The sequence below is a fragment of the Acidovorax sp. genome (assembly GCF_046341535.1).
Classification (GTDB): Bacteria; Pseudomonadota; Gammaproteobacteria; order Burkholderiales; family Burkholderiaceae_C; genus Acidovorax.
Genome location: NZ_JBKDRI010000102.1, coordinates 1 through 47923, shown reverse-complemented (window position 1 = coordinate 47923; position 47923 = coordinate 1). Strand labels below are relative to the sequence as shown.

38 protein-coding genes and 1 riboswitch are annotated in these 47923 nt (G+C 64.9%); of the genes, 10 read left to right on the top strand and 28 right to left on the bottom strand.

What is annotated here, in order from left to right; translation table 11 throughout:
• Nucleotides 1-350 precede the first annotated feature (350 nt).
• A complete protein-coding gene (gene glmU, locus ACK543_RS07535; protein WP_409942231.1) occupies nucleotides 351-1781 on the top strand; it encodes a bifunctional UDP-N-acetylglucosamine diphosphorylase/glucosamine-1-phosphate N-acetyltransferase GlmU in 1431 nt (476 codons plus the stop codon).
• 12 nt (nucleotides 1782-1793) lie between these two features.
• Nucleotides 1794-2621, top strand: a complete 828-nt coding sequence (locus tag ACK543_RS07530) for a sensor histidine kinase (RefSeq protein ID WP_409942230.1) — start codon at nucleotides 1794-1796, stop codon at nucleotides 2619-2621.
• 119 nt (nucleotides 2622-2740) lie between these two features.
• Here ACK543_RS07530 and ACK543_RS07525 read toward each other — a convergent pair whose 3' ends face one another.
• A complete protein-coding gene (locus ACK543_RS07525; protein ID WP_409942229.1) occupies nucleotides 2741-3229 on the bottom strand; it encodes an Lrp/AsnC family transcriptional regulator in 489 nt (162 codons plus the stop codon).
• A gap of 140 nt (nucleotides 3230-3369) precedes the next feature.
• On the opposite strand from ACK543_RS07525, the gene glmS reads away from it, so the two are divergent.
• Entirely contained in the window at nucleotides 3370-5310 is a 1941-nt protein-coding gene (gene glmS / locus ACK543_RS07520; RefSeq protein ID WP_409942228.1) for a glutamine--fructose-6-phosphate transaminase (isomerizing), read from the top strand.
• 285 nt (nucleotides 5311-5595) lie between these two features.
• On the opposite strand, the gene ACK543_RS07515 is transcribed toward glmS, so the two are convergent.
• Nucleotides 5596-7308, bottom strand: coding sequence for an ABC transporter permease (locus tag ACK543_RS07515; RefSeq protein WP_409942227.1), 1713 nt, complete (start codon nucleotides 7306-7308; stop codon nucleotides 5596-5598).
• A gap of 26 nt (nucleotides 7309-7334) precedes the next feature.
• Between ACK543_RS07515 and ACK543_RS07510 the strand changes: the two genes are divergently transcribed.
• Nucleotides 7335-8414: an ABC transporter ATP-binding protein gene (locus ACK543_RS07510; protein WP_409942226.1), complete on the top strand. Its 1080-nt coding sequence runs from the start codon at nucleotides 7335-7337 to the stop codon at nucleotides 8412-8414.
• A gap of 31 nt (nucleotides 8415-8445) precedes the next feature.
• Here ACK543_RS07510 and ACK543_RS07505 read toward each other — a convergent pair whose 3' ends face one another.
• The 7 genes from ACK543_RS07505 to ACK543_RS07475 all read right to left on the bottom strand — a co-directional run bounded on the left by ACK543_RS07505 (nucleotide 8446) and on the right by ACK543_RS07475 (nucleotide 15720).
• The gene (locus ACK543_RS07505; protein ID WP_409942233.1) at nucleotides 8446-10569 is read right to left on the bottom strand and encodes a TonB-dependent receptor family protein; all 2124 of its coding nucleotides are present in this window, start codon (nucleotides 10567-10569) and stop codon (nucleotides 8446-8448) included.
• 256 nt (nucleotides 10570-10825) lie between these two features.
• The gene (locus tag ACK543_RS07500) at nucleotides 10826-11563 is read right to left on the bottom strand and encodes a lysophospholipid acyltransferase family protein (protein WP_409942225.1); all 738 of its coding nucleotides are present in this window, start codon (nucleotides 11561-11563) and stop codon (nucleotides 10826-10828) included.
• 116 nt (nucleotides 11564-11679) lie between these two features.
• Complete coding sequence (locus tag ACK543_RS07495; RefSeq protein ID WP_409942224.1) at nucleotides 11680-12972, bottom strand: dihydroorotase; 1293 nt, start codon at nucleotides 12970-12972, stop codon at nucleotides 11680-11682.
• Nucleotides 12973-13185: 213 nt separating this feature from the next.
• Nucleotides 13186-14148, bottom strand: coding sequence for an aspartate carbamoyltransferase catalytic subunit (locus tag ACK543_RS07490; protein ID WP_409942232.1), 963 nt, complete (start codon nucleotides 14146-14148; stop codon nucleotides 13186-13188).
• Nucleotides 14149-14150: 2 nt separating this feature from the next.
• Nucleotides 14151-14678: a bifunctional pyr operon transcriptional regulator/uracil phosphoribosyltransferase PyrR gene (gene pyrR, locus ACK543_RS07485; RefSeq protein ID WP_409942223.1), complete on the bottom strand. Its 528-nt coding sequence runs from the start codon at nucleotides 14676-14678 to the stop codon at nucleotides 14151-14153.
• Complete coding sequence (ruvX, locus tag ACK543_RS07480) at nucleotides 14675-15124, bottom strand: Holliday junction resolvase RuvX (protein WP_409942222.1); 450 nt, start codon at nucleotides 15122-15124, stop codon at nucleotides 14675-14677. Before ruvX ends, pyrR begins: the two co-directional genes overlap by 4 nt.
• Complete coding sequence (locus ACK543_RS07475) at nucleotides 15121-15720, bottom strand: YqgE/AlgH family protein (RefSeq protein ID WP_409942221.1); 600 nt, start codon at nucleotides 15718-15720, stop codon at nucleotides 15121-15123. Before ACK543_RS07475 ends, ruvX begins: the two co-directional genes overlap by 4 nt.
• A gap of 21 nt (nucleotides 15721-15741) precedes the next feature.
• Between ACK543_RS07475 and ACK543_RS07470 the strand changes: the two genes are divergently transcribed.
• Nucleotides 15742-17229, top strand: a complete 1488-nt coding sequence (locus ACK543_RS07470) for a cryptochrome/photolyase family protein (protein WP_409942220.1) — start codon at nucleotides 15742-15744, stop codon at nucleotides 17227-17229.
• Nucleotides 17230-17298: 69 nt separating this feature from the next.
• On the opposite strand, the gene ACK543_RS07465 is transcribed toward ACK543_RS07470, so the two are convergent.
• The 7 genes from ACK543_RS07465 to ACK543_RS07435 form a co-directional block, all read right to left on the bottom strand.
• Nucleotides 17299-18465, bottom strand: coding sequence for a PilT/PilU family type 4a pilus ATPase (locus ACK543_RS07465; RefSeq protein ID WP_409942219.1), 1167 nt, complete (start codon nucleotides 18463-18465; stop codon nucleotides 17299-17301).
• A 142-nt stretch (nucleotides 18466-18607) separates the two neighbouring features.
• Nucleotides 18608-24820, bottom strand: a complete 6213-nt coding sequence (locus ACK543_RS07460) for an Hpt domain-containing protein (protein WP_409942218.1) — start codon at nucleotides 24818-24820, stop codon at nucleotides 18608-18610.
• Between the two features lie 53 nt (nucleotides 24821-24873).
• Nucleotides 24874-27150, bottom strand: coding sequence for a methyl-accepting chemotaxis protein (locus ACK543_RS07455; RefSeq protein WP_409942217.1), 2277 nt, complete (start codon nucleotides 27148-27150; stop codon nucleotides 24874-24876).
• A 21-nt stretch (nucleotides 27151-27171) separates the two neighbouring features.
• Nucleotides 27172-27699: a chemotaxis protein CheW gene (locus tag ACK543_RS07450; RefSeq protein ID WP_409942216.1), complete on the bottom strand. Its 528-nt coding sequence runs from the start codon at nucleotides 27697-27699 to the stop codon at nucleotides 27172-27174.
• Nucleotides 27700-27714: 15 nt separating this feature from the next.
• Complete coding sequence (locus ACK543_RS07445; protein WP_409942215.1) at nucleotides 27715-28080, bottom strand: PleD family two-component system response regulator; 366 nt, start codon at nucleotides 28078-28080, stop codon at nucleotides 27715-27717.
• A complete protein-coding gene (locus tag ACK543_RS07440; protein ID WP_409942214.1) occupies nucleotides 28080-28478 on the bottom strand; it encodes a PleD family two-component system response regulator in 399 nt (132 codons plus the stop codon). Before ACK543_RS07440 ends, ACK543_RS07445 begins: the two co-directional genes overlap by 1 nt.
• Before the next feature lie 50 nt (nucleotides 28479-28528).
• Nucleotides 28529-28702, bottom strand: a complete 174-nt coding sequence (locus tag ACK543_RS07435; RefSeq protein ID WP_409942213.1) for a rubredoxin — start codon at nucleotides 28700-28702, stop codon at nucleotides 28529-28531.
• A 92-nt stretch (nucleotides 28703-28794) separates the two neighbouring features.
• On the opposite strand from ACK543_RS07435, the gene ACK543_RS07430 reads away from it, so the two are divergent.
• A complete protein-coding gene (locus tag ACK543_RS07430) occupies nucleotides 28795-29778 on the top strand; it encodes a hydroxymethylpyrimidine/phosphomethylpyrimidine kinase (RefSeq protein WP_409942212.1) in 984 nt (327 codons plus the stop codon).
• A complete protein-coding gene (hemL, locus tag ACK543_RS07425) occupies nucleotides 29762-31075 on the top strand; it encodes a glutamate-1-semialdehyde 2,1-aminomutase (RefSeq protein ID WP_409942211.1) in 1314 nt (437 codons plus the stop codon). The genes ACK543_RS07430 and hemL overlap by 17 nt, the downstream gene beginning before the upstream one ends.
• A 299-nt stretch (nucleotides 31076-31374) precedes the next feature.
• Here the strand turns inward: hemL and erpA are convergent, their stop codons facing one another.
• The 6 genes from erpA to ACK543_RS07395 all read right to left on the bottom strand — a co-directional run bounded on the left by erpA (nucleotide 31375) and on the right by ACK543_RS07395 (nucleotide 36240).
• Entirely contained in the window at nucleotides 31375-31740 is a 366-nt protein-coding gene (gene erpA, locus ACK543_RS07420) for an iron-sulfur cluster insertion protein ErpA (RefSeq protein WP_409942210.1), read from the bottom strand.
• Between the two features lie 59 nt (nucleotides 31741-31799).
• Entirely contained in the window at nucleotides 31800-32198 is a 399-nt protein-coding gene (locus ACK543_RS07415) for a polymer-forming cytoskeletal protein (RefSeq protein ID WP_409942209.1), read from the bottom strand.
• A gap of 196 nt (nucleotides 32199-32394) precedes the next feature.
• Nucleotides 32395-33105 carry a DUF6776 family protein gene (locus ACK543_RS07410; protein ID WP_409942208.1) on the bottom strand — a complete coding sequence of 237 codons (711 nt, stop codon included), beginning with the start codon at nucleotides 33103-33105 and terminating at the stop codon, nucleotides 32395-32397.
• 137 nt (nucleotides 33106-33242) lie between these two features.
• Nucleotides 33243-33635: a 30S ribosomal protein S9 gene (gene rpsI, locus ACK543_RS07405; RefSeq protein ID WP_005798582.1), complete on the bottom strand. Its 393-nt coding sequence runs from the start codon at nucleotides 33633-33635 to the stop codon at nucleotides 33243-33245.
• A gap of 11 nt (nucleotides 33636-33646) precedes the next feature.
• On the bottom strand, nucleotides 33647-34078 hold the full coding sequence (gene rplM, locus ACK543_RS07400; protein ID WP_409942207.1) for a 50S ribosomal protein L13: 432 nt from the start codon (nucleotides 34076-34078) through the stop codon (nucleotides 33647-33649).
• Nucleotides 34079-34275: 197 nt separating this feature from the next.
• The gene (locus ACK543_RS07395) at nucleotides 34276-36240 is read right to left on the bottom strand and encodes a serine/threonine protein kinase (protein ID WP_409942206.1); all 1965 of its coding nucleotides are present in this window, start codon (nucleotides 36238-36240) and stop codon (nucleotides 34276-34278) included.
• A 235-nt stretch (nucleotides 36241-36475) separates the two neighbouring features.
• On the opposite strand from ACK543_RS07395, the gene ACK543_RS07390 reads away from it, so the two are divergent.
• Complete coding sequence (locus ACK543_RS07390) at nucleotides 36476-37363, top strand: 23S rRNA (adenine(2030)-N(6))-methyltransferase RlmJ (RefSeq protein ID WP_409942205.1); 888 nt, start codon at nucleotides 36476-36478, stop codon at nucleotides 37361-37363.
• A gap of 49 nt (nucleotides 37364-37412) precedes the next feature.
• Here ACK543_RS07390 and ACK543_RS07385 read toward each other — a convergent pair whose 3' ends face one another.
• The 4 genes from ACK543_RS07385 to ahcY all read right to left on the bottom strand — a co-directional run bounded on the left by ACK543_RS07385 (nucleotide 37413) and on the right by ahcY (nucleotide 41558).
• Entirely contained in the window at nucleotides 37413-38003 is a 591-nt protein-coding gene (locus tag ACK543_RS07385) for a septal ring lytic transglycosylase RlpA family protein (RefSeq protein WP_409942204.1), read from the bottom strand.
• Entirely contained in the window at nucleotides 38003-38854 is an 852-nt protein-coding gene (gene metF, locus ACK543_RS07380; protein WP_409942203.1) for a methylenetetrahydrofolate reductase [NAD(P)H], read from the bottom strand. Before metF ends, ACK543_RS07385 begins: the two co-directional genes overlap by 1 nt.
• Nucleotides 38851-39855 (bottom strand): TlyA family RNA methyltransferase, encoded by a 1005-nt coding sequence (locus ACK543_RS07375; RefSeq protein WP_409942202.1) that lies wholly within the window; start codon nucleotides 39853-39855, stop codon nucleotides 38851-38853. The genes metF and ACK543_RS07375 overlap by 4 nt, the downstream gene beginning before the upstream one ends.
• A 242-nt stretch (nucleotides 39856-40097) precedes the next feature.
• Nucleotides 40098-41558 carry an adenosylhomocysteinase gene (gene ahcY, locus ACK543_RS07370; RefSeq protein ID WP_409942201.1) on the bottom strand — a complete coding sequence of 487 codons (1461 nt, stop codon included), beginning with the start codon at nucleotides 41556-41558 and terminating at the stop codon, nucleotides 40098-40100.
• A 74-nt stretch (nucleotides 41559-41632) separates the two neighbouring features.
• A riboswitch (S-adenosyl-L-homocysteine riboswitch) is annotated at nucleotides 41633-41712 on the bottom strand.
• Nucleotides 41713-41906: 194 nt separating this feature from the next.
• Between ahcY and ACK543_RS07365 the strand changes: the two genes are divergently transcribed.
• Both ACK543_RS07365 and ACK543_RS07360 read left to right on the top strand, forming a co-directional pair.
• Nucleotides 41907-43541, top strand: coding sequence for a peptide chain release factor 3 (locus ACK543_RS07365; RefSeq protein WP_409942200.1), 1635 nt, complete (start codon nucleotides 41907-41909; stop codon nucleotides 43539-43541).
• 6 nt (nucleotides 43542-43547) lie between these two features.
• On the top strand, nucleotides 43548-44381 hold the full coding sequence (locus tag ACK543_RS07360) for an HAD-IIB family hydrolase (RefSeq protein ID WP_409942199.1): 834 nt from the start codon (nucleotides 43548-43550) through the stop codon (nucleotides 44379-44381).
• 163 nt (nucleotides 44382-44544) lie between these two features.
• On the opposite strand, the gene ACK543_RS07355 is transcribed toward ACK543_RS07360, so the two are convergent.
• Entirely contained in the window at nucleotides 44545-44919 is a 375-nt protein-coding gene (locus tag ACK543_RS07355) for a hypothetical protein (RefSeq protein ID WP_409942198.1), read from the bottom strand.
• Between the two features lie 73 nt (nucleotides 44920-44992).
• Nucleotides 44993-47764, bottom strand: coding sequence for a polysaccharide deacetylase family protein (locus ACK543_RS07350; protein WP_409942197.1), 2772 nt, complete (start codon nucleotides 47762-47764; stop codon nucleotides 44993-44995).
• Nucleotides 47765-47923: the final 159 nt, after the last annotated feature.

Below are 47923 nucleotides of genomic sequence, written 5' to 3'. Positions count from 1 at the left end.
AGCGAAAATCGGCCCCAGCGAGGACAGTTTTTGCCGAATTTGCAGCCCCATAGCCGAGCTATGGGGCAAAAAGGCGGTGAAAAATGGACCGCTGCGGTCGATTTGCAGCCGACGATTTCCAAGTCCGACAGGCTCCTAGCAGGAGCATGGCCGCGCAGGCTGGCCCGCCCCTGACGTGCCATTGTTGTCAATGAAATAGCCCGGTTGCGCCTGCCAGTCAGGCGCTGAGAGCTTCTTTTTTGATAGCAATTACCGGGGGCCAACGGTCGGCCCAGGGCTGGCATTGACGCCGATAATGCGGGGCAAGCCTGCGCGGTGGCGGCACTGCGGGCCACTTGATCCCCCATTCCATGACGCAACTTGACATCCTCATCATGGCGGCCGGCAAGGGCACGCGCATGAAAAGCCGCATCCCCAAGGTGCTGCAACGCCTGGCCGGACGCCCGCTGCTGCACCATGTGCTGGACCAGGCCGCGCACTTGCAGGCCCGCAGCGCCATCGTCATCACGGGGCATGGCGCTACAGAAGTAGAAGCAGCCACCGCTGGCGCAGCAAGCGCGACGGGCAGTTTTAACCTTCAGTTTGTGCGGCAGGAGCCGCAACTGGGCACGGGCCACGCCGTGCAGCAGGCCGCGCCCCGCCTGCCTGACGATGGCATGGCGGTCGTCCTCTCGGGCGATGTGCCCCTGACCCAGCCCGACACCCTGCGCGCGCTGGTGGCCGCCAGCGGTGGCGAGCGGTTGGCGCTGCTCACCGTCACGCTGCCCGACCCCACAGGTTATGGCCGCATCGTGCGTAATGCCGACGGTGCCGTGCAAGCCATCGTCGAGCACAAGGACGCCACCGAGGCCCAGCGCGCCATTGCCGAGGTGTACAGCGGCATCATGGCCGTGCCTGCCCGGCTGCTCAAGCCATGGCTGGCGCGGCTAACCAATGACAACGCCCAGGGCGAGTACTACCTGACCGACATCGTCGCCATGGCCGTGGCGGACGGCGTACCCGTGGCGGCCCACCGAATCACCGATGCGCTGCAGGTAGCGGGCGTGAACAGCCCGCTGCAACTGGCCGAACTGGAGCGCGCGCAACAGCAGCGCACGGCGCGCAGCCTGATGGAGCAAGGCGTGCGCCTGGCCGACCCGGCCCGGTTTGATCTGCGCGACGATGCCCGCAGCGGCGTGCGCGGTGAACTGGTGTGCGGGCCTGACGTCGAGATCGACGTGAACTGCATCTTCACCGGCCGCGTGGAATTGGGCGAGGGTGTGCGCATCGGCGCGCACTGCTGCATCGCCAACGCCCGCATTGCCGCCGGTGCCGTGATCCATCCCTACACCCACATCGACGGCGAAAACGCTGGCGTCACCGTGGGCGAAGGGGCGTTGATTGGCCCCTTTGCCCGCCTGCGCCCCGGCGCGCAGCTCGGCCGCGAGGTGCACATCGGCAACTTTGTGGAAGTCAAGAACAGCACGCTGGCCGATGGCGCCAAGGCCAACCACCTGGCCTACCTGGGCGACGCCACCGTGGGCGAGCGCGTGAACTACGGCGCAGGCAGCATCACCGCCAACTACGACGGCGCCCACAAGCACCGCACCGTGATCGAAGCCGATGTGCATGTGGGCAGCAACTGCGTTCTGATAGCGCCCGTGACCATCGGCGCGGGCGGCACCGTGGGCGGCGGCAGCACCATCACCAAGAGCACCGCGCCCGGCGCGCTCAGCGTGACGCGAGCCAAGCAGCTGAGCATTGCCAACTGGCAACGCCCCGTGAAGTCCCCCAAGGCCTGACACCCCCACCCCATGCACCCAGACGAACTGACGCCCGATGCGCTGCGCGCCGCGCTGGCCGCCAGCCAGCGGCACGTGGCCGAGATGGCCGCCACGCAAGACGAGTTCTTGCGTGCCGTGTCGCATGACCTGCGCGCGCCCTTGCGGCATGTCACATCGTTCGGGGCGCTGGTGCGCGAGGTGCTGTCCGACCTGCCGGCCGATGTGGGCACTCGCCCGGAGATTCAGGAAGCCCAGCATTTTCTGGACACCATGGACCAGTCTGCCCGCCGCATGGGGCACATGCTCGACGGGCTGCTGGCCATCGCCCGCGCGGGCCAGTCGCCGCTGCGGCCCGCGCCCGTGCCACTGGCGCAGGCAGTGCCACAAGCCCTGGAGCAGGCCCAGGAGCAGGCCGTCGCAAAGCAGGCGCCCCCCGCTGGGCTGAATGCAGCCACCCGGGCCACACCCCGGTGGCATGTGGCACCCGATCTGCCCGTGCTGCAGGCCGATGCGGCGCTGCTGCACGACCTGCTCGTGCACCTGCTGGGCAACGCGCTCAAGTTCTCGCGCAACGCTGCGCTGCCGGTGATTGCCATTGCCCCGGTGCCAGCGCCGCCGGGTCAGGTGGCCTTCACCATCGAGGACAACGGCGTCGGCTTCGACCCCGCGCGCGCCGGGCAGTTGTTTGGCGTGTTCCAGCGGCTGCACCGCGAGTCGGACTTCGAAGGCGTGGGTGCCGGGCTGGCCCTGTGCAGGCTGATTGCCAAGCGGCACGGGGGCGAGGTCACGGCAACCGCCCGCCCCGGCGCTGGATGCACCGTGCGGGTGCAGTGGCCCGCCGTTGCGCGGGGCGCCTGACCGCGCTGCGGGCCGTTGCCGCCAGCACTGGGGGGCACGACGCCCCTGGCAGCTCAGCCGCCAACCCCGGCATGCGATGATGCGTCAGATGCTATGTATTTAATAGCATCAAGTTGAATTCAGACAAGCGTAAGCGGCAGTTTTGTATCAAACTTTGCGCGCTTGGTGCTGAAGAACGCCTTCACATTGCGCACGTTGGCATCTGCCGTGAACAGGCGCTGCGACAGTGCCAGATAGCCCGGCATGTCGCGCGTGTGAACCACCAGCATGAAGTCCGGCCCCGGCGCAACGCGCCAGCACTGCCGCACCGCGGGCTCGGCCACCGCCCGGGCCTCGAAGGCATCTATCTGCTCGGCCCCCTGGCGGTCGAGCGACACCTCCACGATGCATGCAAGGCCATGCCCCTGGAAGGCCGCCAGCCGATCGGGCTGAAGGATGGCCACCTGCCGCTCGATCAGGCCCGCCTCATGCAGCCGCCGCACCCGCCGCAGGCAGGTCGGCGCAGACACACCCACCTGCGCGGCAAGCCACTGGTTGCTGCGACTGGCATCCTCCTGAAGCAAGGCAAGCAGCCGAAGATCCACGGCGTCTATGAAATTTTGTTCCATTGTGGATATTAATTTGAAACAACTTTACTTTTTACACCATCGCAGAAATAAAAACAAAAATCAGATTTCAATTTTGATCAGATATTTCTTGTTGCAAGCCCTACGATCACGCCCAACGTTCCCGCCCCCAAGGAGTCTTCATGTGTGGCATCGTCGGCGCAGTTTCCACGCGCAATATCGTTCCCCTGCTCGTCCAGGGACTGCAACGGCTCGAATACCGGGGCTATGACTCGTGCGGCGTGGCGGTGCATGCCGCCAGCCTGGACGCATCGCGCCCCGCCGGATTGCAACGTGCGCGCAGCACAGCCCGCGTGGCCGAACTGCTCGAGCAGGTCATGGCCGACCAGGTGCAAGGCGCCACCGGCATCGCCCACACCCGCTGGGCCACCCACGGGGCACCTGCAGTGCACAACGCCCACCCACACTTCAGCCACGGCAGCGGCCCTGCGGGCGGCGCGCCTGGCCACAACGCGGGGCGCGATCCGGTCAAGCCCGGTCGTGTCGCCCTGGTGCACAACGGCATCATCGAAAACCACGAAGACCTGCGCCAGGCCCTGCAAGCGCGCGGCTATGTGTTTGCCAGCCAGACCGACACCGAGGTCATCGCCCACCTGGTGGACAGCCACTACAACGGCGACCTGTTCGATGCCGTGCAAGCTGCGGTGGCCGAACTGCAAGGCGCCTACGCCATCGCCGTGATGCACAAGGACGAACCCCACCGCGTGGTGGGCGCACGCGCAGGCTCGCCGCTGATCCTGGGGGTTGGCAGCGGCGGATCGGAGCATTTCCTGGCCAGCGATGCCATGGCCCTGGCCGGCGTGACCGACCAGATCGTGTACCTGGAAGAAGGCGACCTGGCAGACCTGCAACAGGGCCGCTACTGGATCGTGGGCAAGGACGGCAGCGCGCGCACCCCCGCGCAGCGCCCGGTGCGTACCGTGCAGGCCCACAGCGGCGCGGCCGAGCTCGGGCCCTACCGCCACTACATGCAAAAGGAAATCTTCGAGCAGCCACGCGCCATCGCCGACACGCTGGAAGGCGTGGAAGGCATCGTGCCCGAGCTGTTTGACGGCCACAGCCAGCACGGCCAACCCGGGGCGGCCGCCTGGCGCGTTTTCAAGGACATCGACAGCGTACTCATCCTGGCCTGCGGCACCAGCTACTACAGCGGCTGCACCGCCAAATACTGGCTGGAGGACATCGCCGGCATCCCCACGCAAGTGGAGGTGGCCAGCGAATACCGCTACCGCACCAGCGTGCCCAACCCGCGGACGCTGGTCGTCACCATCAGCCAAAGCGGCGAAACCGCCGACACGCTGGCCGCGCTGCGCCATGCGCAATCACTGGGCATGCAGCACACGCTCACCATTTGCAACGTTGCCACCAGCGCCATGGTGCGCGAATGCAAGCTGGCCTACATCACCCGCGCCGGGGTGGAAATTGGCGTGGCCAGCACCAAGGCCTTCACCACGCAGCTGGCGGGCCTGTTCTTGCTGACGCTGGCGCTGGCCCAAAGCAAAGGCCGCCTGAGCGAAGCGCAGGAGGCCGAACACCTCAAGGCCATGCGCCACCTGCCCGTGGCCCTGCAGGCCGTGCTGGCCCTGGAGCCGCAGATCATCAGCTGGGCCGAAGACTTTGCACGTATGGAAAACGCCCTCTTTCTGGGCCGGGGCCTGCACTACCCCATCGCCCTGGAAGGCGCGCTCAAGCTCAAGGAAATCAGCTACATCCACGCCGAGGCCTACCCGGCTGGCGAGCTCAAGCACGGCCCGCTGGCACTGGTGACCAGCGCCATGCCCGTCGTCACGGTGGCACCCAACGACGCGCTGCTGGAAAAGCTCAAGAGCAACATGCAGGAAGTACGCGCCCGCGCCGGTGTGCTGTATGTGCTGGCCGACACCGACACCCGCATCGAAAGCAGCGAGGGCCTGCACGTCATCCGCATGCCCGAGCACTACGGCGCGCTCAGCCCCCTGCTGCACGTGGTACCACTGCAACTGCTGGCCTACCACACCGCCTGCGCGCGCGGCACCGACGTGGACAAGCCACGCAATCTGGCCAAGAGTGTGACGGTGGAGTAGTGCAGCGAAGGGGGCATCAGCGACACCCCGCACCGACGCGGTCATGGTCGTCAAGGTCAAACGCCAGCTACCATTTTGTGGTGCGTTGCCAAATGCTATTTAACTGATAGCGCTATAAGCCCTGTGGGCAGGCGCGATGGCTGGTTTTCTTACCTATTGAGTCGGCATCAACCAACTTGAATGCGTTGATGCGGTTCGAAGCACTGCGCAAGGCTTCGACAGGCTCAGCCCGAACGGCTGGTTCAAGTTCAAAGGTGCCGACTCAATAATTGTGCTGCCCCGGCATCACCGGCTGCGCAGTGTGCGGCTGAGCAGGATCACCGGCACCAGGCCCACGGCCACCAGCGCCAGCGATGGCAGGGCCGCCTCGCCCAGGCGCTCATCGCGCGCCAGCTGGTAGGCCACCACGGCCAGCGTGTCGCTGTTGAAGGGGCGCAGGACCATGGTGGCGGGCAGCTCTTTCATCACATCGACAAACACCAGCAGCGCCGCTGCCGCCGTTGAGCGCTTGAGCAGCGGCCAGTGCACGCGCGACAGCAGGCCCAGGCTGCCCACGCCCAGCATGCGGGCCAAATCGTCCAGGCTGACCGGGATGCGGGCATACCCGCTTTGCACCGACTGCAGCGCCACGGCGCAAAAGCGCACCAGGTAGGCCCACACGATGCCAAAGCTGGTGGCGGTGACCAGCGCGCCCACGCCCCAGTGCGGCACCACGGCCTGCAGCCAGCCCACCGGCAGCAGCAGCCCCACGACGATGACTGCGCCCGGCACGGCATAGCCCAGGCTGGCCAGCCGGACCACGCCGCGGGTCACCGGGTCAGGACGGCGGCGCAGGGCAAACGCCAGCGTCAGCGCAGCCAGTACGGCCAGCACGGCGGTGATGCCGCCCAGCCGCACGCTGTGCCAGGCCCACTCCAGAAAACGCTCCCACGGCAGGGCGGCCCAGTCGGCCGCCAGCGGGCGCAGCATGAAGGCCACCGGCGCGACAAAACCCATCAGCACCGGCAGCGCGCAGACGGCCCAGGCCAACCAGCGCCGCCCGCCCCGCAGCACCAGGGGCTGCGCCTCGGTGGAGCCTCCGCGCCCACCCACCGAGGCAAAGCGCATGCGCTGCTGGGCGCGCTGCTCCAGATGCAGCAGCAGCACCACCACCGCCAGCAACATGGTGGCCAACTGCGCGGCGGCCAGGCGGTTGTCCATGGACAGCCAGGCCTTGTAGATGCCGGTGGTGAAGGTCTGGATGCCGAAGTAGCTGGACACGCCAAAGTCGGCCAGGGTTTCCATCAGCACCAGCGCCACGCCCGCTGCCACTGCGGGGCGCGCCAGCGGCAGGGCCACGGCGCGGATGCGGCGCGGCAGCGGCGCGCCCAGCAGGCGCGCGGCCTCCATCAGGTGCGCGGCGCGCTCGCCCAGCGCCGTGCGCGCCAGCAGGTACACGTAGGGATACAGGCTGAAGATGAACACCCACACCGCCCCGCCCAGGCTGCGGATCTCGGGGAGCACGCGCCCCTCCAGCCCGAAGGCGCTGCGCAGCCCCGCCTGCAGCGGCCCGCTGAACTGCAAAAAGTCGGTGTATGCGTAGGCCGTCACGTAGGCGGGCATGGCCAGCGGCAGCAGCAGCAGCCACTCTAAGGTGCGGCGGCCCGGAAAGTCAAACAGCGTCACGGCGGCGGCGGTGCAGGTGCCGACCACGGCAGCGCCCACAGCCACCAGCACGCCCAGCCACAGCGTGGTCCAGGCATAGCGCGGCAGCACGGTGGCGGCCATCTCATGCAGGATGTGCCAGGCCTGTCCGTCGCCCTGCCCCCACGGCCACCACGATCCCAACACGGCCAGCACGGGCAGCGCCAGAAAGCCCGCAAACAGGATCAGCAGCAAGCTGCGACAGAAGATGGACGTGCGGTGCACCAAGGAAAGCTCGGCAAGGGAGATCGACGCATCGAGGCCGCTGGCGCGCGTGCCGCGAGGGCCGGAAATGCAAATGCGAATTCTAAGCATTCACGACCACAGCCTAAAATGCGGGGATGTTTCTTGAGGTCTCCCAACTCGAAGTCCGCTATGCAGGCCGCAGCCAGGCCGCTGTGCAGGGCGTGACCCTGGGCCTGCACGCGGGTGATATCGGCGTGCTGATTGGGCCATCGGGCTGCGGCAAGACCACCCTGCTGCGCGCCGTGGCGGGCCTGGAGCGCGTGACGGGCGGGGAGATCCGGCTGACCAGGGGTCTGGTGGGCAGCGCCACGCTCAGCGTGCCGCCCGAGCAACGCCGCATCGGCATGGTGTTTCAGGACTACGCCCTCTTCCCGCACCTGAGCGTGGGCCGCAACGTGGCGTTTGGCATTGACCAGCTCCCACGCGCCGAGCAGGCCGCCCGCGTGCGCGAGGTGCTGCAACTGGTGGGGCTCGAGGGCAGCGAGCACCGCTACCCGCATGAACTGTCGGGCGGCCAGCAGCAGCGCGTGGCCCTGGCGCGCGCGCTGGCGCCCCGCCCGCAGCTCATGCTGCTCGATGAGCCCTTCTCCAACCTCGACGTGGACCTGCGCGAGCGCTTGGCGCACGAGGTGCGCGGCATCCTGAAGGCCGCGGGCGCGACCGCCCTGCTGGTCACGCACGACCAGTTTGAGGCCTTTGCCATGGGCGATGTGATTGGCGTGATGCACGAGGGCCGCCTGCACCAGTGGGACGACGCCTACACGCTGTACCACCGCCCGGCCACCCGCTTTGTGGCCGACTTCATCGGCCATGGCGTGTTCGCACCCGCCACGCTGGTGCAGCGCGGCAACAACGTGGTGGCGCAGACGCCGCTGGGCGATCTGACCGACCTGCACGAATGCCCGCTGCCCAGCAGCTACCCCGCTGGCGAGTGCGATGTGCTGCTGCGCGCCGACGACATCGTGCACGACGACCATGCACCGGTGCAGGCGCAAATCGTGCGCAAATCGTTTCGGGGCTCGGAGTTCCTCTACACGCTGCGCCTGGCCAGCGGCCACGCGGTGCTGGCGCATGTGCCCAGCCACCACGACCACGCCGTGGGCGAATGGATCGGCATCCGCGCGCAGGTGGACCATGTGGTGACCTTCCCGCGCGCGCCCCACGCGGCCACCTGAGGCCGCTGCATCCAAGGCGTTGCTGGCGCAGTCACCACGCCAGCGGCCGCACCAGCTCCAGGCCCACATATGCGGCGCGCCTGCCGCCCGGCTCATAAAACCGGCCATTGCCCTCGTTGACGATCACCGAGCCCACGTGGCGGCGGTTGGCAACGTTGTCGATGCGCACAAACTCGCGCAGCGTCCAGCCTTGCAGCCTTTGCTCCAGGCGCAGGCCCAGGTTGACCAGCGTGCTGGCCGGGGCAAGGTCCGTGTTGACATCGTTGGCCACCAAGCGGCCCGTGTGCGTGGCCTCCAGGGTGAACACGCTGCCCGCCCAACCGGGCTCCCAGGCGATCTGCACATAGCCCTGCTGCCTGGCCAGCCCCGGCAGCCGGTTGCCGGCAGGCACTGCCACGGACGGGCTGCTGCACGGTGCAGCGGTGCAGGTGGCAAAGCCGTCGCGGTAGCGCGCATCCATCCAGGTGAAGGCAGGCGTCACCGTCACGGGGCCCCACTGCATGACGCCCGCCAGCTCCACCCCCCGGCGGCGCGTGCGCCCGGCGTTCTGAAAGGTGGCGCGCCCGCCCGTGTTGGACAGCACCACGATCTCATCGCGCGTGCGGGTATCGAACAGGGTCGCACTCCACTGGCCCCAGCCCTGGCGGCCGCGCAGTCCTGCCTCTGCGCTCAGGCTGCGCGACGGTGCCAGCGCCGCATTCAGCCCGGTCTGGCCCGACGGGCGGTAGGCCACCTCGTTCAAGGTGGGCGTTTCAAAGCCGCGCCCCACGCTGGCAAAGGCCTGTAGTGCAGGCGTGATCTCGCGGCGCACGCCCAGCATCGGGCTCATGCCGCTGTAGCGCACTGCGCCGCTGTCGTCGGGGTTGCCGGGGGCCACATAGCGGTCGGCCGATGCAAACCGCACACTGGAATGCCGCAGCCCCGCCGTGAGCGTGGTGACCGCCGAGCGCCACTGCGCCTGCACATACGGGTCAACGCTGGCCACGCGATTGGTCTCATCGCGCCGCAGCCGGCCCTGCACGCCCAGCAGCGCACCGGCAAAGTTGTCATAGCCACGGCGGACCTCGCTCTGCACATCGGCGGCCAGGCCCGCGGCGAGGCTGAGGTCTGCGCCGTCCAGGCTGCGTTGCAGCCGCCAGCGGGCATTCATGCCGCCGTACTGCCGGGCCAGGTCGATCACCCCGCCTGCGCTGCCAGCAGGCCCCTGCGCGGCCACAGGGATGGCCTGAAACTGGACCACATTGCGCTCGCCGCCATAGAGCATGACTTCCACGCGCTGGCTCTGGCCCAGCGGTTGCTCCCATGCCAGCCCCAGTTGGCTTTGCCCTACCGTCTTGCGCGTATCAAACAGCGTGGCGGCTGGCGTGGTTCCGCCGGGCCGGGCGGCCCACTCGGCCCGGGTCAGGCCCAACGGGTCCTGCGCGCGGCTGGTGTGGCGGTGAAAGACCAGCACGGTGCGGGCGCCATCCTCGCCGGTGCGTGACAGCTTGAGGCTGGCGGTGCTGCGCGACGCCGCCGACTGCGGCCGCGGGCCGTCGGTCGCGAACCCCGTGGCCTCCAGCGTGTACGCCCAGCCCGGCGCAGCGTCGGTGCCCGTTTGCCCGCTGACCTGCGTGGACAGGCGCCACAGCCCGTCGCCCCCCGCCACCGCGCCGCTGCGCCACTCGCCCGGTCGCTGCCCGTCCTGGGTGTAGAGCGCCACCACACCGCCCGCCGATGCGCCATAGAGCACCGAAAACGGCCCGCGCACCACCTCGACGCGGTCGGCGCTGCCCAGCGGGAAATGCGCCACCTGTCCCTGGCCATCGGGTGTGGTGGCAGGGATGCCATCCACAAACAAGCGCACCCCGCGCACGCCAAACGGTGCCCGCGCGCCGAAGCCGCGCACAGAAATCTGCAGGTCCTGCGCATAGTTGTTGCGGTGACGAACCACCAGACCGGGTACCCGGCCCAGCCCTTCCGACAGGTTGATCTGCAATTGCCCCGCCCGCAGTTCATCGCCATCGACCACATCAATCGAGCCTGGAGACAACCAGCCGTCGCGCCAGCTTGCGCCGCCGGTGACCACCACGGGCGCCAGCGCGCCTGCGTCGGGCGCACTCTGCGCCGCCCAGGCATCTGGCGCGGTCGCACTGGCAAGCAGCCACGCCGCCATCAGCAGCGCCGCTGCCTGGCCAGTCGGGCGAACACGCCAGCGCGCGGGCAAACCGGCAAGCACAGGCGATGCCGTCTGGGAAATCAGCATGAAAAAACCAAAGGGAGGTGGGGTAGGCCGGCGGCCAACGGCGACGGGCCTTGTCTCATTGTGTGCCCAATGGGCATCCGGGCAGCGCAACAGGGCTTTGGTGCTGCGCGCACACCACACGCCTTGCGCCATGCCGGGTTTGCCCCGGTACAGCGCCATCGGTGCGTCAGGTCTGGCGCAAGCTATCCACCACGGTGTGCAGGTGCTGAGCCCATGCGCGGCGGTCTCGGTCGGCGGCGCTCTCCGGCTGGCCGTAGTGCACCACGGCCTCGATGGGGGGCGCGCACAGCGTGCGCCAGATCGACCCCACCAGCGTTTCATCACCGATATAGCTCGGCGCAAAGCTGGTGACGCCCTGGGCTTTGTCGACAAAACGCAGCCCCACCGGCTGCACGGGCGCGCCAGCCATCACGGGGGCCTGCAGCAGGTTGGCATGAAACGGCAGCATGGCGCGGCCGTCGCCCGTGGTGCCTTCGGGAAACACGGCCAGCACCTCGCCGCGCTCCAGAGCCTCCTGCATCGTACGCACCATCCGCAGCGCGTCACGGCGCGAGCTGCGCTCGATGTACAGCGTGCCCGCCGCCGTGGCCAACATGCCGATCAACGGCCAGCCCTGCACGTCGGATTTGGAGACAAAGCGGCAGTACCGGGCTGCGTGCATGACCGGGATGTCCAGCCACGACAGATGGTTGGCCACCAGCATCACCGGCCCGATGACGGGCGCGCTGCCCGCGATGCGCAGGCTGACGCCCGCGTGGGCCAGCAGCTGCAAAGACCACGCCTGCACATGGGCCTGCTGCTGGTCGGGGGGCAGCGTCGGAAAGCGCAGCGCCACGATCCACAGACCTTTGCCGATATGCCCGAGCAGGCGCAGCAGCCGCCAGCAGGCGCGCAGTTGCCTCATTTCAATCACCCTTAGCGTTGTGCCACCACAGCGCGAAGCCGCGCTGCACCAGCGATAGCCGAAGCGCAACCGTCTTGGCAGCGGGCCGCCTGCAGTGACCCTGGCCGCATGACAGCCTATCGGTCAAAAGCCACCTGACCGCCCACGAGCGTTGCCCGGACCCGGCCGGGCACTTCGTAGCCGGAAAACGGCGTGTGCTTGCCCTGGCTGCAAAGGGCATCGGCCTGCACCGTCCACGCGGCATGCGGGTCCACAATGCACAGATCGCCCACACCGCCTTCCACGATCTGGCCCACGCTGGCTTGCAGCGTGCCCAGGGCGCTGCCCAGCACGCGTGCGGGCTCTGACGTGACCACGGCCAGGGCGCGCTGCAGCGGGATGCCGCTGTCCTGGGACCATTTGAGGGCCAGGCTGAGCAAGAGCTCCAGACCGGTAGCGCCGGGCTCCGCCTCGGCAAAGGGCAGGGTCTTGGCGTCTTCGTCCACCGGGTTGTGGTCGGACACCAGCGCGTCGATGGTGCCATCGGCCAGCGCCGCATTCAGCGCCGTGCGGTCGCGCTGCTGGCGCAGCGGCGGCGACAGGCGGGCGCGGCTGTCAAAAAAGCCGATGTCCACATCGGTGAGGTGCAGCGAGTTGATGCTCACATCGGCCGTGACGTTCAGGCCGTCGGCCTTGGCGCGGCGGATAAGCTCCACCCCCGCAGCGCTGCTGATACGGCACAAGTGCACGCGCGCGCCGGTGGTCTTGAGCAGCTCGAAGATGGTGTGCAAGGCAATCGTCTCGGCCGCCACAGGCACGCCCGACAAGCCCAGGCGCGTCACCAGCGGCCCGCTGGCGGCCACTCCCTTGCCCAGGTGCATGTCCTGCGGGCGCAGCCAAACCGTGTAGCCAAAGGTGGCGGCGTACTGCAGCGCGCGCTGCAGCACCTGCGTGCTGGCCAGTGGCACCTCGGCCTGGCCAAAGCCTACGCAGCCGGATTCGGTGAGCTCGGCCATTTCGGTCAGCACTTCGCCCGCCAGATTGCGCGTGAGCGCACCCAGCGGGAACAGGCGCGACTGGTGCAGCTTCTCGGCGCGGAACTTGAGCATCTCCACCAGACCGGGCTCGTCGAGCACCGGGTCGGTGTCGGGCGGGCACACCAGGCTGGTCACGCCACCGGCCACCGCCGCCGCCATTTCGGATTCGAGCATGCCTTCATGCTCGTGCCCCGGCTCGCGCAAACGCGCCGCCAGATCCACCAGGCCGGGCAGCACGATGCAGCCGCTGGCATCGAGCACCCGCGCGGGCGTGAAGTCGGCCGGTGTGCGGTTCAGGCCCACGATGCGCCCGGCCGCCACGGCGATATCACAGGTCTGGTCAAGGCCCGAGGCGGGGTCGATCACACGGCCGTTTTGGATCAGGATTTTCATGATTTCAAACAAAATTGGGCACTTGCGCGCGATGGATAAGCGATAACAGCTATCGAATTTATAGCAACCGTGCCGCTCGATACGTGCCCGACCGTTCGCGCCACAGCCAGCCCGGTGCCAGCGCCCCCGTGGAACCGGCTTTGCCGGGCCAGGGCTGGCGTCCCCCTTGGCGGATGACGCGAAGCGGCACAGGGGGGCATTTCTTGACGGGGGTCAGGCTTCATTGCCGGCCACGATGCTCATGACCGCCATGCGCACAGCGATGCCAAAAGTCACCTGCGGCAGGATGACGCTTTGCTTGCCATCAACCACGGCAGAGTCGATTTCGACGCCGCGGTTGATGGGGCCGGGGTGCATGACGATGGCGTCCGGCTTGGCCAGCTGCAGCTTCTCCTGCGTGAGGCCAAAGCTCTTGAAGTATTCCTGGCTGGAGGGCAACAGCGCGCCGCTCATGCGCTCGTTTTGCAGGCGCAGCATGATGACCACATCGGCGTCCTTGATGCCCTCTTCGAGCGTGTGACACACCCGCACGCCCATCTGCGCCATGTCGCCAGGCACCAGCGTGCGCGGGCCCACCACGCGCACCTCGGCACAGCCCAGCGTGGTCAGGCCGTGGATGTCGGAGCGCGCCACGCGCGAGTGCAGCACATCGCCGACGATGGCCACTGTGAGGTTACTGAAATCCTTCTTGAAGTGGCGAATGGTGTACATGTCCAGCAACCCCTGCGTGGGGTGGGCATGGCGACCATCGCCCGCGTTGATCACGTGCACGTGGGGCGCTACGTGGCGGGCGATCAGGTAGGGCGCGCCGGACTCGCTGTGGCGCACCACGAAAAGGTCGGCCGCCATCGCGCTCAGGTTGGCAATGGTGTCCAGCAGCGACTCGCCCTTGCTGGCCGAGCTGCGCGCGATGTCCAGGTTGAGCACGTCGGCAGACAGCCGTTTGGCTGCGATCTCGAACGTGGTGCGCGTGCGCGTGCTGTTCTCAAAAAACAGATTGAACACGCTCTTGCCGCGCAACAGGGGCACCTTTTTGACTTCGCGGTCGTTCACGCTCACGAAGTTGGCCGCCGTGTCAAGGATGTGCGTGACGATGTCACGCGGCAGGCCCTCGATGGAGAGCAGGTGGATCAGCTCGCCGTTCTTGTTGAGTTGGGGGTTGCGCTTGTGCAGCACGGTCACGCCTCTTTGACTTGGAATTGGAAGTTGCCCTGCCCGTCCCGCGCCAGGGCCAGCGACTGTGCGGCGGGCAACGCCACGCGGGCCGCCGCAAAGTCGGCCTGCACGGGCAGCTCGCGCCCACCGCGATCGACCAGCACGGCCAGGCGCACACTGGCGGGACGGCCGTAGTCGAACAGTTCGTTGAGCACGGCGCGGATGGTGCGGCCGGTGTAGAGCACATCATCGAGCACCAGCACATCAGCACCGTTCACATCGAACGGCAGCGAGGTCTGCGCGCTGGCCGACAGTCCGCGCTGGGCAAAGTCGTCGCGGTGCATCACGGACGACAGCACCCCGGCAGGGCCGTGCAGATTCAGGTCACGTTGCAGGCGTTCGGCCAGCCAGGCACCGCCCGAAGCAATGCCCGCCAGATGCGTGGTCGGGGTGAGCATGCTGCGCACGCCGCGCAGCAGCTCGCGGTACAGCGCCTCGGCGTCGAGGGACAACGCCCCCACGCTGGGCGCTGTTGGGGAGGGGTGGGTCATGGGAGATTCCTCAAAAACTGTTCCAGGATGATGCAGGCCGACGCGGCGTCTGCATCCTTGGCGCCCCCAGCAAACCCGGAACTGCCGCGCGAGCGCTCGGCATGGGCCTCGGTGGTGCTGTAGCGCTCGTCCACTTCAAAGACCTGCAGGCCAAAGCGCCCACGCAGCTGGCGGCCAAACTTGAGCGCGCGCTCGGTGTTGTCGTGGCTGGCGCCGTCGGGGTGGTAGGGCACGCCGATCACCAATGCGTCGGGCTGCCATTCCTTGATGCGCTGGGCCACCTGCACAAAGCGGGCATCGCCCTCGGCCTGGATGGTGGGCTGGGCCGTGGCGCTGCGCAGCAAGCGGTTGCCCGACGCGACCCCGGTGCGCTTGAGGCCAAAGTCGAAAGCAAGAAAGGTCTGAAAATGCGCAGGAACCGCCGGCTGAACGGGCAAGCCGGTCATGCGTGCCCCGCCTCGGGCGACAGCATCCAGGCCTGAAGGCCCAGCAGCGCCAGCGCCCGGTCGTAACGCTCGGGCGCGGGTGTATCGAAGATGACCGACAAATCGGCGCCGACGGTGAGCCAGGCGTTCTCAGCCAGCTCGGATTCCAGTTGCCCCTCGCCCCAGGACGAATATCCCAGGGTGATGAGCACCCGCCGAGGCCCGGCCCCGGTGGAGAGGGCTTCGAGTACGTCTTTGGAGGTGGTCATCTCCAGCCCGCCTGGGATGACCATGGTCGAAGCGTAGGCCGATTCATCGGTCTCGGCCGGGTTCATGAGCAGGGGCTCGTGCAGCACAAAGCCACGGTCGGTTTGCACCGGCCCGCCCTGAAACACGGGTTCACCGCTGAGGTCCTCGCGCAGCAGCGAAAGGTCCACCTTGTCAAACAGGCCCTTGAGGGTGATATCGGTGGGTTTGTTGATGATGAGACCAAGCGCGCCGCGCTCGCTGTGCTCGCACAGGTAGATGACACTGCGCGCGAAAGACTCATCTTCCAGACCGGGCATCGCAATGAGGAAATGATGCGTGAGGTTGATGGGCGCAGAATCGGAAGCCATTGCTTCATTTTAACGGCGAACATGACGCCCACTTCTTCCTCAAACACCTACCGCTGCGGCCTGGTCTGGTTTCGCCGCGACCTGCGCGCACAGGATCAAGCCGCACTTCACCACGCCCTGAGCCAGTGCCAGCAAGTGCATTGCATGTTTGTCTTCGACACGGACATTCTCAATGACTTGCCCAAAGTGGACCGCCGGGTGGAATTCCTGCGCGAAAGCCTGGTCGAGCTTGATGCCGCACTGCGAAGCCTCTCGCCACAGGGCGCGGGTGGGCTGATTGTGGTGCATGGGCGGGCGGCAGATGCCGTGCCGCAACTGGCGGTCGAACTGGGCGCGCAGGCTGTGTTTGCCAACCACGATGACGAGCCCCAGGCACTGCTGCGCGACGCGCAGGTCCGCACCCGGCTGGCGGCTGCGGGCCAGGCATTCCACACCTTCAAAGACCACATGATTCTGGAGCGCAGCGAAGTCCTCACCCAATCGGGAACGGCTTACAGCGTATTCACCCCCTACAAGAATGCGTGGCTCCGCAGGGCAGACCCCCAGGCACTGGCCGAGCTGCCCGTGGAACCCCTGGCCCACAGGCTGGCACCCGTGCCAGCGAATCGCCGCCGCGCTGTGCCGACCCTGGCGGAGCTTGGCTTTGAACCGGCGGGTCTTTCCGCGCTGAAATTGCCGACGGGCAGTTCGGGCGGACAGGCACTTTTCAAGGATTTCCTGGAGCGTATCGACCGCTATGAAGACACGCGCAATTTCCCGGCGGTCAAGGGGCCCAGCTACCTGAGCGTGCATCTGCGCTTTGGCACGATTTCGCCGCGCCTGCTCGCCCGCACCGCGCTCGGCCGCGCGCAGTCCGGCAGCGCGGGCGCCAGCGTCTGGCTCGGTGAGCTGATCTGGCGGGACTTTTACTTTCAGATCCTGCACCACCACCCGCACGTCGTCGAGCGCAGCTTCAAGCCCGCCTACGATGCCATTGAGTGGGAGACGGGCGCGCATGCGCAAGAGCTGTTTGCCGCCTGGTGCGATGGGCGAACCGGCTACCCGCTCGTCGATGCCGCCATGGCGCAAATCAACCAGACGGGTTACATGCACAACCGCCTGCGGATGGTGGTCGCCAGCTTTCTAGTCAAGGATTTGGGCATCGACTGGCGCTGGGGCGAGCGGTACTTTGCGCGGCAGCTCAACGACTTCGACCTGGCTGCCAACAACGGCGGTTGGCAGTGGGCCAGCTCCAGCGGCTGCGATGCACAACCGTACTTCCGCATTTTCAATCCGGTCAGCCAGAGTCAGAAGTTCGACCCTGAGGGCAAGTTCATCCGCCGTTACCTGCCCCAGCTGGCCGCGCTACCCACACCCGCACTGCATGCGCCCTGGGCGGCGCGCCCGCTGGATCTTCAGGCGGCAGGCATCACGCTGGGGCAGCAATACCCGGCGCCCGTGGTCGACCACGACACAGCACGCCAAAAGACCTTGCAGCGGTACGCCGTGGTCAAGCAGGCCGTGGCGTAAGCGCCAGCACCGTCAAGGTCTGTACGGCGTCATTGGGTTGGGATGAGGCCTGCGCCACGTCGCAGACGATCAGTACTGCGTGATAGGGTCCGCCTGGCGTACCAGTTCGGTCATGTCCATACCCGCAATTTCGAGCGAATTACCAGCGGCCAGCCGAAGCCGCAGACGGACATCGGTGCGGTTGTCCGCATGGGCAATCGCCTCCTGCGGAGAGATCGAACCTGCGTCCACCATGGCCAGCAGCGACTGGTCAAAACTGCACATGCCCTGCTCTGTGCCGCGGATGATGGCGGTCTTGAGTTCGTCAATCTGGCCTTTTTGGATCAGCTCTGCCACAAAGGGCGTCAGCAGCATGATCTCGGTGGCGGGCACCAGCCGACTCGCCAGGCCTGGGATCAGCCGCAGGGCAATCACGGCGCTGAGGTTGAGCGAAAGGTCCATCAACAGCTGGCGCTGAGCGGTTTCAGGGAAGAAGTTGAGGATCCGCTGCACGGCCTGGTTGGCATTGTTGGCGTGCAGGGTTGATACGCACAGGTGTCCCGATTCCGCGTAGTGCAGCGCATGCTGCATGGTCGCACGGTCACGGATCTCCCCGATCATGATCACGTTGGGCGCCTCACGCATCGCCCGGCGCAGCGCCTCGTCGTAGCTGTGGGTATCGAGCCCCACCTCACGCTGTGTGACCAGCGACTTCTTGTGCGTGTGCAGAAATTCAATGGGGTCTTCCACCGTGAGGATGTGACCGCATGTATTGGCATTGCGGTGGTCCAAAATGGAGGCCAGTGTGGTGGTCTTGCCAGAGCCCGCGGAGCCCACAGTCAGCACAAGGCCCCGCTTGAGCAAGGCCAGCTTGCCGAGCACCGGGGGCAACCCCAGTTCATCCAGGCGCGGAATCGAGGCAGCCACATGGCGCACAACCATCCCGACCTGGCCACGCTGCATGTGAACGTTCACCCGAAACCGTTCACCTTCAGGAGTATCGATGGACAGGTCACACTCCATCGTGGTTTCGAATTCATGTTGCTGGTCCGGCCGCATGATCGAGTAGGCCAGTTGCCGAACGCTCTCGGGCGTGAGCAGTTGCTGACCCAGGGGCACAAACAGACCCTGGCGCTTGATCGTGGGTTTGGCACCCGCCATCAAAAACAGGTCGGAGGCCCGCTCGCGCACCAAGACGGCAAGGCATGCAAGCAGCCGGGGATCAGGGGTTACCGGCGAAGCAGGAGAGGATGTCATGCATCTTCCTTGAATGAAACGGTTCGATCCGCAGTGAGAAATTGGACGTATGTTCAGTTCGCTGGCGTGTCACCCCGAAAACGCCGTGGGCCTGCCCGGTTGAGCAGGCCCACGCGAACTCAGGTTGCCGCCATGAAGATCATCAGGCCTCGACAGCTTGCTCCAACCGCGCGTAGTGCTGGATCAGACTGAGCAGCTCTTCGTCCGAGTAGGGCTTGCCCAGGTAATGGTTGACACCGAGCTCCATCGCGTGCTCGCGGTGCTTCTCGGCAATCCGCGATGTGATCATGATGATCGGCAGGTCTCGCAGGGCACCGTCTGCGCGGATGTTGCGCGCCAGGTCGAAACCGTCCATTCGCGGCATTTCGATATCGGACAGAACCACGGTCGGCCGCTCTTCCTGCAACCGCTCCAGCGCTTGAAGACCATCGGCAGCCAGCGCCACACGGTAGCCCTCCCGCTGCAGCAGGCGCTGGGTGACACGGCGCACGGTGATGGAGTCGTCCACCACGAGAACCAGAGGCACCTGACTCGGCGCTGCCAGCGGAGCGACACCGCCAGGCTCACCGCCGGTCGCAACCTCCGCCTCAGTCTTGGGCTGCGAACTCGCAGCAGCAGCGGCGGCGCGTACCTGGTCGCCATACACCGTCGACAAAGCCACCGGGTTGTACACCAGAACCACGGCACCGGAGGCCAACACAGACATTCCAGCCAGACCAGGCAGCCGCGAAAGCTGTGGGCCAAGGTTCTTCACCACGACTTCCTGGTTGCCCAGCACTTCGTCGACGTGCATCGCAATGCGCTGTGCCGCGCTTCGGAAAACGATGACAGGCCGGGTTTTGCCGCCGGGCTCGCTGCTGCGCGCCGAAGCCTGCAACAAGGCTCCCGACCAGAAGAACGGAATCTTCTCGGTGCCATCGTCGTACAAGCCAGTCCTGTAAGCCTCTTCCAGGTCCGCCGCCGGGGTGCGACGCACAATCTCCACCACGCTCGCAGGCACGCCAATTGCCAGTTTGCCGGCGCGCAGCATCACCACCTGGGTCACGGCGGTGGTCAGCGGCAGCACCATTCGGAAGGCCGCTCCCTTGCCCGCCTCGGTCGAGGTTTCAATCCGGCCACCCAAGCCGTTGATTTCCGCGCGTACCACGTCCATGCCGATGCCTCGCCCGGCCAGTCCGGTCACTTCGGCGGCCGTCGAGAATCCAGGCATGAAGATCAGGTCGGCCGCATCGGCATCACTGAGCACCACGTCAGGGCCTACGATGCCCTGGGCCCGCGCTTTTTCCCGGATGCGCGGCAGATCCAGACCCGCCCCATCGTCACGGAACTCTACGGACACGTCGTTGCCTTCCTGACGCAGGGCAACCGTAATCGTGCCCGTGGCAGGCTTGCCAGCGGCGACCCGGACATCCGGGTTCTCGATGCCGTGGGCAACGCAGTTACGCAGAAGGTGCTCGAAAGCGGGCGTCATGCGGTCGAGCACGCCGCGGTCCATCTCGATGGAGCCTCCGGTGATGTCGAGCTTGATCTGTTTAGCCGTTTCCTTGGAGGCCTGACGCACCACAGCGTAAAGGCGTTCGGCGATCCCTTCGAACTCCACCATACGGGTTTTCAGAAGGTCCCGCTGCAGCTCGCGCGCCTGCCGGCCCTGCGCGATCAGGTCGTCTTCAGCGCCTTCCATGGCGCGCTGCAGATTGCGCTGAACCGTCGCCACGTCGTTGACCGACTCGGCCATCATGCGGGTCAGTTCCTGCACGCGAGTGAATCGATCGAACTCCAGCGGATCAAATCCGGCTGCAGAGTCCTTGGAGAGCGCCAGACGCGACTGCATCTGTGACTCCGCCTGAACTTCAATGTCTCGCAATTGCTGGCGCAGACGATCCAGGTTGCCCGACAGATCATTGAGCGAGCTGCGGAACTGCCCCAGACGCACATCCAGGCGTGAGCGGCTGATCAGCACCTCACCCGCCTGATTCACCATGCGATCCAACAACTGGGCACGCACACGCACCGATTGGTTGGCGGCAGCGCGCACAGGCCCGAGCTGTGCAGCGGCAGGCAGCTTGACTGGCGCCACAGGCACAGAGGCCGCGGGGCCCGTTTCGCTGCGGACTCCGGCGTCGTCAGCCCGCTGTGGCAGCGCCTTTTCGGCCGTTGGCAATGGCAGAGCCACCACGGTATCCGCCGAGTCCTGCCCGATGGCGCGCAACGCATCAAAATTGGCCTGCAAACCATCAAAGCTGGCCTGAAGTGGCTCGATTTGGTCGGTCGTGACGGTCTCGGCATCCAGAGCCTCGATGGCCGATTCCAGCCGGTGGGCCATTTCACCCAGGCGCATGGCACCGGCAAGCCGTGAGCTCCCCTTGAGCGTGTGGAGGGCACGCAGCAATTCACTGCGCGCGCCGAGGTTGTCCGGACGCGAAGCCCATTGACGCAGAGCGCCGCCGAGTTCCGGCAGCAGTTCCAAAGCTTCTTCTTCGAAGATCGGGAAGAGGTCCGGGTCAATGACGTCGATCGCGTCAATATCGTCATCCATGTCGGTGCCCATGGCCACAGCTCGCGCGATGGCGTCATCGACACGCTGGTCCTGGTCCCGAGCGACCACCGAAAGGGCGGGTGCGACATGCCCAGGCTGAACGACGGGCTGGGCCTCAACCAACTCATTTGCGGCTGGTGTTTCGACCGTTTGCGGCGCAACAGGCGACAAATCTTGCGCAGCCAGTGACTCGGACTCTTGGGCCAGCGATGCTGCCAGCATGGCCTCGGCGTCCTCCTCGGGTGGAGACAGGGTACTTTGGACCTCCGCTTGCAAAATGCTGTGCAGTTGACCCATCACCTCGGCACTGGGCTCCTTGAGGAAACCGGCTGCGAACTGATGGAGCAGGCGACGGACGTCCTCGGCTGCAGCTTTGAACACAGCCGCCTGAGCCTCAGTGCCTGCAGACTGCAACTGCACGTGCTGCAGCGCGTGCTCCAACACACGTGCCAGCTCCGAAAGGGCGGTGAAACCGACCGTTGCAGAACTTCCCGCCAGCGAATGGGACAGCGCGACAGCCGTGTCGGGCAGGGGTTCGTGAAGCTCAAGCGACCACTCCTGCAGGCATGTCACCAGGCGGCGGGACCACTCATCAGCCTCGTTGAGATAGACGTTGTACAGGGGTAAGCTGATGCGCAGGGTATCAATCACCTTGACGGCATCGTCCTCGGCTCCTCCATGGCTTGCATCACGGTCAAGCGGCTGCTCGAGTGGCATCGTTTGTGACTCGGATTCGTGACCACTGTGCACATCCGCGAGTTCCGGAGCAGACTGCGTCTCGTCGGCCCGCAGCCCGATGGAAGCGCTTTCTTCCCCGGCGGCGCCAAGATGGGGGCCGGCCTCCGGTTCGAGGGCGGCGTCAGAAGGCGCTTCGATGCCCAGCAGCGCAGGAGTGCCTTCGTCTAGCACCAACTCAGGCTCATCCCCCACAACCGGCAACGGGACCGCCTCGTTTTCTTCAGGTTGAGCGCCGATGGCGTCAGAGCCCTCCAGCACAGGCAAATCAAGCTCGAAATCGACCCCTTCCGGACTGGGCATCGATGCGGCTTGATCCGCTGCGGGCTTGTTGAGAGCCGCCTCGAAAACGGAAAAATCAATCTCTTGCACAGCAACAGGCTCGGATACGTCCAAAGGCTCGGCTTTCGCCTCCGGCAGCACCTCGGATATCTCGGTCACCTGGAAGTCAGGCATCGCCACCACGTCGTCCAGCGCAGCCGATGCCGCCTCGGGTTCTGGAGCGGGACTGACGTCCAAAATCTCAGCGGGCTGCAACCCACCAGGCACTTCCTCGGAAGGCATCTTCGCGCTTCCACCGGGCACGGAAAGCGGAACGCTCGTGCCCTCCAGGCGCATGGCATCGGCGGAGGTCCGGAAAGCCTTCGGATCCCATGCAAAGGCTTCGCCGGCGGCGATATCGTCTGTCCAGCGACCAAATGCCTGCAACGCATCAGTCGACAGACTCAGCAGGCCCGGGTGCACCGGCTTTTGCTCTGCCAACCAGGCGTTCAGGAGCTGCTCCATGGACCAGGCTGCCTCGCCAAAATCGTTGAGGCCCACCATACGCGAACTGCCCTTGAGGGTATGGAACGCACGGCGCAACGTTGTCTGTTCACTCAGATCGCCAGGCTCGTCCCGCAGCACATCCAGGGCCGCAAGGCCGGTGGCGACAACCTCGCGGGCCTCCTCGAGGAACACCTCAAGGAGCTCGTCCTCCACAGCGGGACGCAAGACCGGGGATACGGCCGCGTCAGCCACTGGACCGCCCGCCTCGACGGCAGGTGCAGGTGCAGGTGCAGGTGCAGGTGCAGGTGCAGGTGCAACCGCTGGTGCGAAAGATATCTCGGCTGCGAGTTCTTCGCCCGTCGAGGCAGTGCGATCAGCTGACCCCGCGTGTTCGCTAGGCTGCTCAGGCAAGGCCCCCAAGTTGACCGACTCGCTGAGCTGCGCCTCGACGGCGAGTCTCGGAACCACGTCTGACAAGACTGTAGATGCACGCTCGTCCAACTTGGGAGGAGCCTCTTCCAATGCATCCGAGGTACGAGCCCGGGCCTTACCCATGAGGATGCGCAGCTCTCCGAGCTCTTCGTCATACACAAAAAGCTTGCGCGCCAGCGTACGCTGGTAGCTGAGCATGTCGATCAAGAAGCCCAGTGAACCCAGATTGTTACCCAGCTTCTCGAAGACCCCTTGCCTATCGGCTTCTGGCACCTCATTGATCAGCAGCCGCTCCACCGTGTCGCGCATACGGACCACGGCCAGAGACGCCTGATCCAACCCCAGGACCGACAACACGCCGCGCATCTGCGCCAAGTGACCCGGGACCGGGCCAAGCAATGAGGCATCCCCGGGGTCACGAAAGTACTGGTCTAGCGCCTTTTCCACCTCTCCGAGGGTCGAACGCAACTCGCCCACCACGCTACCCATGGTCTGGTTGTCGCTCACCCGTCGGTAGAGCTCCTCCATCCATTGCTCCAGCGGCTCTGGCTCTGCCCCTGCAACGACCGCATCGAGCCTTTCGGCAAGTCGGTTGGCGCGGGCCTCCATCTGGCTATCGGCGGTGTCTAGCTGCTCGAACGCAGCCTGCAAATACAGCACGGAAGTGGCTACCTCCATTGCCAGGGCCGGCGAAGGCGGTTCACCTGAACGCGTAGTCGCCTCCATCGCACCGGTGAGAGATTGCGCCAATCCCTCGCCTCCGGTGTGCAGCTTGCGCAGCGAGTCACAGACGAGCATGAACTGATCCGCAGCAGGCTTGAGCTTGTTGCGGTCGCCTCCGGACAAGGCCGACCATGTCTCAGTTGCAGCGGCTATCCGCTTTCTTGCCTGTGCCAGCATCGCCGGATCGAAACGGCCAAATCGGGCAGTTTCGTAATCCACCGGCTGGAAGCGGTCGAGCGCAAAAGCTTGCCGAACGGCACGCAACGCGGGCGCGGCCTGAACGCCCGATTCAGGCGGCCGGGCCTGCGAACAGAAAAAGAGTAGATCCTGGACCAGACGGTCAGCAATATTCGGATCGCCTTTTGCAAGCGTTGCGTATTGCAGCAGCACACGGGATGCGACGCGCTTCACGTAAACATCAGCAGGCAACAAACCTAAGCCGATTGCTTCGAAGAACCCGGCGCATATTTTCCAAAAGGCGCGCGGCTCACGCTCCGTGCAAGCAGCCACAAAACCGAGACAAGTGTCCCTGAGATTGAGGGCCGCTCGGCCATCTCCTGACTTGACGATACGCAGGACTGCTGCGTCCAGCCGCGCACGGGCCTCGGCACCGTAAGTCAGTGGAGGTGCAGACGGCACGCCCTCTGGCTCGCGGAACCTGCGTTCTACGGGCCACAAGTCCGCCGGATGCACCCGGTCGGTGCCAGCCAGGGCCTGGGCGTCGCGGTACTGCGGAAACAAGCCAACTGGCGAAATCGCCTTACCCGCAAGAACACCCTCGAGGTACTCGATCAGGGCGAAACTGCCCCGCTCAATCACTGCAGCGGCCTGGTCAGTGCACATCTCGGGACGCTGCACGAACTTTTGGACCGCCATTTCCATCGATCGCAAAACCAGCGATGCCGGTCCCAGGCCGACCATTTCAAGGGCACCGCATGCCTGATGAAGTTGCTGCCGTGCAATCCGCAAAGGCCCCGCATCCAAGGACGCAAGATCAGACTCACGCGCAGTTTCAGAATCGCGCACGAATCTGCGCATGGCCTTGACTGCACCTTCAAGCGTTTTTCGTAATTCATCAAGCACCCAGGCGAGCGGACCCAGGTCCTGACCCGCCTGCAGCCCGTCGGCACCCGCTAAGTTGTTGACATCGATAGATGACATGGATTCGTCCCCGGCCTCTGTGAGCCAGCTGATTGATGAGTGCCGCGGTCTGGTCAGGCGATCTTGAACCTGGCCACCGACTGGCGCAGTTCTTCGGCCATGTGCGAGAGCTCTCGAACCTGTTGTGCCGTGGTGCGAGTACCTTCACCGGTCTGCTCGGTCACTGCAAAAATGTGCTGGATGTTGTCGGCTACCTCGTTGGCCAGAACGGCTTCGCGGGACGCTGACGACGAGATCTGCTCAATCAGTTCAGCGAGACGGCGGGACACACGGTCAATTTCGGTCAGAGCAGTACCTGCGCTGTCAGACAGCCGCGCCCCTTCCACCACACCCTGGGTGGACCGTTCCATAGCGGCAACGGCATCCTGTGTGTCCGTCTGAATCGCTTTCACCAGCGCAGAAATCTGACGGGTGGCGTCCGCAGAGCGCTCAGCAAGTCGCTGCACTTCTTCTGCCACCACCGAGAAGCCGCGACCGGCTTCACCGGCGGAGGCTGCCTGGATGGCAGCGTTCAGGGCCAGAACGTTGGTTTGCTCGGTAATGTCCGAAATCAGTTCAGTGATTTCACCGATCTCCTGCGACGACTCACCCAGGCGCTTGATTCGCTTGGAGGTATCCTGAATCTGATCACGGATGGAGTTCATACCACCGATGGCGTTTTGCACCGCCTGCAGACCCGAGTCGGCGGCTTGTAGCGACTGGCGGGCCACGGTGGCGGACTCTTGCGCCTGGGTGGACACCTCGTTGATTCGGGTGGCCATGTCCAGAACGGAACGGCCGGTTTCGCGGATCTCTCGCAGCTGTTCGGTCGAAGCCGCCAGCAGCTCGGTCGATGTACTGTCCACTTGGGCTGTCGTCTGGGCCACACGGGTGGCCGTATTTTGAACGCTGCCCACCAGCTGCCGCAACTCCTCAACCGTGTAATTCACCGAGTCGGCGATGGCACCGGTGATGTCTTCCGTCACGGTGGCTTCCTGGGTCAAGTCGCCTTCAGCAACCGACTGCAATTCGTTCATCAAACGCAAAATAGCAGCCTGGTTGGCGTCATTGATACGCTTGGCTTCCTGCTCCTGGCGCCGGGCGTCTCTTTGCTGCATTTCAGCAGCAGCCTGACGTGCGCGGCTGTCAAGCAGCTGCACGCGGGAAATCCCAACGCCGCAAAGAATGACGAACAGACCGGCGAGTATCAGCGCAGCCAACGCGGCACCACCCACACCCGTCTGGGCAGACAGTTTGCCCTGTAGACCCTCAAGCTGGCGACGCAGCGGTTCACTGTCGGCAATGATTGCGGATTGGGCCTCCCGGGCCGACACCAGGCCCTGCAGGTTGCCCAGAATGGCACTTGCTTGCGTGCGAGTCTGCTCATACAACTTGATCAGCGCCGCAAGCTGTTCGCGTGTCTGTGCATCCTTGGTGGCAGCCAGACGCAATTCGGGGCTGCCATCGAGCAGGCCTTGTGCAATTTCCTTGAAAGAATTCAAGTCCTTGCCGAGCAGGAACACGGCTTCAGGACTCACGCCTTCCATGGTCTGGAATTCGTTGGCCGATTTGCCGATGCGCTGGGTCAGCATCACCAACTGACCGGCCGCAGAGATTTCCGCAGCAGGCGCGTTTTGTTGAAGCTTCAGCGAAGAAACCGTTTCAGCGATTTCAAGAAGGTCGGAAGACTGGCGGTTGATGGTGCGCAGAGCGTCGCCCACCTGCGTCAGGATCTTTTGCTGCCCCATCACCACCGAAGCATTACGTTCAGCACGCTCCATCAACGGGTTGACCGCATCGAGGTCGGGCTTGAAGGGTTCCCCAAGGGACTGCACGTTCAGCTCAGTATCACCGGCACTCAGAGCGCGCACGTTGCGGGCCAACACGCCGGAGCTTTCCACCACATCAGGAAACGCCTGGGGGCTGCCCACGAGGGCCTGGGAAACAGACTTTGCAAGACGCTGCGACTGCATCAGCGACTGGCCCGTGGCAGCCAGCTGCTGCGCTGAACGGTCGGCCTGCTGAAGCACCCAACCTGCGATGAGCGCCAGCACGATCACGCCAATACCGAGCAAGCCCAGCAAACGCCGCTGGTGCGCCGCGGCAGTGGCCCGCCCGAGCATCGGAAGCGCAATCAGGTCATCGTCGGAATCGGGCCCGGTCAGTTCCGGCATGTGCTCCCCATCAGGGTCGCCTTGCACACTGATCAGTGCGTCGGCCTGGTAGCTGTCCCGTAACGGGCTACCGTCCATGGCACCGCTGGCAAGGCCCTGCCCGTCATCGGCGGCGCCTGCAGCCGGTGTGTCAGGTTTCCGGTTGAACATTTTTGCAAGTTGATTGACGACGGACATGGTGCAGCCTTACAGAAAAACTCAAGCACTGATGCTCAGGAAAGCGGGATGTTGCGACAGGACCTGCAGGTTCAGTTCTTGCCAGCGTGTGCCGCTCGAATCGATATAGGTGGTGCCAAAAAATGATGGCGCATCGGGTCCCGGCGGTTCCGACGAAACAAACGAATCGGTTCCGCGAAGGCCTGCGAGGCGATCCACCAGCAACGCCGCGTTCACTTCCAGCGCAGTATTTAGAGATAACAGACTGGCTTCCGACAAGGCCTGCTCAGTCCGTGTGGCGTTTGAGCCCAGAAGGCCGGCCAAATCGACCACGCCCACCAAGGCGCCGCGCAGATTGGCCACACCCAAAAACCAGCGCTGCGTGTATGGAACCGCCTGAACGGCAACCAGGGGGAATATCTCCCCCGATTGCCCCAGCGGCAGCAAGTAAAGACCCCCGGCGGACTCGACAGCCAGCCAGGATGAGACGGAGGTGCCCTCAGTTCTCGCCGCCTGGAGTCGGCTGGCAAGACGGATCTGGAGCTCTCTGAGGGCTTCGCGATTGGCCATGAACGCGCTGCAGCCTCAGTTCAGGGCGTCGATCTTGGCCTGCAGTTCGGCAGGGTCCACCGGCTTGGTGATGTAGCCCCGCGCGCCCTGACGCATGCCCCATACCCGATCGGTCTCCTGGTTCTTGCTGGTGCACATGATGATGGGCACATCCGCATAGAGTGGGTCGCGGGTAATCGCGCGAGTCAGTTGGAAACCGTTTTGCCCAGGCATCACTACATCCATCAGAATGAGATCGGGCTTTTCTTCGGCCAGCCGACGAAAGGCATCTTCGGCGTTTTCAGCGGTACGCACCTGCATGCCTTTTTTTTGAAGCAGGTCGGTCATGAACATCAACTCGGTCTTCGAGTCGTCGACGACCAGTACTTTGTGAATGGGCATTAGATGGCTCCTTGTTGCGGGTTGCCAAATTGCTGAACGGCCTGCAGCAACTGGTCTTTGGTGAATGGCTTGGTGAGATATTCCTGGCATCCGACCATGCGTCCCCGCGCTTTGTCGAATACGCCATCCTTGGATGAGAGCATGACCACGGGGGTATCTGCAAATCGGGCGTTGCGCTTGATGATGGCGCAGGTTTGATAGCCATCAAGCTTAGGCATCAAGATGTCACAAAAAATCAGCTGGGGCTGGTAATCGTTCACCTTGGCCAACGCATCAAATCCGTCGTCAGCGAGGAGTACCTCATGCCCGCCCTGCTTGAGAAAAATTTCGGCACTCCGACGGATGGTATTGCTGTCATCTACCACGAGCACCTTGAAGGTTGCGCCTTTTGTAGTCAATTGTCACCGCTCCCCGATGGAAAAACGAACGATGCAGCCGGGGCTGCGTATCAAATATGAACCATCTCGAAGTCCTCTTTGCGGGCCCCACATTCAGGACAGGTCCAGTTCATGGGCACGTCACTCCAGCGCGTATTCGGCGCGATCCCGTGCTCAGGAGAACCCAGCACCTCGTCGTAAATCCAGCCGCAAATCAAACACATCCAAGTTTTAGTCTCTGACACAGCTTAAATGGCCTTCACATAGAATGCAACGATTGTATCTAGCCATCTCAGCGGGCAGGGCAGCGAGGCTCTCCACCAGCACGATCAGGTCCATGACCAGCAGCGTAACCCCCTTTCCCACCGACCCATCCCACACGGACGCAGACGACGGCCCCGACGAGAGTCCGGCATGCATTCTGATTTTCAACGCCAGCGACCCCAGTGGTGCAGGGGGACTCACCGCAGACATCACGACCGTAGCTTCCGTTGGCGGACACCCCGTCGCGGTTGTTTGTGGTGCTTATGCCCGTGATACCGCGCAGATTTTTGATCATTTTCCCTTCGATGACGAGGCCGTGGCGGACCAGGCGCGCGCCGTGCTGGAGGACCTTCCCGTGCAGGCCATCAAGATCGGATTCGTTGGAAGCCCCGAGAACATCAGTGCGATTGCGGAGATCACGGCGGATTACGATGAAATCCCGGTCGTTGCATACATGCCCAACCTGTCCTGGTGGCGTGAGGAACTGATCGACGAGTATCTCGACGCTTTCAAAGAATTGTTGTTACCGCAGACGTCGGTGTTGGTAGGAAACCACAGTACGCTGTGGCGGTGGCTACTGCCAGACTGGACCGGCGCGCGCAACCCCACCGCGCGCGACATCGCGCGGGCGGCTTCCGAGATGGGGGTGCCGTACACCCTGGTCACAGGCATCCCCCTGCCCGAGCAGTTCGTTGAAAACGTGCTGGCGTCGCCGCAGACAGTGCTCGGAAGCGGCAAATTCGAGCTGTTTGACGCGACCTTCTCAGGTGCCGGCGATACGCTGTCGGCCGCGCTGACCGCGCTCGTGGGCGCGGGCAATGACCTGGGCGAGGCAACCAGCGAGGCACTGAGCTACCTGGACCGGTGCCTGGACGCGGGATTTCGCCCGGGCATGGGTCATATCGTTCCCGACCGGATGTTCTGGGCCCAGCCCGACGACGGTGACGATGAAGACGATGATGATGAAACCGACGCGGGCCAGACCCCTGGTGCCGCCCTAGTAGAGACGCAGGCCCTTGAGGGCTTCGTGATGCCGCCCCATGACACCAAGCACTGATCTCAACATCCCTCTTTTCGAACGCGCCAAGCGGCTGATCCCTGGCGGCGTTAACTCGCCCGTTCGCGCATTCAAGGCGGTAGGTGGCACCCCCCGCTTCGTCAAGCGGGCGCAGGGAGCGTATTTTTGGGATGCCAACGATCAGCGGTTTATCGATTACATCGGCTCCTGGGGCCCCATGATCCTGGGACATGGCCACCCGGCTGTGCTGGAGGCAGTACAAAAGGCCGCGCTCGAAGGATTCAGCTTTGGCGCACCTACCGAGCGGGAGGTCGAGCTGGCCGAAGAGATCTTGAGCCTCATGCCCTCCATGGAAATGGTGCGACTGGTCAGCTCTGGTACCGAAGCGGGCATGAGCGCCATCCGCCTGGCACGCGGCGCCACGGGCCGCAGCAAGTTCATCAAGTTCGAGGGCTGCTACCACGGCCATGCCGATGCGCTGCTGGTCAAGGCTGGCTCAGGCCTGGCCACCTTTGGCAACGCCACCAGTGCGGGTGTGCCGCCCGAGGTCGTGCAACACACGCTGGTGCTCCAGTACAACGACGTTGCCCAGTTGGAGGAAGCCTTTGCACGGCATGGCAAGGAACTGGCCTGCGTGATGATCGAGCCTATTGCAGGCAACATGAACTTCGTGCGTGCGAGCGTTCCCTTCATGCAACGCTGCCGCGATCTCTGCACTGAATACGGCGCGCTGCTGGTGTTCGACGAGGTCATGACCGGTTTCCGCGTAGCCCTGGGCGGTGCGCAAAGCGTGTACGCGAAAAGCATTCCGGACTTCAAGCCCGACATGACCGTGCTGGGCAAGGTCATTGGTGGCGGCATGCCTCTGGCTGCCTTTGGCGGCCCCCGCGCCATCATGGAACAGCTGGCGCCGCTGGGGGCGGTGTACCAGGCCGGAACCCTGTCGGGCAATCCCGTGGCCACAGCCTGTGGTCTGACCACACTGCGCGAAATCCGCAAACCAGGCTTCTTCGATGCCCTGAAGGCCACCACCCGTTCGCTGGTGGATGGCTTGACCCATGCCGCCCGCGAGGAAGGCGTGAGCTTCAGCGCCGATTGCGAAGGCGGTATGTTCGGCTTTTTCCTGCTGCCCGATCTGCCGCAGCACTACGCCGCCGTGCTCAAGACCGACAGCGCGCGCTTCAACCAGTTATTCCACGGTCTGCTGGATCGCGGCGTCTACATCGCGCCGGCGCTGTACGAGGCGGGCTTCGTGAGCGGCGCACACACGGCCGACGATATTGGCGCCACAGTAGCAGCCGCCCGTGAGGTTTTCAAATCGCTATCAAAATCGTAGCTATCAGGCCAAGCGGGACAGGCGCAATCACCCGCTTGAACTGAGTTTTTTACTTGTCTGCCGACCGCAGCTCGAAATGCAAACGGCCGCCTTTTGGGAGCCTGTCGGACTTGGAGCGTCGAAAGCGAAAATCTGCCCCAGCGAGGACAGTTTTTGCCGAATTTGCAGCCCCGTAGCCGAGCTATGGGGCAAAAAGGCGGTTAAAAATGGACCGCTGCGGTCGAGTTGCAGCCGACGATTTCCAAGTCCGACAGGCTCCTAGGCCGCACTCTTCGGCTGCCCGCGCCGACGACGCGAGGTTATGCAGAGAAGCTGGAACCGCAGCCGCAGGTGGTCGTTGCGTTGGGGTTCTTGATCACGAACTGCGCGCCCTGCAGGTCTTCCTTGTAGTCGATCTCAGCGCCTATCAGGTACTGGTAGCTCATGGCATCGATCAGCAACGACACACCATTCTTGGTCATGGTCGTGTCATCTTCATTCGTGATCTCGTCAAACGTGAATCCGTACTGGAAACCGGAGCAACCGCCGCCCTGCACGAACACCCGCAGCTTCAGATCGGGGTTGCCTTCTTCGGCGATCAAGTCGGCGACCTTGGCCGCCGCGCTGTCCGTGAACAGGATCGGGGCGGGCATTTCGGTCTGGATGTTTTCGGCAACGGCGCTCATGGGGTACTCCAAGATCAACTTCGGCAGCAATAGTACTGCACAACGCTCGGGAATTCAGGTCAGGGGTTGTTTGACGCTAGCTGCAGTGTGGGCTTTTCGTCGACCAGGACAGCGGTGGGGCATAACTGCCCCGCAATCGTCGCGCCCTGGTGCATTTCAAGGGCCTTGTAGTGGATGTTGCCAGTGATTCGCGCCTTGGGTTGCAGCTCCAGCAGCTCAGGCGCATGCACTGGCCCGATCACCTCACCGTTGATGATGACGTGGTCGGCGTGGACCGTCCCCTCCACACGCGCAGACTCCGAGATGACGAGGATGCTGGGCTGGTCGGCGCCCGCACGGATATCGCCGACCACTTCGCCATCAATCCGCATGCCCTCTGCAAAATGCACGTCTCCCAGGATTCGGGTCCCCTGGGCCACCAGGCTTTTGATCGGTGGCTGCTTCTTGCGTGAAAACATGTGAACTCCTCAAACGCGCACCCCACAGGGCGGGTGCGCAGATAGCAAAACGAAACCCGAGCCATTGGTGCGAAGGCCTGCGCGGTTGGGGCAGCGGATTCATGCAATGCGCCACGCGTCAGACTCTCGAAGACGTTGCGGGCGGACAGCCCGTCAAAACCCTGCTGCCGATTGAGGCATTCGGGGCAAGCATCGGTCATTCCAGCGTCATTGACAGGGTCGCCTTCACGCTGACATCGTCCAGCACCCGCGCGGTGACGGTTTTTACCACGACATTGGGCGGCAAACTGACCAGCCCTTCAACGCGGCGGTATTGCTTGACTTGCAGCGGTTGACTCTGGGCTGGAATGGTCTGGGACCATGGCTGTTCATTGCGCGTACCGGCCAGCACGAGTTCGAGCCGCCCCTGGAACTCTGGCGCGTTGCGCGAGGACTGAATGACCAGCACATGCCAGCGCAACTGCATGCCAGCGAGCACCTCTGCCTGCAGGCTTCGGATCGCCAGGCCTTCACTGGCAGTGGCTGGCATCAGCTTCTCAAAAAAACCGAGATCCTCGCGCAGCACGCGATTGTCTGCCTCGAGTTGCTTGACCTGCCCCAGCAAACCTTCCCTGATCGCGCGCTCCGCAACCAATGTGCTCTCAGCCGTATGGGCTGTGGTCTGCAGTCCCTGCTCCTGCTCACGCAGCCTTGCCACTTCGGCCCGCAATTGCAAAAGCTCGTCTTGCGAAACCACATCCAGCCCGGCAATCGATTTGCCAAACTCGAACGCCCATAGCGCCACCGCCCCGCAAAACCCCAGCAATACGGCCACGGCCAGCCAGCGCAAAGGCCAGGGCATGGCGCTGCGCACCGCCACCCGCGGCGCGCTGATGGTCAGCCGGCGGCGCAATAGACGGAATCGCATGGCATCGACAACTGCAACTTCATGAACTCTCCCACCCGGGCCACAGGAAAACCCGCACCATAAACGAAAAAACCGCCCGGAGGCGGTTTCTTGCACTATCAAGCAGCCAACAGGCTGTCTGGTAAACAGCCCCAGGTTTAACGCTTGGAGAACTGCTTGGCGCGACGGGCGGAGTGCAGACCGACCTTTTTACGCTCGACTTCACGGGCATCGCGGGTCACAAAGCCAGCCTGGCTCAGGACGGGCTTCAAGGATGCGTCGTAATCGATCAGGGCGCGGGTGATGCCATGGCGGGCAGCGCCCGCCTGGCCGGATTCACCACCACCGTGCACGTTGATCTGGATGTCGAAGGTTTCGACATGGTTGGTCAACGCCAGGGGTTGCTTGGCAATCATGATCGAGGTCTCGCGGCCGAAGTAGGACTGGATGTCTTTGCCGTTCACCGTGATCTTGCCGGAGCCTTTTTTCAGAAACACGCGGGCGACGCTGGACTTGCGACGGCCGGTGCCATTGTTCCATTCACCAATCATCTCAAGGCTCCTTAGATTTCCAGCGCTTTGGGCTGCTGGGCGGTGTGGGGATGCTCAGCACCACCGTACACCTTGAGTTTCTTGATCATCGCGTAGCCAAGAGGGCCCTTGGGCAGCATGCCCTTGACTGCCTTTTCCAGCGCGCGGCCGGGGTGCTTGGCTTGCATGTCGCGGAAGTTGGTCGCCGTGATGCCGCCGGGGAAACCCGAGTGACGGTAGTACACCTTGTCCAGGGACTTGGTGCCGGTGACCTTGAGTTGGGCTGCGTTGATAACGACGATGAAATCACCGGTATCGACATGAGGCGTGTAGATGGCCTTGTGTTTGCCGCGCAAACGGAGAGCAACTTCGCTGGCTACTCGTCCGAGGACCTTGTTGGTCGCGTCAATCACAAACCACTCGTGCACGACCTCAGCGGGCTTGGCGCTGAAAGTAGTAGTCATGAGGTCTCTCTTCAAAAGAGGGTTTGGCGGGTCCTTTTCCACGGTCGGTGCTTCTCTCTAGGAAGCCTCTTAGGTGGCGATGAATCTTCGCCGCGGGACCACAAAGGCGCTGCGAAGCCCTCCATTATACAAAGGCCTAACGCAGGCACACAACCAGGCGTTTTGTCAGCACGTGGTCCTTGCAAGGCCGAGCACGGTCAGCTGGGCGACTGACGGCGGTTTTGCTCTTCCGCCTCGTACTTGCGCCGGTTTTCAACACAGATCGGCTGGTTGGCCTGCGAGGGCTTTTGGCATTCCTGGTGCACGCACATGGGGCGCGCCAGGAAGCCCGCGTCGGCACAGACCTCCTGGGGGGATGGCAGGCGCGACACGGGAGCAGGTCGGGGCTGGGGGGGCTCGGGCGGTGGCGGCGGCGGTGACGGCGCAGGGGGTGCCTCCCGCACAACTACCGTCTCCACGACGGGCTCGGGGGCTGGCCGACGCGACGCGCGCGCACCGGATCGGGGTGTGGTGGGCGCGCTGACGACCGCTGGTGCGGGTGAAGGGGTCGCTGCCGATGGAGCAACAGGCGCCGCTGGCAATGCCTCTGCCGCTCGCACGGGCTCAACGGCCAGCGCCGGGTTGACGCCAGGCGAGGTGGCCAAATCGGCAAGCCCACTCGCAGGCGCAGACGCCGCTACCGAGGGGCGCTCCGCTAGCTCAGTGATGATGTCGTCGCCGTCCCGGGACGCGGGCGCGGGCTTCCACCGCAGCGCCGCGGCCGACGTGAGCACCGCCACGGCCGCCAGCGACAGCCAAACAATTGCGTTGCGCCGACCCGCCCACGCATGACTGGCGTCCCCGCCCCGCTTGCGACGGCGATGGGAACGAGATCTGCGCTCCCGCTTGACATCTGAATCCGAAAAGCGGTTAAGAACGAGTTCCTCGTAGCGTGAATCGTCAAACGCCACCGTATCGCCAGCGTCGATGAACACGGTGTCTGCGCCCGCAGTCGAGCCGACCCGCGTGGGCGCAGGCACCACTGCACCCGATGCGGAACGGTCCGTGGCTTTGATGTCCGTGGCCCGCCGGCCCGCACGGACCCGATCCGGCGGAGCAGCCGCCCACTCAGGAACCCCCGGCACGTCGGGCAAGGCCACACTGATGTCCACAGCACGTTCGGCGGGTTCCACCCATACATCGCCGAGATCGGCCCGAAAATCGAACGACTCCAGGCCTTTGGGGGGCGAGGTCATTCGCATCGCCTGCAAAAACGCGTCGATATCCTGCAGGCGATCTTCGGGGCGCAGGGCAAGCGACTGGGAAATGGCAGCCACAAACGAGGGCGAATATTCCACGCCAAACTGCCGCTTGACGGTCTTGGTCACCCGCGAGAACGACACCATCCGATCGCGGATCGAACGGAGCGTGGCCGGCAAGGGCGTATCGTTGCAAACGCAGCCATACACCACGGCCGCCAGCGAATACAGATCGCTCCAGGGCCCTTGGCGCAGATCATGGTCGCCATCGGCATATTGCTCGATGGGCGCGTAGTTCACCTTGAGCACGGACGTATGCTTGCGGTCCTGATCGTTGATGGCATGGCGCGAAGCGCCCAGATCCAGCAGCACCGGCGGGCCGCTGTCCTGCAGGAAGATGTTGTCCGGCGAGATGTCGCGGTGCAGGGTCTTGCCATCGTGCAGCACCCGAAGCGCACCCAGTATCGACCACAGCAGCTTGCGCAGCCAGGCTTCCGAAGGCGGCGTTCGCATGTGCACACGCGCCTGCTTGAGGGTCATGCCGGAGTACAGCGGCATCACCATGTACGCCGTGTTGTTGACCTGCCAGAACCGAAACACCTTGACCAGCGAGGGATGGTCAAACTGGGCGAGCAGGCGCGCCTCGCCCACGAAGGAGGCTAGGCCCGCCTGATACGCGGCTTGGTCGGAAGACGCTCGCACCCTGAGCGTTTGTCCAATGTCACGCCCGGCCAGCGCGGAGGGCATGTACTCCTTGATCGCAACGGCGCGGTGCAGCGAATGGTCGAATGCCCTGTACACCATGCCGAAACCGCCCACCCCCAGCAGAGAGAGGATTTCAAATTCGCCCAGGCGGCTGCCCGGCGGCAGGGCGTCGACATGGCTCATGTCGGCGTCGCGGGAGGGTCTGGCGAACTCGGTCATGGCACACCAGGCCCCGCATTGAGGTCCAAGCCAGCCGCGCGGTGGCCGGAAACTGCCGCGGCCCGCGATACCAAAACCTGGCAACCATCCATAAGCGCTCTGTCGTTACGCATCAAAAACTGGGCTCCCTTCCCCAAAACCACTGCCTGCGGGCTGGCTCAAAGCACCGATTGTGCCGCGCCGCAATCTTTCACACCACGGCATGCCCGCCCTTCCTAGTCGTTACCATTGGCCGATGTTCAGTTACCGACACGCCTTCCACGCGGGCAACCATGCCGATGTGCTCAAGCACACCGTGCTGATTGCTGCCCTGCAACACCTTACCGAGAAAGACGCGGCGCTGACCGTGCTGGACACCCACGCGGGCGCAGGCCTGTACCGCCTGGATGGCGACTATGCCAGCACCAGCGGCGAGGCAGCCGATGGCGTGGCCCGCCTTTTTGCACCGGCTGCGCCCACGCTCGCACCTGCTTTGCAGGCCTATGTGGACATGGTTCGCACATTCAATCAGGGCAACCAGTTGCGTGTGTACCCCGGATCACCGTTCATCTGCCAGCGACTGTTGCGTAGCCGCGACAAACTCAAGCTGTTTGAGCTGCATCCGACCGATCTGAGGTCGCTGGCGGGCAACGTCGCCCAGCTCGAAGCCGGCCGCCAGGTGGCCGTGCTGCACGAAGACGGCTTCGAAGGTATTCGGAAGTTTTTGCCTCCCCCTTCCCGCCGTGCCCTGGTGTTGTGCGATCCAAGCTATGAAATCAAAAGCGACTACGGCAAGGTGCTGAGCATGGCCACTGATTCGCTCCAACGGTTTGCCACCGGAACCTATGCGTTCTGGTACCCCATCATTCCGCGGCCCGAGGCGCACGACCTGCCCCGGCGCCTGAAGACGCTGGCCACAAAGGCTGGCAAGGCCTGGCTGCACGCCACGCTGACCGTCAAGAACAGCAAGCTCACCGCAAACGCGGCCGGGCAGGTCAAGCGCCCAGGCCTGCCGGCCAGTGGCATGTTCCTGATCAACCCGCCCTTCACCCTGAAGGCCGCGCTGAAGGCCGCCCTGCCGCAGATGGCCGAACTGCTGGCGCAGGACCAGCACGCCACGCACACGCTCGAATCGGGCGGCTGAACGCATCCCCAGGGGGCAAACCCCGGCGTTGCGCCGCGTGGGCAGCGCCTCACGGCGCGGGGCAGGCCCGGGTGCCCTCTTGCAGCGCAAACAGCTCCACAGGCTTGAGCCCCAGGCCGACCATGCCCAGCACCTCGGCAGCGCCGCGGCTCAGGTCGATCACGCGGTTGCCGGTGTAGGGGCCGCGGTCATTGATGCGCACCACCACCGAGCGCCCGGTGATCTGGCTGCGCACGCAGACATGGGAGCCAAACGGCAGCGTGGGGTGCGCTGCGGTCAAGGCCTTCATGTCGAACAGCTCGCCACTGGCAGTGCGCCGCCTGTGAAAGCGCGGGCCGTACCACGATGCCAGCCCGACCTCGTCGGCTGACAGCTCAAGCACGGGCGGGGGAACCAGTGGCGCTTGCGGAAGCGTGGTGGCCTCGGTCTCGGGCGGGTCCATCAACATGGCTTCCCCGGGCACGCTCAGCAGGTGCGGGGCCAGCGCATCAGGCTCGGCGACCAGGCCCTGCTGCGCTGCGGCGGGTAGCCCGCAGGCCCACAGCCATCCGCCCGCCAGCGCGGCACAGGCAGCCCGCAACCACGGCGTGAGCCATGGGCTGGGGTGCCGCGCGGAGCCACGGCCGAGCGGCCCGTGCATCAGATGCCCAGCCGACGGCAGATCTCCAGCGTCGCCTCGCTTTGGTTCATGGTGTAAAAGTGCAGGGCAGGCACACCCGCCGTGCGCAGCTGATCGCACAGATCGGTCACCACGTCCAGACCAAAGGCCTTGATGCTTGCCGTGTCATCGCCAAAGGCCTGCAGGCGCAAGCGGATCCAGCGCGGGATCTCGGCACCGCAGGCGTCTGAAAAACGCATCAGCTGGGCCGAGCTGGCAATCGGCATGATGCCAGGCACCACCGGGACGTCAGCGCCCAGGCGGTGCGCGTCGTCCACAAAGCGGAAGTACGCGTCGCTGTTGTAGAAGTACTGGGTGATGGCGGCATCGGCCCCGGCCTGCACCTTGGCGACGTAGGCCTTGAGGTCGGCCTCGGGCGAGCGCGCCTGCGGATGCACCTCGGGATAGGCCGCCACCTCGATGTGAAAGTCGCGCCCCGTCTCGGCACGGATGAAGGCCACCAGGTCGCTGGCGTAGTGAAACTCGCCGCCAGCCCCGTAGCCGCTGGGCAGGTCGCCGCGCAGTGCCACCAGTCGGCGCACGCCCATGACCTTCAAGGTCGCCAGTTGCTCACGCACCGACTGGCGTGTCGCGCCGATGCACGAAAAGTGGGACGCTGCGCTCACGCCTTCGGAAAGGATTTCGCGCACGGTGGCAAACGTGCCTTCCTGCGTGGAGCCCCCGGCCCCATAGGTTACCGAACAAAAATCGGGCTGCAGCGCATACAGATGCTGGCGAGCCGCCCGCAGCTTGTCCGCGCCCTGCGGCGTCTTGGGCGGGAAAAATTCAAAACTCACCGGAAATCCGGTGCCTTGTGCATTGGCGGCATTCATGCGGCACTGCTCCTGTTGGCGTACACAAAAAATTCGCGGTTCCCGTCACCGCCTTCGATGGGGCTGTCGATCCAGGCCAGGACGGCCAGGCCCAGCTCGGCGCAGCAGTCGCGGATGCGCTGCTCCACCACGGCATACAGCGCCGGGTCGCGGACGATGCCACCTTTGCCGACCTGGCCTGGTTGCAGCTCGAACTGCGGCTTGACCAGCATCAGCAGATGGCCGCCTGTGGCCAGCAGTGGCACCAGCGCAGGCAGCACCAGCGTGAGCGAGATGAACGACAGATCGCCCGTGACCACATCAAAACTCGGTGTGATGTCCACCGCTGCGCGGTCAGCGCGTCGCCGCCGCTCTACGGGCAAGGCGCCCTGGGCACGGGCCTCGGCCCGCCGCGCGCGTTCGGCCTTGAAGGCTTCGATGTCGTGCTCCTTGGCGTCGCCACTGTCGTCGTAGGCCTCGTCCACCAGACCGCCGTTGCGCATCCAGCTGTAGGGCGCCTCGGGCTGGGTGTCGTTGTCCTCGTCCACTTCGACCACTTCCGAGAGCGCCAGCTCGCAGCCTGCCTCCAGCGCCTGGGCCGTCATCGAGCGGGCATTCAAACCCTCGACGCAGACCACGCGGGCGTCGTCGCGCAAGCGCTCATGCAGTTGGGCATGGCCCACGTCCACGCCGATCACCTGCGCCGCGCCGTGTTGCAACAGGCAGTCGGTAAAGCCGCCGGTGCTCTGGCCCACGTCCAGACAGCGCTTGCCCGCCACAGACAGGCCCACCGCACGCAGCGCGCCCTCGAGCTTGAGGCCCCCGCGCGAGATGTACCTGGCCTCCGCGTCGTCGAGCAGGCGCACCTCGGCCACGGCCGGGATGTCGTCGCCGTTCTTGCCCACCTTCTGCCAGGGCGCCAGGGGCGACAGCCGCCACTCGACCCCCGCAGCGATCAGGCGCTGCGCCTGCGACCGCGTGGCCGCATGGCCGGAATCCACCAGAAATACGTCTGCGCGCATCGCGCTCATCCTCTTTGTTTGATTGAAATGGCCCACTTGCGCGCGGCTGCATTGCACTTTTAGCTATTAAATCAGGAGCAATTGATCCTGCACAAGCCAGTGCCGTGTGGCGGCTGCCTTGCGGCGGGCAAGCCAGGGCAAGCGCCAGCCGCGCTCGCGCGAGGGCGGCCGCGGCCAGTGGGTCCTAAGGCGGGGCCCAACCCTCGCGCACTGCGCTCAGACGGGCCCAGCGCCACCGTGGCTCAATATCGGTAGGTGTTGGCCTTGTAGGGGCCTTGCTTGGGCACGCCGATGTAGGCCGCCTGCTCGTCGGTCAGCTCGGTCAGCATGGCCCCGACCTTCTTGAGGTGCAGGCGCGCAACCTTCTCGTCCAGGTGCTTGGGCAGCACATAGACCTTGCCCGCTTCGTACTGGTCTTGCTTGGTGAACAGCTCGATCTGCGCGATGGTCTGGTTGGCAAAGCTGGAGCTCATCACAAAGCTGGGGTGGCCGGTGGCGCAACCCAGATTGACCAGGCGGCCCTTGGCCAGCAGCGTGATCTTTTTGCCGTCCGGGAAGATGACATGGTCCACCTGGGGCTTGATCTCGTCCCACTGCAGCTTCTCCAGGCTGGCGACATCGATCTCGTTGTCAAAGTGGCCGATGTTGCAGACGATGGCTTCGTCCTTCATGGCGGCCATGTGCTCGTAGCGGATCACGTTCTTGTTGCCGGTGGCCGACACGAAAATGTCGCACTTGTCGGCAGCGTAGTCCATGGTGACGACCTTGAAGCCTTCCATCGCGGCCTGCAGGGCGTTGATGGGGTCGATCTCGGTCACCCACACCTGGGCCGAGAGGGCGCGCAGGGCCTGGGCCGAGCCCTTGCCCACATCGCCGTAGCCCGCCACGCAGGCGACCTTGCCGGCAATCATCACGTCGGTGGCGCGCTTGATGGAATCGACCAGCGATTCGCGGCAGCCGTACAGGTTGTCGAACTTGCTTTTGGTCACCGAGTCGTTCACGTTGATGGCGCGGAACATCAGGTTGCCCTTGGCCGCCATTTCATTGAGGCGCAGCACGCCGGTGGTGGTTTCTTCGGTCACGCCGATGATCTGCGCGCTCTTGCGGCTGTACCAGGTCGGATCCACCGCCAGTTTGGCCTTGATGGCGTTGAACAGGCAGGTCTCTTCTTCGCTGGTGGGGTTGGCGATCAGGGACGCGTCTTTTTCAGCGCGCTTGCCCAGATGCATGAGCAGCGTGGCGTCGCCGCCGTCGTCCAGGATCATGTTCGGGCCTTCGGCCTCGGTGCCCGGCGTACCGGCCGCTGCGCCTGGGACGCCCGCGCCAAAGTCGAAGATGCGGTGGGTGTAGTCCCAGTAGTCGGCCAGGGTTTCGCCCTTGATGGCAAACACAGGGGTGCCAGCGGCGGCGATGGCGGCGGCGGCATGGTCCTGTGTGGAGAAGATGTTGCACGAGGCCCAGCGCACCTGCGCCCCAAGGGCCTGCAGCGTTTCAATCAGCACGGCCGTCTGGATGGTCATGTGCAGCGAGCCCGTGATGCGCGCGCCCTTCAAGGGCTGCGCCTTGGCGAACTCTTCGCGAATGGCCATCAGGCCGGGCATCTCGGTTTCAGCGATCTTGATTTCTTTGCGGCCCCATTCGGCCAGGCCGATGTCGGCAATGATGCAATCGGTGTTGACGGGGGCGTTGACGCGGGCGTTCATGCTGGTTTGCTCCAAAGCGAGTTTGAAAAAACCACTGATCGCGCAAGTGAAATGACACAGCTCACCCCACGAAAAGTGGATGAGCGTCGTTGCGAGATGACTCCGAGCCTCACGCCCCGCTGTGTGCTGGGGACGCTGCAACGCTCCTCGGATGCTCGGATTTTATGACAACCAGGCCAGGCCCGCACGGGCTTGGGCTTCTTGCCGTCACGCCCACGGCGAAGCACATCGATGCGGCCAGAGGCAGCGCCCTGACGCGGCCTCGCCGCCCCGGCCGCAGGGCGCGGGATAATCGTCCGTTTTTTGCCACTTACTGCGCCACGCACCCTCGCCTGGCCCCCCGCCCGCATGTCTGCTCCGTTCCATGACGAAACCCGCCGCCGCCGCACGTTTGCCATCATCTCGCACCCCGACGCCGGTAAAACCACGCTGACGGAAAAGCTCCTGCTGTTTTCGGGCGCGATCCAGATTGCGGGCGCCGTCAAGGGCCGCAAGGCCAGCCGCCACGCGACGTCCGACTGGATGGAGATCGAAAAGCAGCGCGGTATTTCGGTGGCGTCATCGGTCATGCAAATGCTGTACCGCGAGCACGTCATCAACCTGCTCGATACGCCGGGCCACAAAGACTTTTCCGAAGACACCTACCGCGTGCTCACCGCCGTCGATTCCGCCCTGATGGTGATCGACGCGGCCAACGGCGTGGAAGCGCAGACCCGCCGCCTGATCGAGGTATGCCGCCAGCGCGATACGCCCATCATCACCTTCGTGAACAAGATGGACCGCGAGGTGCGTGACCCGCTGGACATCATGGACGAAGTCGAGCGCGAGCTGGGCATGCCCTGCTGCCCCATGACCTGGCCCGTGGGCCAGGGCAAGCGCTTTGGCGGCATCATCAACCTGCGCACGCAGACCATGACGGTGTTCGAATCCGGCAGCGAGCGCCGCCCCGAGGACTTTGAAGCCATCCCGTTGACCGACGTGGACACCTTGCGCGCCCGGTTTGGTGCCGAGTTCGACGCGGCCCTGGAGAGCATGGAGCTGGCCGTGGGCGCCTCACCCGCGTGGGACCACGAGGCCTTTTTGGCGGGCAAGCTGACCCCGGTGTTCTTTGGCTCCGGCGTGAACAACTTCGGGGTGATGGAGGTGCTTGATGCCCTGGTGGACATGGCTCCGCCCCCCGGCCCGCGCGTGAGCACGCTCGAAGTCAACAAGCAGCCGGTGGTCAAGACCATCCAGCCCGACGACGACGGTTTTTCGGGCGTGGTGTTCAAGGTACAGGCCAACATGGACGCCAACCACCGCGATCGCATCGCGTTTGTGCGCGTGGCGTCGGGCAAGTACACACCGGGCATGAAGCTCAAGGTGCAGCGCACCGGCAAAGAACTGCGCCCCACCTCGGTGGTCACGTTCATGTCGCAGCGGCGCGAGGCCGTCGAGGAAGCCTACGCGGGCGACATCATCGGCTTTACCACGCACGGCGGCGTTCAGCTGGGCGACACCATCACGGATGGCGCCAACCTGCAGTTCACCGGCCTGCCGTTTTTCGCGCCCGAAATGTTCATGACCGTGGTGCTCAAAAACCCGCTGCGCACCAAGCAGCTCCAGCAAGGCCTGGCCCAGCTGGGCGAAGAAGGCGCCATCCAGGTGTTCAAGCCCGACGCGGGTGGCAACATGCTGCTGGGCGCTGTGGGTCAGTTGCAGTTTGAAGTGGTGCAGCACCGCCTGAAGGCCGAGTACGACGCCGATGTGCGCCTGGAGGGTTGCCAGTACACCGGCGCGCGCTGGATCACGGCCGACACGCCCGCAGACCTGCGCGCCTTCACCGACGCCTACCCGCTGCGCCTGGCGCACGATGCGGCGGACACGCTGGCCTATCTGTGCACATCGCCGTATGACGTGCGGCTGGCGCAGGAGCGGTTTCCGAAGATCCATTTCCACCCGCTGCGCGAGCATGCCGGGCTGTCCCTGCAAAAGGCCGGTTGAGCCCGCATGCAGCCCCTGACCCACTGGCCGCTGCAAGCCCGCCGCGCGCTGGTGGGCGTGTTCACGGACATTGATGACACCCTGACCACCGAGGGCGCCATCACCCCCGAAGCGCTGCAGGCTCTGGCCGACCTGAAGGCGGCAGGCCTGATGGTCATCCCCATCACCGGACGACCAATTGGCTGGTGCGAGCCCTTCATGACCCCGGGCCGCAACGCGGCATGGCCCGTGGATGCCATGGTGGCCGAGAACGGGGCGGTGGCATTTGCGCGCAACCCGCACCCTGGGCAGCCGGTGGTCAAACGCTACCAGCAGGATGCCGCCACACGCAGCGCCCACCAGCTTCGCATGCGCGACATCGCCGCCCTGGTGGCGGCGCAAGTCCCGGGCGTGGCATTGAGCCGCGACAGCGCTGGCCGCGAAACCGACATCGCATTCGACTACGCCGAGTTCGCCCGGCACACGCCCGAGACGGTGGCGCAGGTGCTGGCCGTGCTGCAGCGCGCGGGCATGCACACCGCGGTGAGCAGCATCCACATCCACGGCTGCTTTGGCGATTTCAACAAATGGCAGGGAGCGAACTGGATCGTGCGCGAACTCTGGGGCCGCGATCTGACCCAGGAGCTGGACCGCTGGGTATTCGTGGGCGACTCGGGCAACGACCAGGTGATGTTCCAGCACTTTGCCCACAGCGTGGGCGTGGCCAACATCGCACGCTTTGTGCCGCAGCTCACGCACCTGCCACGCTACGTGGCGCGCAGCGAGCGCGGCGCTGGTTTTGCGGAAGTGGCGGGCGCTGTGCTGCAAAGCCGGCTGCAGGGCCCGGGCACCTCTGCATAACGCCCCACGGTCTGCGCGGGCACGGGCGCGGGCTGGCCCCGGGTCTTGCAGGCCGATGTCAGCCGCGCACCGCGCGCACGGTGCAGCAGGCACCGTTTTCAGATCAAAAAACCCCTGTCGCGCACGATGCTATTGTCTTACAAGCTATTTTTTTGATAGCGCATCAGGATGCGCGATCACGCTGCGTGTCACGGGCCGCGACCGCCTCGGCCGTCACGTCTGCATCGCAGCCGACGCCCGACGCAATCCAGCGGCGCGCCAGGGCCGCAACGGCCCGTACTGCCCACGGATGCGTCCAACCGGTCTGGCGCGCCGGATCGACGACCATGCCGCACAGGTAGCGATTTCCGGCGTCACTCCACTGCAAGGCCACACAGGCCCCGGTGCGACGCCGCGATACCCACACCCCCAGCGGACAGGGCTCCGCCAGACAACACAGGCCGCAGCCGTTGCAAGGCGCGCCCACTGGCGGCTTGGCGGGCGCCTGGGGATGGATCCATACCACAGTCGAGTGGGGTAGGGACGAACGTGAAGGCATGGGCACGATGGAGGCGTCACTGCACAGCGCAAGCGCACAGCGGGCTGCGCGGCCCGCGCACGCTTGCTGAACGTTACAGGCCCCACTTCTCCCGCAGCTTGTCGGAACCCGGGCTTTTGGGCGCCAGCTCCAGATAGGTGGCATAGGCCTTGCGCGCGCGCTCGGCTGCGCCCGACTTCTCCAAGGCATCACCCAGGTTCAGGTAGGCAACCGCGCGCGAAGGGTCCATGCGGATGGCATTGTCAAACCAGCGCGCAGCCTCCACGTATTTGTCCTGCCGGTAGTAGATGAAACCCAGGTTGTTGGCGGCCAGGGCAAAGTCGGGCCGCAGCTTCAAGGCTTCAGTGAACTGGGCTTCCGCTTGCTCGTACTGCTTCTCGCGATAGAGCTGCAGGCCCCGGTCGTTGGCACGCTGCGCCAGCTGGCGGTTGGACAGTGTCACGGCCTGCGGGGGGGTGATCTTCTGGTCGTTCCCCTGCAGGTCCTTGACGATCACTGGCGCCACGACCTTGGGCAGCGGCCCCGAGCTACCCGAGCTGGCCACCTGCGGCCCTGGCAGCCATGCGGGCTTGCTGGCATCCAGCTTCGTGTTCATGGCAATCGCCTCACTGCCCAGCTGGGTGCTTTGCGCGCTCAAGAATTCGGTGTCCGTGGGCAGTTCAAACACAAAGTCGCCGCCCTCCGAGCCTGGCAGGCTGCCGAATGCAGGCGTCTGGCTGGACGCCGATGCCACGGCAGGGGCCACATAGGCCGCCAGTTCGGTGGCGGTGATGATGCCGTCGCCATTCAAATCGCCCTTGCCGCCCAGGCCCTGAAGCAGCGCCCAGGTAAACACCGAGTGCCCGTTGGGCCCGCCATCGGCCACCAGCTGGTCGGCACCTCCCGCCGTGAGCATCTGCCGCCCCACGCGCCTGAAGTTGTCGCGCAGGAAGTTGGCGTTGCCGCCTCCGCGCGTGAGACCCAGGCCGCTGTAGCAGGCATCCATCACAAACAGCGTGTGCTTGGCCGTCACGCTTTCGGCAATGTTTTGCAGCTCGCTCATGGGGATGGCATCGGTCGCGAACTGCTGTGGGTCGGAATCCACCGGAATGATGTAGCCCAGGTCACGCCCCGAGGTGAGCTTGCGGGTGGCACCGTGCCCGGCAAAAAAAACGAACAGCCGGTCGTTCTTGTGCATACCGCTGTGGGCCAGCTTGTCGTGGAAAGCGGCCAGGATGTTGGCGCGTGTGGCGTCCTTGTTCTCCAGCGTCACGATGCGCTCTGGCGCAAAGCCGAACTTCTGAATCAGCGCCTCGCGCACCGAGCGCGCATCGCGCACCGCGTATTGCAGGCGTGGCCAGCGGGCATAGTCGTCAATGCCCACCACAATCGCCCACGACTGGCCGTAGTTGCCTGCCGTGGCCGCTGTTGAGGCACCGGCGGCGGCGCTGGACGAAGGGCCGCCCTTGGGAACGACGAAGGCCTTGCCATCCCAGGTGGCGAACTGGTAGCCATCGGCCACGAGCTTGGCCAGAATGCCCGGCAGCGCCTTCACGGTGCGCTCATGGATATCGTGAAACAGGATGATGCCTCGGCCTTCTTTGTCGACCGTGGAGAGCACGCGCTGCGCAATGGACGCGGGCACTGGGTCGGCCCAGTCGAGCGAGTCCACGTTCCACATCACGGAGCGCAGGTGCGCAGCGCTCAGGATGTCCATGCCCTCGGCGTTGCGCGCGCCGTACGGAAAGCGAAACAGCGCAGAGCGGCGCTGGTCCACCGAGGTGAGCAGCTTGTCGGTCACGAGGATCTCGTCGCGCAACGCGTAGCCGCTGCGCTTGGACAGCTGCGCATGCGTGAGGCTGTGGTTGGCCAGCACATGACCAGCCGCCAGTAGCTGCTTGCTCACATCGGCCCGGGGGGTCAGGCGCGGCTTGCCATCAGCGCCCACCGTGCCCAGGTTGCTGCCCACCTGAAAGAACACTGCGGGCACGCTGTACTGCTGGAGGATGGCTGCAATCTCCGGCGTATAGGTGCCGTGCGGACCGTCATCGAACGTCAGCACCACCGTCTTGGGCGGCAACTCGCGGCCATTGATCTCGGCGCCATCGGTGGTGTCCTTGGCCTTGCCTTTGCCCTTGTCGGTCACGGGTGGCTCGGGGTACGCAAGCACCACGCCGTGGTCGCGCAAAATGGCCTCGCGCGAGTACAGGCGCTGCAACTGGGCCACATAGTCATCCCAGCGTTCGCGCTTCAGGGTGATGCCACGGCTGTCAAAACGGCCGAAGACCTCGCGGAGTTCTTTTTCGTAGTTGCGCTCGATCTCTGCGAGGGCATCCAGGTCTTCACCCATGCGCCTGTGCAGCTTGATGGCAGGCAGCGAGCCATCGCGGGCCATCAGGGCCTGCCACTGGCGCAACACCTCGCGGAACGCGAGTCGATCGGCATCGAATAACGCGGGGTCGCTTTCCACATAGTCGAGCAGCGCGGGCAGCACCTGCAGGCGCGCCCGGGGCTCCGCCAGCGGCCCCTCTTCCAGCAACGCGACCAATTCCTTGGACTTGGCGATGTTGGCATGGAACAGCGCCATGCCCGCCTGGTTCGCCGCAGCCTTCTCGGCGGCTCCCATCTGCGCTTCGTTGGCCAGCAGCACGATGATCTTGCGGTAGTTGGCCAGCACCTCCCGCAACGGGCCCAGGGCGCGCGCCTCGGCCCCAGCGGGCAACGCAGCCTGGGCACTGGCGTCTGGCCCCGCCGCCTCAGCGACCAGCGAGGAGCCCTCCCTCGCCTGGCTCCAGACCCACCAGCCCCCCGCAGCCGCTACTGCCACGGCAGCGCCAGCGGCCGCCCCCCACAGCGCCTTTCTCATGCTTTGCGTCCCCCATCGTGTTGGACGAAGCCGCTGCGCGGAGCGACAACCCCGCCATCCGCGGCGATCCCGTAAGGTGTTGGTGCATGCCTCAATGGTAGGGCATGCAGCCCTTCCACCATCGAGGAGAACCGCCCATGTCCAGCCACCCCAGCGGCA

Bases quoted from the DNA above. Each gene is read 5' to 3' on its own strand.
- ACK543_RS07410 (WP_409942208.1), bottom strand. From the start codon at position 33,105: ATGCGATTCCGTCTATTGCGCCGCCGGCTGACCATCAGCGCGCCGCGG.
- ruvX (WP_409942222.1), bottom strand. From the start codon at position 15,124: ATGACCGGCTTGCCCGTTCAGCCGGCGGTTCCTGCGCATTTTCAGACC.
- ACK543_RS07375 (WP_409942202.1), bottom strand. From the start codon at position 39,855: ATGCGCGCAGACGTATTTCTGGTGGATTCCGGCCATGCGGCCACGCGG.
- ACK543_RS07385 (WP_409942204.1), bottom strand. From the start codon at position 38,003: ATGCACGGGCCGCTCGGCCGTGGCTCCGCGCGGCACCCCAGCCCATGG.
- ACK543_RS07395 (WP_409942206.1), bottom strand. From the start codon at position 36,240: ATGACCGAGTTCGCCAGACCCTCCCGCGACGCCGACATGAGCCATGTC.
- rpsI (WP_005798582.1), bottom strand. From the start codon at position 33,635: ATGATTGGTGAATGGAACAATGGCACCGGCCGTCGCAAGTCCAGCGTC.
- hemL (WP_409942211.1), top strand. From the start codon at position 29,762: ATGACACCAAGCACTGATCTCAACATCCCTCTTTTCGAACGCGCCAAG.
- ACK543_RS07350 (WP_409942197.1), bottom strand. From the start codon at position 47,764: ATGAGAAAGGCGCTGTGGGGGGCGGCCGCTGGCGCTGCCGTGGCAGTA.
- ACK543_RS07430 (WP_409942212.1), top strand. From the start codon at position 28,795: ATGACCAGCAGCGTAACCCCCTTTCCCACCGACCCATCCCACACGGAC.
- ACK543_RS07460 (WP_409942218.1), bottom strand. From the start codon at position 24,820: ATGTCATCTATCGATGTCAACAACTTAGCGGGTGCCGACGGGCTGCAG.
- ACK543_RS07455 (WP_409942217.1), bottom strand. From the start codon at position 27,150: ATGTCCGTCGTCAATCAACTTGCAAAAATGTTCAACCGGAAACCTGAC.
- ACK543_RS07355 (WP_409942198.1), bottom strand. From the start codon at position 44,919: ATGCCTTCACGTTCGTCCCTACCCCACTCGACTGTGGTATGGATCCAT.
- ACK543_RS07515 (WP_409942227.1), bottom strand. From the start codon at position 7,308: ATGCTTAGAATTCGCATTTGCATTTCCGGCCCTCGCGGCACGCGCGCC.
- erpA (WP_409942210.1), bottom strand. From the start codon at position 31,740: ATGAGCGCCGTTGCCGAAAACATCCAGACCGAAATGCCCGCCCCGATC.
- ACK543_RS07500 (WP_409942225.1), bottom strand. From the start codon at position 11,563: ATGAGGCAACTGCGCGCCTGCTGGCGGCTGCTGCGCCTGCTCGGGCAT.
- ACK543_RS07525 (WP_409942229.1), bottom strand. From the start codon at position 3,229: ATGGAACAAAATTTCATAGACGCCGTGGATCTTCGGCTGCTTGCCTTG.
- glmU (WP_409942231.1), top strand. From the start codon at position 351: ATGACGCAACTTGACATCCTCATCATGGCGGCCGGCAAGGGCACGCGC.
- ACK543_RS07510 (WP_409942226.1), top strand. From the start codon at position 7,335: ATGTTTCTTGAGGTCTCCCAACTCGAAGTCCGCTATGCAGGCCGCAGC.
- ACK543_RS07465 (WP_409942219.1), bottom strand. From the start codon at position 18,465: ATGACATCCTCTCCTGCTTCGCCGGTAACCCCTGATCCCCGGCTGCTT.
- ACK543_RS07450 (WP_409942216.1), bottom strand. From the start codon at position 27,699: ATGGCCAATCGCGAAGCCCTCAGAGAGCTCCAGATCCGTCTTGCCAGC.
- ACK543_RS07390 (WP_409942205.1), top strand. From the start codon at position 36,476: ATGTTCAGTTACCGACACGCCTTCCACGCGGGCAACCATGCCGATGTG.
- rplM (WP_409942207.1), bottom strand. From the start codon at position 34,078: ATGACTACTACTTTCAGCGCCAAGCCCGCTGAGGTCGTGCACGAGTGG.
- ACK543_RS07415 (WP_409942209.1), bottom strand. From the start codon at position 32,198: ATGTTTTCACGCAAGAAGCAGCCACCGATCAAAAGCCTGGTGGCCCAG.
- ACK543_RS07360 (WP_409942199.1), top strand. From the start codon at position 43,548: ATGCAGCCCCTGACCCACTGGCCGCTGCAAGCCCGCCGCGCGCTGGTG.
- ACK543_RS07475 (WP_409942221.1), bottom strand. From the start codon at position 15,720: ATGGCTTCCGATTCTGCGCCCATCAACCTCACGCATCATTTCCTCATT.
- ACK543_RS07505 (WP_409942233.1), bottom strand. From the start codon at position 10,569: ATGGCGGCGTGGCTGCTTGCCAGTGCGACCGCGCCAGATGCCTGGGCG.
- ACK543_RS07470 (WP_409942220.1), top strand. From the start codon at position 15,742: ATGACGCCCACTTCTTCCTCAAACACCTACCGCTGCGGCCTGGTCTGG.
- ahcY (WP_409942201.1), bottom strand. From the start codon at position 41,558: ATGAACGCCCGCGTCAACGCCCCCGTCAACACCGATTGCATCATTGCC.
- metF (WP_409942203.1), bottom strand. From the start codon at position 38,854: ATGAATGCCGCCAATGCACAAGGCACCGGATTTCCGGTGAGTTTTGAA.
- ACK543_RS07445 (WP_409942215.1), bottom strand. From the start codon at position 28,080: ATGCCCATTCACAAAGTACTGGTCGTCGACGACTCGAAGACCGAGTTG.
- ACK543_RS07365 (WP_409942200.1), top strand. From the start codon at position 41,907: ATGTCTGCTCCGTTCCATGACGAAACCCGCCGCCGCCGCACGTTTGCC.
- ACK543_RS07495 (WP_409942224.1), bottom strand. From the start codon at position 12,972: ATGAAAATCCTGATCCAAAACGGCCGTGTGATCGACCCCGCCTCGGGC.
- ACK543_RS07530 (WP_409942230.1), top strand. From the start codon at position 1,794: ATGCACCCAGACGAACTGACGCCCGATGCGCTGCGCGCCGCGCTGGCC.
- glmS (WP_409942228.1), top strand. From the start codon at position 3,370: ATGTGTGGCATCGTCGGCGCAGTTTCCACGCGCAATATCGTTCCCCTG.
- pyrR (WP_409942223.1), bottom strand. From the start codon at position 14,678: ATGACCCACCCCTCCCCAACAGCGCCCAGCGTGGGGGCGTTGTCCCTC.